The 57671-nt window shown below is 64.5% G+C and carries 42 protein-coding genes (1 of these 42 cut by a window edge); 16 read left to right on the top strand and 26 right to left on the bottom strand.

Going from position 1 to position 57671, the window contains the following annotated elements; translation table 11 throughout:
* Positions 1-37 precede the first annotated feature (37 nt).
* The 4 genes from murJ to ACVIW0_RS12365 all read right to left on the bottom strand — a co-directional run bounded on the left by murJ (position 38) and on the right by ACVIW0_RS12365 (position 5552).
* Positions 38-1567 (bottom strand): murein biosynthesis integral membrane protein MurJ, encoded by a 1530-nt coding sequence (murJ, locus tag ACVIW0_RS12380; RefSeq protein ID WP_461352590.1) that lies wholly within the window; start codon positions 1565-1567, stop codon positions 38-40.
* A gap of 102 nt (positions 1568-1669) precedes the next feature.
* Positions 1670-2821 carry a DegT/DnrJ/EryC1/StrS family aminotransferase gene (locus ACVIW0_RS12375; RefSeq protein WP_461352589.1) on the bottom strand — a complete coding sequence of 384 codons (1152 nt, stop codon included), beginning with the start codon at positions 2819-2821 and terminating at the stop codon, positions 1670-1672.
* Between the two features lie 51 nt (positions 2822-2872).
* Positions 2873-3889: a Gfo/Idh/MocA family oxidoreductase gene (locus ACVIW0_RS12370; protein WP_461352588.1), complete on the bottom strand. Its 1017-nt coding sequence runs from the start codon at positions 3887-3889 to the stop codon at positions 2873-2875.
* A 250-nt stretch (positions 3890-4139) separates the two neighbouring features.
* Complete coding sequence (locus ACVIW0_RS12365; protein WP_461352587.1) at positions 4140-5552, bottom strand: mannose-1-phosphate guanylyltransferase/mannose-6-phosphate isomerase; 1413 nt, start codon at positions 5550-5552, stop codon at positions 4140-4142.
* Positions 5553-5898: 346 nt separating this feature from the next.
* Between ACVIW0_RS12365 and ACVIW0_RS12360 the strand changes: the two genes are divergently transcribed.
* Both ACVIW0_RS12360 and ACVIW0_RS12355 read left to right on the top strand, forming a co-directional pair.
* Positions 5899-6864: a lysylphosphatidylglycerol synthase transmembrane domain-containing protein gene (locus ACVIW0_RS12360; RefSeq protein WP_461352586.1), complete on the top strand. Its 966-nt coding sequence runs from the start codon at positions 5899-5901 to the stop codon at positions 6862-6864.
* Between the two features lie 10 nt (positions 6865-6874).
* Positions 6875-7885 carry an MraY family glycosyltransferase gene (locus ACVIW0_RS12355; RefSeq protein ID WP_461352585.1) on the top strand — a complete coding sequence of 337 codons (1011 nt, stop codon included), beginning with the start codon at positions 6875-6877 and terminating at the stop codon, positions 7883-7885.
* Here the strand turns inward: ACVIW0_RS12355 and ACVIW0_RS12350 are convergent, their stop codons facing one another.
* The 6 genes from ACVIW0_RS12350 to rfaD all read right to left on the bottom strand — a co-directional run bounded on the left by ACVIW0_RS12350 (position 7886) and on the right by rfaD (position 15845).
* Positions 7886-8833, bottom strand: a complete 948-nt coding sequence (locus ACVIW0_RS12350; protein WP_461352584.1) for an NAD-dependent epimerase/dehydratase family protein — start codon at positions 8831-8833, stop codon at positions 7886-7888.
* Positions 8830-10044 (bottom strand): glycosyltransferase family 4 protein, encoded by a 1215-nt coding sequence (locus tag ACVIW0_RS12345; RefSeq protein WP_461352583.1) that lies wholly within the window; start codon positions 10042-10044, stop codon positions 8830-8832. Before ACVIW0_RS12345 ends, ACVIW0_RS12350 begins: the two co-directional genes overlap by 4 nt.
* Before the next feature lie 48 nt (positions 10045-10092).
* Positions 10093-12006, bottom strand: a complete 1914-nt coding sequence (locus ACVIW0_RS12340; RefSeq protein WP_461352582.1) for an SDR family NAD(P)-dependent oxidoreductase — start codon at positions 12004-12006, stop codon at positions 10093-10095.
* A gap of 84 nt (positions 12007-12090) precedes the next feature.
* Positions 12091-13371 carry an O-antigen ligase family protein gene (locus ACVIW0_RS12335; protein ID WP_461352581.1) on the bottom strand — a complete coding sequence of 427 codons (1281 nt, stop codon included), beginning with the start codon at positions 13369-13371 and terminating at the stop codon, positions 12091-12093.
* An 8-nt stretch (positions 13372-13379) separates the two neighbouring features.
* Positions 13380-14852, bottom strand: a complete 1473-nt coding sequence (rfaE1, locus tag ACVIW0_RS12330; protein WP_461352580.1) for a D-glycero-beta-D-manno-heptose-7-phosphate kinase — start codon at positions 14850-14852, stop codon at positions 13380-13382.
* A gap of 12 nt (positions 14853-14864) precedes the next feature.
* Positions 14865-15845, bottom strand: coding sequence for an ADP-glyceromanno-heptose 6-epimerase (gene rfaD, locus ACVIW0_RS12325; protein WP_461352579.1), 981 nt, complete (start codon positions 15843-15845; stop codon positions 14865-14867).
* A 137-nt stretch (positions 15846-15982) separates the two neighbouring features.
* Here rfaD and waaF point away from each other — a divergent pair, with 137 nt between their 5' ends.
* Positions 15983-17047 carry a lipopolysaccharide heptosyltransferase II gene (waaF, locus tag ACVIW0_RS12320; protein ID WP_461352578.1) on the top strand — a complete coding sequence of 355 codons (1065 nt, stop codon included), beginning with the start codon at positions 15983-15985 and terminating at the stop codon, positions 17045-17047.
* Here waaF and ACVIW0_RS12315 read toward each other — a convergent pair.
* Positions 17029-18075: a glycosyltransferase family 4 protein gene (locus tag ACVIW0_RS12315; RefSeq protein ID WP_461352577.1), complete on the bottom strand. Its 1047-nt coding sequence runs from the start codon at positions 18073-18075 to the stop codon at positions 17029-17031. The genes waaF and ACVIW0_RS12315 overlap by 19 nt on opposite strands.
* Positions 18076-18206: 131 nt before the next feature.
* On the opposite strand from ACVIW0_RS12315, the gene galE reads away from it, so the two are divergent.
* From galE to ACVIW0_RS12300, 3 genes are all read left to right on the top strand, one after another.
* A complete protein-coding gene (galE, locus tag ACVIW0_RS12310; protein WP_461352576.1) occupies positions 18207-19220 on the top strand; it encodes a UDP-glucose 4-epimerase GalE in 1014 nt (337 codons plus the stop codon).
* 107 nt (positions 19221-19327) lie between these two features.
* The gene (locus ACVIW0_RS12305; RefSeq protein WP_461352575.1) at positions 19328-21139 is read left to right on the top strand and encodes an ABC transporter ATP-binding protein; all 1812 of its coding nucleotides are present in this window, start codon (positions 19328-19330) and stop codon (positions 21137-21139) included.
* Positions 21140-21177: 38 nt separating this feature from the next.
* Positions 21178-21879 (top strand): fumarylacetoacetate hydrolase family protein, encoded by a 702-nt coding sequence (locus ACVIW0_RS12300; protein WP_456753756.1) that lies wholly within the window; start codon positions 21178-21180, stop codon positions 21877-21879.
* A 62-nt stretch (positions 21880-21941) separates the two neighbouring features.
* Here the strand turns inward: ACVIW0_RS12300 and ACVIW0_RS12295 are convergent, their stop codons facing one another.
* The gene (locus ACVIW0_RS12295; RefSeq protein WP_461352574.1) at positions 21942-22208 is read right to left on the bottom strand and encodes a hypothetical protein; all 267 of its coding nucleotides are present in this window, start codon (positions 22206-22208) and stop codon (positions 21942-21944) included.
* 171 nt (positions 22209-22379) lie between these two features.
* The gene (locus ACVIW0_RS12290) at positions 22380-22604 is read right to left on the bottom strand and encodes a hypothetical protein (RefSeq protein WP_461352573.1); all 225 of its coding nucleotides are present in this window, start codon (positions 22602-22604) and stop codon (positions 22380-22382) included.
* 142 nt (positions 22605-22746) lie between these two features.
* On the opposite strand from ACVIW0_RS12290, the gene ACVIW0_RS12285 reads away from it, so the two are divergent.
* Entirely contained in the window at positions 22747-23082 is a 336-nt protein-coding gene (locus ACVIW0_RS12285; protein WP_461352572.1) for a hypothetical protein, read from the top strand.
* 91 nt (positions 23083-23173) lie between these two features.
* Here the strand turns inward: ACVIW0_RS12285 and ACVIW0_RS12280 are convergent, their stop codons facing one another.
* Positions 23174-24538, bottom strand: a complete 1365-nt coding sequence (locus ACVIW0_RS12280; protein ID WP_461352571.1) for an MFS transporter — start codon at positions 24536-24538, stop codon at positions 23174-23176.
* Between the two features lie 207 nt (positions 24539-24745).
* Complete coding sequence (locus ACVIW0_RS12275; RefSeq protein ID WP_461352570.1) at positions 24746-26443, bottom strand: NAD-dependent malic enzyme; 1698 nt, start codon at positions 26441-26443, stop codon at positions 24746-24748.
* A gap of 382 nt (positions 26444-26825) precedes the next feature.
* Between ACVIW0_RS12275 and ACVIW0_RS12270 the strand changes: the two genes are divergently transcribed.
* Together ACVIW0_RS12270 and ACVIW0_RS12265 are read left to right on the top strand one after the other, a co-directional pair.
* The gene (locus tag ACVIW0_RS12270; RefSeq protein WP_461352569.1) at positions 26826-28163 is read left to right on the top strand and encodes an MFS transporter; all 1338 of its coding nucleotides are present in this window, start codon (positions 26826-26828) and stop codon (positions 28161-28163) included.
* Between the two features lie 406 nt (positions 28164-28569).
* A complete protein-coding gene (locus tag ACVIW0_RS12265; protein WP_167350189.1) occupies positions 28570-28725 on the top strand; it encodes a hypothetical protein in 156 nt (51 codons plus the stop codon).
* A gap of 149 nt (positions 28726-28874) precedes the next feature.
* On the opposite strand, the gene ACVIW0_RS12260 is transcribed toward ACVIW0_RS12265, so the two are convergent.
* The gene (locus ACVIW0_RS12260) at positions 28875-29804 is read right to left on the bottom strand and encodes an aspartyl/asparaginyl beta-hydroxylase domain-containing protein (RefSeq protein ID WP_461352568.1); all 930 of its coding nucleotides are present in this window, start codon (positions 29802-29804) and stop codon (positions 28875-28877) included.
* A 353-nt stretch (positions 29805-30157) separates the two neighbouring features.
* Here ACVIW0_RS12260 and ACVIW0_RS12255 point away from each other — a divergent pair, with 353 nt between their 5' ends.
* The 3 genes from ACVIW0_RS12255 (at position 30158) to ACVIW0_RS12245 (ending at position 34110) form a co-directional block, all read left to right on the top strand.
* Positions 30158-31357 carry an ABC transporter substrate-binding protein gene (locus ACVIW0_RS12255; RefSeq protein WP_461352567.1) on the top strand — a complete coding sequence of 400 codons (1200 nt, stop codon included), beginning with the start codon at positions 30158-30160 and terminating at the stop codon, positions 31355-31357.
* Between the two features lie 10 nt (positions 31358-31367).
* Complete coding sequence (locus ACVIW0_RS12250; protein ID WP_461352566.1) at positions 31368-33101, top strand: FAD-dependent oxidoreductase; 1734 nt, start codon at positions 31368-31370, stop codon at positions 33099-33101.
* A 214-nt stretch (positions 33102-33315) separates the two neighbouring features.
* Complete coding sequence (locus tag ACVIW0_RS12245; RefSeq protein ID WP_461352565.1) at positions 33316-34110, top strand: IclR family transcriptional regulator; 795 nt, start codon at positions 33316-33318, stop codon at positions 34108-34110.
* Positions 34111-34174: 64 nt separating this feature from the next.
* On the opposite strand, the gene ACVIW0_RS12240 is transcribed toward ACVIW0_RS12245, so the two are convergent.
* From ACVIW0_RS12240 to ACVIW0_RS12220, 5 genes are all read right to left on the bottom strand, one after another.
* Positions 34175-35644, bottom strand: a complete 1470-nt coding sequence (locus ACVIW0_RS12240) for an HlyD family type I secretion periplasmic adaptor subunit (protein WP_461352564.1) — start codon at positions 35642-35644, stop codon at positions 34175-34177.
* Positions 35644-37818, bottom strand: a complete 2175-nt coding sequence (locus tag ACVIW0_RS12235; RefSeq protein WP_461352563.1) for a type I secretion system permease/ATPase — start codon at positions 37816-37818, stop codon at positions 35644-35646. The genes ACVIW0_RS12240 and ACVIW0_RS12235 overlap by 1 nt, the downstream gene beginning before the upstream one ends.
* The gene (locus ACVIW0_RS12230) at positions 37790-39121 is read right to left on the bottom strand and encodes a glycosyltransferase (protein ID WP_461352562.1); all 1332 of its coding nucleotides are present in this window, start codon (positions 39119-39121) and stop codon (positions 37790-37792) included. Before ACVIW0_RS12230 ends, ACVIW0_RS12235 begins: the two co-directional genes overlap by 29 nt.
* 35 nt (positions 39122-39156) lie before the next feature.
* On the bottom strand, positions 39157-39918 hold the full coding sequence (locus ACVIW0_RS12225; RefSeq protein WP_461352561.1) for a hypothetical protein: 762 nt from the start codon (positions 39916-39918) through the stop codon (positions 39157-39159).
* A 223-nt stretch (positions 39919-40141) separates the two neighbouring features.
* A complete protein-coding gene (locus tag ACVIW0_RS12220; RefSeq protein WP_461352560.1) occupies positions 40142-41266 on the bottom strand; it encodes a calcium-binding protein in 1125 nt (374 codons plus the stop codon).
* A 640-nt stretch (positions 41267-41906) separates the two neighbouring features.
* On the opposite strand from ACVIW0_RS12220, the gene ACVIW0_RS12215 reads away from it, so the two are divergent.
* Positions 41907-43592, top strand: a complete 1686-nt coding sequence (locus ACVIW0_RS12215; RefSeq protein WP_461352559.1) for a glycosyltransferase family 4 protein — start codon at positions 41907-41909, stop codon at positions 43590-43592.
* Between the two features lie 147 nt (positions 43593-43739).
* Here ACVIW0_RS12215 and ACVIW0_RS12210 read toward each other — a convergent pair whose 3' ends face one another.
* Positions 43740-46646, bottom strand: a complete 2907-nt coding sequence (locus tag ACVIW0_RS12210; protein WP_461352558.1) for a beta strand repeat-containing protein — start codon at positions 46644-46646, stop codon at positions 43740-43742.
* 514 nt (positions 46647-47160) lie between these two features.
* Between ACVIW0_RS12210 and ACVIW0_RS12205 the strand changes: the two genes are divergently transcribed.
* Complete coding sequence (locus ACVIW0_RS12205; RefSeq protein ID WP_461352557.1) at positions 47161-49296, top strand: calcium-binding protein; 2136 nt, start codon at positions 47161-47163, stop codon at positions 49294-49296.
* A 278-nt stretch (positions 49297-49574) separates the two neighbouring features.
* Positions 49575-51209, top strand: a complete 1635-nt coding sequence (locus ACVIW0_RS12200) for a calcium-binding protein (RefSeq protein WP_461352556.1) — start codon at positions 49575-49577, stop codon at positions 51207-51209.
* A gap of 98 nt (positions 51210-51307) precedes the next feature.
* On the opposite strand, the gene ahcY is transcribed toward ACVIW0_RS12200, so the two are convergent.
* The 3 genes from ahcY to ACVIW0_RS12185 form a co-directional block, all read right to left on the bottom strand.
* The gene (gene ahcY / locus ACVIW0_RS12195; protein WP_461352555.1) at positions 51308-52735 is read right to left on the bottom strand and encodes an adenosylhomocysteinase; all 1428 of its coding nucleotides are present in this window, start codon (positions 52733-52735) and stop codon (positions 51308-51310) included.
* Between the two features lie 201 nt (positions 52736-52936).
* Complete coding sequence (gene metK / locus ACVIW0_RS12190) at positions 52937-54133, bottom strand: methionine adenosyltransferase (RefSeq protein WP_461352554.1); 1197 nt, start codon at positions 54131-54133, stop codon at positions 52937-52939.
* 60 nt (positions 54134-54193) lie between these two features.
* Positions 54194-55549, bottom strand: coding sequence for a hypothetical protein (locus ACVIW0_RS12185; RefSeq protein ID WP_461352553.1), 1356 nt, complete (start codon positions 55547-55549; stop codon positions 54194-54196).
* A gap of 173 nt (positions 55550-55722) precedes the next feature.
* On the opposite strand from ACVIW0_RS12185, the gene ACVIW0_RS12180 reads away from it, so the two are divergent.
* Positions 55723-57450 (top strand): caspase family protein, encoded by a 1728-nt coding sequence (locus ACVIW0_RS12180; protein WP_461352552.1) that lies wholly within the window; start codon positions 55723-55725, stop codon positions 57448-57450.
* A gap of 103 nt (positions 57451-57553) precedes the next feature.
* Here the strand turns inward: ACVIW0_RS12180 and ACVIW0_RS12175 are convergent, their stop codons facing one another.
* Positions 57554-57671, bottom strand: partial view of a cobalamin-independent methionine synthase II family protein gene (locus ACVIW0_RS12175; protein ID WP_461352551.1) — the end only. It continues 1001 nt past the right edge of the window; 118 of the gene's 1119 nt are visible here — the last part of the coding sequence; its start codon lies off the right edge, out of view; the stop codon is at positions 57554-57556.

The raw sequence follows: 57671 nt of genomic DNA, 5'->3' as shown, positions 1-57671 counted from the left end.
ACGGCCGGCTCCTATGCATTTGATTTGACAGGTAAAACTATACGCGCCGCAGAGCGAACAGCCAGCCGCGGCCGAACAGCGTGAGGATCAGGAAGGCGTAGACGAAGATGCCGACCACGATCAGCAGCAGCAGGATCATCTCGTCGCGGAAGAACCGCATCGGGGCGAACCATACGACCGCGAAATGCGAGGTCAGCCACAGTGCGAGCGCGAGCAGCACGCCGCACAGTGCGAAGGTGCCGAACGAGCGGATCAGCGCGCGATCGAGCGCGAGATAGCCGCGGCGGACGGCAAACATCAGCACCAGCAAGAGATTGACCCACGCGCCGACCGCGGTCGCGAGCGCCAGCCCGACCTGCGCCAGGGTGCCGACCAGCGCGATCTTCAGCGCGACATTGACCGCAACCCCGGTCAGCGCCGCCTTCACCGGCGTCGCGGTGTCCTTGCGGGCATAGAAGGCCGCAACCGCGCTGCGGATCATCACGAAGGGAATGAGCCCGACCGCATAGGCCGCGAGCGTGGCGCCGGCGCTGGCGGCATCGGCCTTCGAGAACGCGCCGCGGGCGAACATCGCGCGCATGATCGGATCGGAAACCGTCAGGAACGCCGCCACGAACGGCACCGAGAACAGCAGCGTGAAATCGAAGGCGCGGCGCTGCGCAGCCATCGCGCCGGTATTGTCGTCGGCGGTCAGGCGCCGCGACATCTCCGGCAGCAGCACGGTGCCGATCGCGATCCCGATCACGCCGATCGGCAATTGATTGAGGCGGTCCGCATAATACAGCGCCGACAGCGCACCTGCGGGGAGGAAGGTCGCGATGATGGTATCGGCGAACAGCGCGACCTGGGTACCCATCGAGCCGAGCGTCGCCGGCCCCAGCGCGCGGAAAAAGGCGCGGACGTCCTCGTCGAGCTTGAGCGGCGCGAATCGCGGCAGGCCGCCATGGCGCGCGAGGTCGCCGGCGAGCAGGGCAAATTGCAGGACACCCGAGATCAGCACGCCCCAGGCCGCGGCGTGGCCGGCGCTGGGGAAGAATGCCGCCAGCGCCAGCGTCATCATCATGGCAAGGTTGAGGAAGATCGGCGCGGCGGCCGCGCTGGCGAAGCGATGCATCACGTTGAGCATGCCGCCATACAGCGTCACCAGCGTGATCAGCAGCAGATAGGGAAAGGTGATCCGCGTCAGCTCGATGGCGAGCTTGCGCTGCTCGGCGTCCTCGGTGAAGCCCGGCGCGAGTATGCTCATTGCCTGCGGCATGAATGCCATCGCCACCACCAGCAGGACCACCTGCGAGGCGAACAGCAGCGTGAAGATGCGGTCTGCAAACAGCCGCGCCGACGCCTCGCCGCGCTCGCCATGGACATGGGCATAGGCCGGCACGAAGGCGGCATTGAAGGCGCCTTCGGCAAAGATCGCACGGAAATGGTTGGGCAGCCGCAGGGCTACGAAGAAGGCGTCGGCGACCGGCCCGGCACCGAGGATCGCCGCGAGCATGATGTCGCGGGCAAACCCGGTGACCCGCGATAGCAGGGTATAGCCGCCGACGGTGAAGATGCGCCCAAGCATGGCTGCTTCTAGCGCATCATCACCCTACGTCAAAATGACCTATTCAGGACGTTAACGATCCAGGCATGATCCGGCCCGAAAACCGGAAACCACGTTTCGGGATCATGCCTGTAGCGCGCTGCGCACAGCCGCGATGACGCGGTCCTGTGCCGCCTCGTCGAGATAGGGGTGCATCGGCAGGGCGATGACATCCTTCGACAGCCGCTCGCTGACCGGCAGGCCGCCGTCGGCAACCGGATAGTGGCTGTAGGCCGTCTGCTGGTGCACCGACTTCGGATAGTAGATCATGGTCGGGATGCCCTGCGCCTTCAACGCGGCCGCGAATGCATCACGATCGATGCCCTCGGACAGGCGGATGGTGTACTGCGCCCACACCGAGGTGCAGCCCGGGGCAACGCGCGGCACCGCGACGAGGTTGCCGAGCGCGCGCGAATAGCGCTCCGCGACCTTGTTGCGTGCGGCGATCTCGTCGTCGAAGATCTTCAGCTTCTCGAGCAGGATTGCCGCCTGCATGGTGTCGAGCCGCGCGGTGAGGCCAAGCCGCACATTGTCGTATTTGTCCGAGCCCTGGCCGTGGACGCGGATGCTGCGCAGCGTGCGCGCGAGTTCCTCGTCGTCGGTGAAGATCGCGCCGCCGTCGCCGAAACAGCCGAGCGGCTTGGCCGGGAAGAAGCTGGTTCCGGTCGCGAGCCCGAAGGTGCCGAGCCTGCGGCTCTTGTAGGTGGCGCCAAAGCCCTGCGCGGCATCGTCAAGTACGAAAAGCCCCTCGGCCTCGGCGACCGCAGCGATCGCATCGTGGTCGGCGCTCTGCCCGAACAGATCGACCGGGATCACAGCCACCGGCTTCAGCCCGCGCGTGCGCGCCGTCGCGATGCCGCGTTTCAGCGAAGCGACGTCGATGTTGAAGGTCTCTTCGTCGACATCGACGAACACCGGCGTCGCGCCGGTCAGCGTCACCACCTCGCCGGTCGCACAGAAGGTGAAGGTCGGGCACAGCACCGCATCGCCCGGCCCGACATTCTTCGCCATCAACACCATCAGCAGCGCGTCGGTGCCGCTGGCGCAGCTCACCACATGCTTGGCGCCGGTGTAATCGGCCAGCGCATTCTCCAGGGCGGTGACTTCCGGACCGTTGATGAACTGGCAATGATCGAGCACGCGCGCAACCGCGTCATCGATCGACTTGCCGAGCCGCCGGCGCTGCGCGGAGATATCGATGAAGGGAATGGGCTCAAGCTGCATATGCTGGTTCATGGAAACTCTTTGCACGTGTTGAGTGAATGACAGTCAGCCGGTGAATGACAATCAGCCGGCGATGCGGCGCGGTCCCTTGCGGATCGTCGAGGCGGCAGGCCGGGCCGGCGATTCCAGGCAGCGGATCGCGATCTCGAGGCTGGCGACGCCCTCCTCGCCGGACACCGCCGGCAACTTGCCGCTGCGCACGGCATCGAGGAAGGCGATCAGCTCGGCGCGCAGCGGCTCGTCGTGACCGACCGGCAGATGACGCATCGAATAGCTGCCGTCCGGCTTGAAGCCGAAGCATTCGGTGACCTGGCGGGTGAGCAGGTCGCCCATCACGTATTTGCCGCGGGTCGCGACCGTGACGTTGCGCGCCTTGAACGGTGTCAGCCAGTTGGTGTTGATGTGGGCGAGCACCCCGGAGGCGGTGCGGAATTGCAGCAGCGCGATGTCCTCGCGCTCGGCGACCGCGCTGGAAAGCTGCGGCTGCACCTCGACGATGTCGGACTCGGTGAACCAGCGAATCAGGTCGATGTCGTGCACGGCAAGGTCGATCACGACGCCGACGTTGGACATCCGCGGCGGGAACGGGCCGACCCGGGTGATGCCGATCGACAGGATGTCCTCGCCCGAGATCGCCTGCTTGATCGCGGCAACCGCCGGATTGAAACGCTCGACATGGCCGACCATCAGCGTAACGCCAGCGCGCTCGGCGGCCGCGACGATCTCGCGGCCCTCCTCGACGGTGGATGCGACCGGCTTCTCGACCAGGATATGGATGTTGCGCGCGATGCAGGCGAGCGCGATCTCGTGATGCAGATGGGTTGGAGCCGCGATCGTCACCGCATCGGCGCCCTCGGCGAACAGCTGATCGAGGGTTTCAAAGGCGCGGCAGCCGACCAGGTCGATAGCGCGGGTACGGTGCTCTGGAAGCGGATCGACGATGCCGGTCAGCAGGACGCCGGGCAGTCCGGCCAGCACGCGGGCATGGTTGCTGCCCATCACGCCTGCGCCGATCACGCCGACGCGCAGGGCGCGGCCGATATCGGCCTTCGCGCCGGCTGCGGACACTTTTGCATTCATATCGTAGACCCCAAGTAACGTTCTGGCGGTTGTCCCGGCTCATCGGGGAGCCACACCGGCTCCGCGGGAATCAGCACCTAGGCCCCTCTTCCCGATCTGCGCCTTGGGCGCAAATCACCCGCTTCGTTGGTAGCCGCTATAGCACGGCGTCACAAATGTGGCGAATGCCAACAACGAAATCCGGACACGTTTTGATTCAAAGAGTTACATCGCCCGCGGCTCACGTCCGAGCGCGGGGACCAGGTCGACCTCAGGTGCGCTGATAGTCGTCCTCGATGCGGATGATGTCGTCCTCGCCGAAATAGCTGCCGGTCTGCACCTCGATCAGCTCGAGCTGAATCTTGCCGGGATTCTCCAGCCGGTGCACCGCGCCGATCGGAATGTAGATCGACTCGTTCTCGTGCACCGTCTTGATCAGCTCATTGACCGTGACCTGCGCGGTGCCACGCACCACGATCCAGTGCTCGGAGCGGTGATGGTGTTTCTGCAAGGAGAGCCGCCCGCCCGGCTTGACGATGATGCGCTTGACCTGGTGGCGGTCGCCATTGTCAACCGACTGATAGGAGCCCCAGGGCCGATGCACCTTGATGTGGTTCTCGGTCACCTCGGGCGCCGCCACCTTCAATTTCGCGACCAGCCGCTTCAGCCCGTTGGCATCGTTCTGGCGCGACACCAGCACGGCATCCTGGGTTGCGACCACGACGAGGTCGTCGACGCCTTCGAGCGCGACCAGCGCACGATCGGTCGAGACGTTGCAATTGCGGGAGTCCTCGAACACCGCCGCGCCGCGCGCCGCATTGCCCTGGCCGTCCTTCTCGGAGAGCTCCCAGACCTGGCGCCACGAACCGATGTCGGACCAGCCGCACGCCACCGGCTCCACCGCGGCGCGGGCTGTCTTCTCCATGACGGCATAGTCGATCGAGATCGCCTTCGCCGCGCCGAAGGCCGCGGCGTCGAGCTTGTAGAACCCGAGGTCGCGCGTCGCGGACGCAACCGACTGCTCTACTGCGGCAACGCTGTCCGCATCGACATTGCGATACTCGTCGAGCAGCACGCCGGCGCGGAACATGAAGTTGCCGCTGTTCCAGAGATAACCCGCATCGATATAGCCGGCCGCGGTTGCGCCATCCGGCTTCTCGACGAATTTCGCGACCGCGCGCACTTCGCCCGCGACCACCTCGCCCGGATTGATGTAGCCGTATTCGGTGGCGGGCCGTTCCGGCTTGACGCCGAAGGTCACGATGCGGCCGGCTTCCGCGGCCACCAGGCCGCCGCGGCACGCCGCGACGAAGGCCGGCGTGTCCCGTACGAGATGGTCGGCGGCGAGGGCCAGCACGATGGCCTCGCTGTCGCGGCTCTGCGCGAACGCCGCCCCTGCCGCGATCGCCGGCCCCGAGTCGCGGCGCATCGGCTCCAGCAACACATCGGCTTCGCGGCCGATCTCGGCCAGCTGCTCCCGCACCATGAAGCGATAGGCCTCGTTGGTGATCACGATGGGCCGCTCGAACAGGCCGGCATCGGAGACCCGCAGCAGCGTATCCTGGAAGGTCGAGCGCGCCCCGAACAGCGACAGGAACTGCTTGGGATGCACCTCGCGTGACGCCGGCCACAGCCGGGTGCCTGCACCGCCACACATGATCAGGGGAATAATTCGTCGATCCATCGGTGCCTCAAGTCCTGTCGTGCAAGGCCTGTGGTGTCGATCCGCGGACGGACACCAAATTGGCCCGGCCGCCGTGGCCGGCGACCCTGTTACCTGGGAAGCATGATCGGGCAGTCACGCGCCCCACGCGTCTGGTCGGATTTTACCGGTCTTGTAACCTCCCGGTGAGCGGCTGGCCGCCCTCCGTTCCGACCTGTTTAGCCATCCCTTCGCGCCTGCCGCAATAGGGACCAGTACGGGTATTGCCAGATCGCTGCGGAAACCATACCAAGGCGGCGAATTTTGGCGCGCGAAAGCGGTTTGCGCTGTTTTTGACACATCCTGAAACCTGGCAGCGCGAACGGAAATGCGCCGAATCCTGCTTTCGACCGTCAAGATCCTGATCTCGGCTGCGCTGCTGTATGTCTCGCTGCGCAAGGTCAATTTGCATGACCTCGCCTCCCGGATCCAGGTGGAGAGCCTGGGCTGGCTCGGCCTCGCGATTGCGGTCACATTCCTGCAGATCTTCCTCGGGGTGCTGCGCTGGCGCGAGATCAGCGTGGAGTGCGGCGCGCCGCTGGAGACCGGGCAGGCGATGCGTTACAACGTGATCGGTACCTTCTTCAACCAGACCCTGCCGTCCTCGATCGGCGGCGATGCCGTGCGGCTGTGGCTGGTCGCGCGTGCCGGTGCGGGCTGGCGCGCAGCCACCTATTCAATCTTCGTCGACCGCGCGATCGGACTGATCGCGCTCGCCGTCGTGATCGCCGCCGCCCTGCCCTGGAGCTATCGGCTGATTTCCGACTTCCACGGCTGGACCGCCTTGCTGCTGCTCGACCTCGCCGCGCTCGGGGCCGGATTTGGTTTCCTGCTGATCGGCGTGTTGCCGTGGCCCTGGCTCAGGCGGTGGTGGGCGACCCATCACATCCATGCCTGCGCGGTCATCGCCCACCGGGTGCTGTTCAGCCGCGCCCATGGACTGCGAGTCACCACCCTCTCGATCGCCATTCACGTCGTGACCGTCGTGATCGGCTGGTGCGTGGTGAAGTCGATCGCGGCCCCGGTCACCTTCGGCGAGATCTTCCAGCTGCTGCCGCCGGTGATGCTGATCACCATGATGCCGATCTCGATCGCGGGCTGGGGCGTGCGCGAGGCCACCATGGCGCTGGCCTTCGGCTATGCCGGATTGATCGCCAATGAGGGCGTCAACATCTCGCTGCTGTTCGGCGCGGTCTCGTTCGTGGTCGGCGTGTTTGGCGGCCTGGTGTGGATCGCAAGCCCGGAAAAGGCCGCCAAGGGCGCCGCGCCGATTGAAGTCCCGGGATCCCAGTGATCAGACCACGATGAGCAGTTTCGAGATCCTCCTGTCGCTGGTCGCAGCGGTTCTGGCCGCGTCGATCTCAGCCGTCCTGATCCGGGCGACACGGCCGCTGCTGCTGCGTGTCGCACTGGCGAAACCGAATGCGCGCTCGTCGCACCGCATTCCAACGCCGCAGGGCGCCGGCATCGCGGTCACGGTTGCCACGCTGCTGGCGGGCGGGATCGTCATCGCGCTCGCCGGATCGCCGGACCTGACGATCCCGTTCATGGTGTTCGCAGCCTGCCTGTTCATCGCCGTGGTGGGTTTTGCCGACGACATCCGCTCGCTGCCGGTCGTGCCGCGGCTCTTGCTGCAGGCCGCCGCCGTCGCGGCCGTGGTGTTGTCGGCACCTGGCGACCTCAGGCTGGTTCCGGCAGTCCCGCTCTGGCTCGAACGCGGCCTGCTGCTGATCGCCGGCCTCTGGTTCGTGAACCTCGTCAACTTCATGGACGGGCTCGATTTGATGACGGCAGCCGAGGCCGTACCGATCACGGTCGCGGTCGCCCTGCTCGGCTGCTTCGGCCACGTCCCGGCTGCGGCCGCGCTGGTCGCGGCGGCGCTGTGCGGGGCGCTGGTCGGTTTCGCGCCGTTCAACCGGCCGGTCGCAAAGATATTCCTCGGCGATGTCGGCAGTCTGCCGATCGGCCTGCTGCTCGGCTGGTGCCTGCTCCAGCTCGCTTTGCATCAGCAGTTCGCCGCCGCGCTGCTGCTGCCGCTGTATTATTTGACGGATGCGACGGTCACGCTGTTTCGCCGCATGGCGCGGCGCGAGCCGTTCTGGGCGGCGCATCGCTCGCACTTCTATCAGCGGGCGACCGACAACGGCTTCACGGTATGGCGCGTCGTCGGCGAGGTCTTCGCGCTCAACCTGGTGCTGGCGCTGCTCGCATTCGTTTCGGTCGCGCTCAATTCCCTCGCCGCTGATATCGCGCTGCTGCTGGCCGGCGCACTCGCCGTCAGTTGGCAGCTGCGGCGATTCTCGCGGCCGCTCTGATCAGGTCAGAGTTCCATTTTTGCGCAGCGCGCGCTTCAGTCCCTCGTCGAGGCTGAGCGGCTGCTGCCAGCCGGTGCCCGCGATCTTGGAGAGATCAAGTTCAAGCGAGGCGTACAGGCTGTCATAGGCCTCCTTGCGCCCGCTCATCGTGAGCGACACCTTCAACAGCGGCGGCGGCAGCCAGAACAGGCGCGGCGAGGTTTCTGCCGCGCGGGCAAGGCGCTCGACGAACTCCCGCGTCGAGACCTGCTCACGATCGGCCACCAGAAACACGTCGTAGTCGTTCCCCGGATGCGACAACCGGTGCAGGATGAACGACGCCAGGTTCTCCGCCGACACGAACGCGCGACGATTCTTGACGTAGGCGAGCGGAAGCGGCAAGCGATTGATCACCGCACGCTTGAGCAAGGCGAAATTCCCCTTGGCACCGGCCCCGTAGATCAACGGCGGCCGGATCACGGTCACCCTCATGCCGCTGCCAGGCGCAATTTCCTTCAAGCCGACTTCGGCAGCGGCCTTCGAGTTCCCATAGAGGCCGCGGGGCGTCAGGACATCGTCCTCGCGAAATGGCGGGCGCCCGTAATTGCTGCGTCCGTGCACCAGGATCGTGCTGACGAAAATGAAATCCCGGACTCCCGCCGCGGCCGCGGCACGCGCCAGGTGCAGCGTGCCTTCGATATTGACATTGCGGTAGAGCTCGATCGCCTGCTCGTCGGACTGCTGGTGAACGCGGGCCGCAAGATGAACAACGACGTCGACGCCGTCGAGCGCGGCGCGCCAATCGGTGGCAGGACTGAGCGAGCCGATCGCCACATCGTTGGCGTCTTGCGGCGTGGTTCTCACCGCGCGGCGCACCATCCAGCCGTTGCGCGTCAGCGCGGGCACCACATGGCGACCCACAAAGCCGCTGGCACCCGTTACCAGTACCGTCCGCCGACCATCGCTCATGCCGTGCGCTCCACTTCGCGATTGGATAGCAGCTCCGCAACCAGCGCGGCGTAGCTCGCCAGCGCCCGCTCCGGACTGAAGGTCCGCGCGGCCGCGACGGCGCGCTCGGCCATCGCAGCGTCCTGCGATCGCGACGCCAGGCGGATGGCGTCGGCGAGTTGATCCGGCCTGCCCGGCGTGACCACCCAGCCCAGCCGGTTTTCGCTAACGGTCAGCGCCGCCTCGGCCTCGGGCTCGGAGACCAGAATGACGGGCCGGCCGGCCGCAAGCAGGTTGTAGAACCGGCTCGGCACCGACACGCCGGCGACATCCTTGCGATAGGGAATGAGCCAGACGTCCGCGCTGGACAGCAGCGCATCCAGTTCGCCGTCGGCGACGCGCTCGACCAGCGTCACGTTGGCAAGCTGCGCCGCGGCCTGCATCTCCTTCAATCGCGCAAAGCCCATGCCCCACCCCGAGAGCAGGAAATGGATGTCGCTCTCGGTGCGCAACAGCTGCGCGGCGTTGAAGACGATGTCCGGGTCGTGGGTGAAGCCCAGATTGCCGGACAGGCCGACGACGAAACGGGCGCCGATCGCCTTGCGAAACGGATTGTCGGGGCTGACGGGACGGTTGCCCGGGGCGAGCGTAGCCCAGTTCGGGATGAACCTGATCTTGTCCTGCGTCATACCGCCATAGCGCAGCAGCAACTTCTCGGCGTCGCGGCCGATCACGATGACGATGTTCAGGGCACGGAACATCAGCGCGTTGATCGCGCGCATCGCCCGCGCCACCAGCGAGGCCGGCCGCAGCAGCCCGGCCATCACGAGCACGTCGGGAAACAGGTCGTGCAGGATCAACGCCGACTTCGCGCCCTTCAACCGTGCCGCGGCGGCGACCGCGTAGGGCAGCGCAAACGGGGCGGTCACCGTCAGCGCGACATCGCCGCGCTTGAGCCGCGACAACAGCGCGAAAAAGATTCTGCCGGTGAACAGCGCCTCGGCCAGGGCGCGCTTGACCAGCGCCGCCTTGCCCGGCAGCCAGTTCCTGATCTCGACGACGACGGGTCGTCCGGCCTCGGGAGCCCGCGCCGAGCCCGGCATCCCGGAGACCACCATCACGTCCGCCTCCTGCGCGATCCGTTCGGCGATCGCGGCCATGATCGCGGCGGTCGTGCTGTGATCCGGCGGATAATGCTGGCTGACGACCAAGACTTTTCCAGAATAAGGCATCAATGGCTTTCGAAATGGTCCTGCCCCATCGTCCGCAGGACGGCGCGATCAGGCGGCATTCGATCCGAACTCGGGCACGGCATCCTGCAGCACGGCGCGGATGGTCACGCGGTCGTCTCGCTCGATCGCATCCTCCAGCGCCGCGAGCCACTTGCGCAGGGTCGACATCGGCGGCTGGTTCGGCTTGGCCGCCATCACGCCGGCGACGCCGATCTCGAGCGTCGGCTCCTGGCTCGCGAACAGGATCTCGTTGAGCCGCTCGCCGGGCCGGATGCCGCTGAACACGATCTCGACGTCGACGCCGGGCTGCAGGCCCGACAGACGGATCATCCGCTCGGCGAGATCGACGATCTTCACCGGTTGGCCCATGTTCAGCACATAGACCGAGACGTCGGGCCGCGCCGGCGTCATGGCGTGCGTCGCGGCGGTGATCACGAGATCGCAGGCTTCGCGGATCGTCATGAAGTAACGAACCATGTCCGGATGGGTCACCGTGATCGGGCCGCCGGCCTCGATCTGCGCCTTGAACTTCGGCACCACCGATCCGTTGGACGCCAGCACGTTGCCGAACCGCACCGAGATCAACCGCATATGCGGCTTGCCCTCGGCCTCGGTCATCAGGTCATGATCCAGCGCTTGGCAGTACATCTCGGCGAAACGCTTGGTCAGGCCGAGCATCGACACCGGCTCGATCGCCTTGTCGGTCGAGATCATCACCATCGCGCTCGCGCCCGCGGCACGCGCGGCGTCGGCCACGTTCACCGACCCGAAGATGTTGGTCTTGACCCCCTCGCTCCAGTCACGCTCCAGGATCGGCACATGCTTGAGCGCCGCGGCATGGAACACGATGTCGGGCTTGAACTCGCTCATCAGACGCGTGATGCGCTCGCGATCCCGGATATCGGCGATCCGCCCTTCGATCTCGGGGCCGGTGTCGCGCGCAGCCAGCGCCTCGGTCACCGCATAGAGCGCCGGCTCCGAGTTCTCGATGACCAGGAGGCGCGCCGCGCCGAAGGTCGCGACCCGCTCGCAGATTTCCGCGCCGATCGAGCCGCCGCCGCCGGTCACGATGACGGACTTGCCTTTGACCAGCATCTCGAGCCGCGCGTAGTCGATCTTCTGGCTCGGCCGGAGCAGCAGATCTTCGACCGCGACATTGGTGAGCCGCGGCGCGTCGCCGCCCTCCAGCGACGGCAGCCGGCTGACCATCAGGCCGAGCCGCCTGGCGCGCATCAGCACGCTTTCCGGATGCGCGTCCGGCTCGAAGGCCGAGGGTGTCATGACCACGCGCTTGATCGGCCTCTGGCGGCTCTCGAAATCCCGAATCACGGCCTCGATGTCGTCGACGCCTCCGAGCACGGGAATGTTGCGGATCATCTGGCCGCGGTCCGCGACCGACGGCGACAGCACGCCGACCGGCCAGAGCCGCTTGATGGCGCCGTTCTCGATGCCGCGCAGCACGACTTCCGCATCGGCGGTGCGTCCGACCAGCAGCGCCGGCGCTGCGTTGTCGGAGCGGGCGTGCAGCCGCGTGCGCGAATAACGGAAATAGCGGTAACCGAGCCGCAGCGCACTCAGCGCGAACACCTCGAGGAAGAAGAACAGGACGATCGTGATCCGGCCGAGGAACACCGGACTGTGCGAGTTCGCTCCCTTGAAGAAGTAAACGTAGTCCAGCACGACCAGCGCCAGCGTCAGCACCGCGGCGACCCGCAGGATATTCACCGCGTCCGGCAGCGAGGTGAAGCGCCATTTCGCCGTGGTCAAATTGGAGAAATAGCTGACGACAATGCTGAACAGCACGAACCAGGGCAGAATGCGCAGCAAATGAGGCAGTCGATCGGCAAGCAGGCTGCCTTCGAAACGCAGATAGAAGCTCGCCAGCAACGCAAACGTCGTCGCCAGAGCGTCATGGGCCAGGATCAGGAAGTTGCGCAGGGTAAATTGTGAAAGACGCGTCATCTATTGGACGGGTTGCCGGCAACTGGGAATTCGTGATGGGACATTGGCAGGCTGATAGCGTATCTGCAGGGCCCTTGCCAGCGATCACGGACGGATCGGAGGCTCGGGTTCCATATCGGCCCCCGATCGCCGCTTCAACGCCATGCCGCCGGCAACTCCGACGCCCAGCACATACATCCAGCCTTCGTGAAAGTCGAAGATGTGTGAATTAAACAACGAACTTGAAATATTCTGCACCACGACGAGAAGTCCGATCCAATTGACGAGACCGTCGCCGCGGAGCAGCAACAGGTGCAGTAGCCACATCGCGTACAGGATCGCTACACCCACAATGCCCCACTGCACGGCGACGTTCAACGTCTGATTGTGCGGGTTTCCGATCACCTCGCTGGAGGCCTCCTTCACGCCGCCGGTCGCGACGCGCTCGAACAGTCCCCGCGTCGCTCCGGTGCCGTGGCCGATGAGCGGAGCCTCGGCGAAGAATCCGAGCGACTTTCGCCAGAATTCGAGCCGCAAACCGAGCGAGGTCGGCTCGTTGCGCTCCATGTAGAGCTTGTAGTCGCGCTGGAACGACTCGGCCGTCCAACGCAATTGCGGCGATGCGTACCACGCCACCACGGACGCCGCGGCGGCCGTGCAAAGGATCAGGACGATGCTGCGCCACCGCAGATGGAGTAGCGCGAACAGCGCGAACATAATCGGAACGGTCACGAGTGCAGTCCGCGACACCACCACCAGCGCCATGTTGGCGAACAGGCTGAGCGCGACCACGATCGACAACACGGCCGGCAGGATGCGCTTGGCCCGCAGCAGCATCACGATCGGATAGGCCAGCCCGACCGCGCACAGGGTGAATTCCTGGCTCTGGTCGATGTAGTTCTTGACGAAGACGCCCTGCTCGCCCGGAGCCGGCGCCCTCAGCGCGAGATGCGGATAGGCGAGCACCAGCCAGGACATCAGCATCAACAGCGTGCAGGACACGACGAAGGCCACGAACACCCAGGTGCCGCGGGTCGAGCGCTGGAAATGATAGAGCAGGACCGGAAGCACCAGGAGCTTCGCGGTCGGCCCGACCGCATACAATCGCGCGCCCCAGGCGGCGTCGGACCACAGCGTGCCTGTTAGCGCGAGGCAGAACAGCGCGATCGGCGCCACGCAGATCGGCCGTTGCAGCAGTGCCCAGAACGCCTTCAGATCGACCGTCGGCGCGATCGCGATCAAGAGCACGACGCCGAAGATGCCGACCAGCGAGGTCGACCACGGCAGCGATAGCGCAATCAGCACCGCGACCACGTCGGTCGTGGCCTGCCAGCGCGCCGGATCGCGCCAGGCCGGGCACGCCGCGGCGCCTGCCGGGGATGCCACGCTCGCGCTCACGCCTTGCCCTCGCGGGCACGGGCCACCAGCGAGGTCGTGCTGTGGCCGGGCAGGATCTCGACCAGCACCACCGCGCCGCCGGCGGCCTCGACGATCTCGTGGCCGACCACCTGCTCGCGGGTATAGTCACCGCCCTTGACCAGCACGCTCGGCCGCACCTTTGTGATCAGGTTAATCGGCGTGTCCTCCTCGAAGATGGCGACGAGATCGACGGCCTCCAGCGCCGCCAGCACCTCGGCGCGGGCGCGCTCGTTCTGCACCGGACGCCCCTCGCCCTTCAGCCGCTTCACCGAGGCGTCGCTGTTCAGCCCGACGATCAGGCGATCGCAGGCGCCGCGCGCGGCGGTCAGCACCTTGACGTGGCCGGGATGCAGGATGTCGAAGCAGCCATTGGTGAAGCCGATGCGCAGATCCTGCCTCCGCCATTCCGCAAGATGCGCATCGATATCGCCGCCGGCCGGAACGATTTTCTCCTCGGCGACCAGCGAGGCGTGCGGCAGGATCCGGCGCCGCAGCTCATCGGACTTGACGATCGCGGTGCCGGTCTTGCCGACCGCGACCGCGGCTGCGGCGCTCGCGATCCGCAGCGCACTCTCCCAATCGGCACCGCCGGCCAGCGCCAACGCCAGCGCCGCAGCGACGGTATCCCCGGCCCCGGAGACGTCGCGCACCTTGACCGGCAACGCCGGCACATGGATCGAGCTGCCGTCCCTCGTCACCAGCGTCATGCCGCGCTCGCCCTGCGTCACCAGCATCGCCTCGCAATCGGCGAGGACCATCGCGTCGGGCGCGGCCTGCGCGATGCTGTCCTGGCTGTCGGCGCGGCTGCGGGTCGCCTCGGCAAATTCCTTGCGGTTCGGCGTCAGCACGGTCGCGCCGCGATAGATCGCCAGATTGGCGCTTTTCGGATCGACGATCACGCGCTTGCCCGCCTGGCGCGCGGCATCGATCACGTTGCGGATCACCCGCGCGGTGAGCACGCCCTTGGCGTAGTCGGACAGCAGCACGATATCGGCACGCGCGAGACGCGGCAGGATCGCATCGATCAGTTGCTGCTCGATCGCGGATGCAGCCGGCACGGCGAGTTCCCAGTCGGAGCGCAGCATGTGGGTCGAGAACTGTTCGGAGACGAAGCGCACCTTGCGCGTGGTCGGACGCGCAGTGTCACGCACCAGCACGGTCTCGATCCCGGCCTCCTTCGCCAGCGCCTCTGACAGCATCGTGCCGGCGGCATCCTCGCCGATCAGGCCGACGAAGATGCAACGGCCGCCGAGCGAAGCGATATTGCGCGCGACGTTGCCGGCGCCGCCGATATTGGTCTCGCTGCGCCGGACCGCGATCACCGGCGCCGGCGCCTCCGGCGAGATCCGCGACACGTCACCATAGACGAACTCGTCGAGCATGAGATCGCCGACGCAGAGCACGGACTGGCCCGACATGGCGCGCGAGATCGTTTCAAAATCGAACATCAGTCATCCGCTCTAGCGATAGCGATCGGGGCGATCGAGGAAGCCTTTCACATAGGCCCCGACCGCGTCCTCCAACCGTGTGAAGCCGCCATTGTATCCGGCGCGCGCGAGGCGATCGACAACGCTCTCGGTGAAGTACTGGTAGCTGCCGCGAATCTGCCCGGGCATGTCGACATACTGGATATTCGGCGAAAGCCCGAGCGCGCCATAGGCCGAGACGATCAGGTCCTTGAAGCTGCGCGCCTTGCCGGTGCCGACATTGTACAGGCCGCTGACGGAAGGCGTCGCGATCAGCCACATCATCACCCGCACGACGTCGTCGATATAGATGAAGTCGCGGCGCTGGTCGCCGTCGGCGACGCCCTCGCGATGCGACTTGAACAGCTGCACGACGCGGCCCGCTCTGATGTCGTCGAAGCGGCGCGCCAGCACGCTCATCATCGGCCCCTTGTGATACTCATTGGGGCCGAACACGTTGAAGAATTTCAGCCCCGCCCATTGCGGCGGTAGCGGCGCGCCTTTCGCCACCCGCTCGGCGACGGCAAGATCGAACAGGTTCTTGCTCCAGCCGTACAGGTTCATCGGCCGCAGCCGCTTGAGCGCCTCGACCGATCCATCGTCGTCGAAGCCCTGGTCGCCGTCGCCATAGGTCGCGGCCGAGGAGGCATAGATGAACGGCGTGGCATTCGCCGTGCACCAGTCGAGTAGCCGCATCGACAGACGGAAATTGGTCTGCATCACCAGGTCACCGTCGGTCGCGGTGGTCTCGGAAATGGCGCCGAGATGGACGACGGCGGTCAGCCGCCGCCCCTTCAGCCAGTCGCCGAGCTCGGCTGGAGGAACCCAATCGGCAAGCTGGCGCTTGGCCAGGTTCCGCCATTTGCCGTCCTGACCAAGGTGATCACAGACCACAACATCGCTGCGCCCGGCCTCATTCAACGCGGCCACGACGTTCGACCCGATAAAACCGGCGCCCCCGGTTACCAGAAACATGATGAAATCCCGCCAGATTCCTTTGCCAGCCGCCAGCTTTGCCCCACTCCCGCGCCACAGGCAACGACGGCTTTACCTCTCATCGCGAACCGGTTACCGACTTGGCCGCGCCCGGTCCGGCTTTGGCCAGTTTAGAAATGAATATTGATTCAATACCTGATATCGAAACACAGGACAGTGAGGATACCAGACCCATCCTCGTTGTGCCCTATGTTTGGATCGGCGATTTCGTGCGCGGCCACACCGTGATCAGGGTGCTGCGCAAGCGCTGGCCGAACCGGCCGGTCGACCTGCTGACTACCCGCCAATGCGCCCCGCTGGTGGACTACATGCCCGGGGTCCGGGCCGGGATCGTATCCGACCTGCCGCGCAGCCGGCTGGCCCTTGGCCGACAGCGCGCGCTCGCCGCCGAACTGCGCAAGCGGAACTATGCCACCGCTCTGGTGCTGCCGCGCACCTGGAAGGCGGCGATCGCGCCGGCGTTGGCGGGAATCCCTGAGCGGATCGGCTTCTTCGGCGAGGCCCGGTTCGGCCTGATCAACGCGATGCGCTGGGGCGAAAAGCAGCAGCCGCGCTTCATCGACAAGAACGCCATCCTGGCGCTGCCTGAGGGCGCCGCCCGTCCGCCGGAATGGCCGGTGCCGCAGCTTCGGATTCCCACAGATGAGATCGGGCGTTGGCGGCAGGCCAACGGCCTCGGCAGCGGTCCGGCCATCGCGCTCGGCCCTGGCTCGGTCGGCGTTTCCAAGCGCTGGACCTATTATCCCGAAGCCGCGCGGCTGTTCGCCGAACGCGTTTTCGACGTCTGGGTGGTCGGCGGCCCCGGCGAGAAGGCGATGGCGCAGGAGATCACGGCAGCCGGCGGCCCGCGGGTCCGCGACCTCACCGGCACCGATCTGCGCAACGGCGCGCTGGCGATGGCCGCGGCCAGCGTCGCCATCACCAACGACTCCGGACTGATGCACATCGCGGCAGCGATCGGCACCCCAACCATGGGCATCTTCGGCCCAACCGATCCCGATCTCTGGGCTCCCCTCAACGGCCTCGCCGCGACGGTGCAGCAGACCAAGAGCAAGCTGCCGTGCCAGCCGTGCCAGCGCACGGTCTGCACCATGAACGACCATCGCTGCATGCGCGACATCGCGCCCGAACAGGTCGTCGAGATCGCGCAGCGCGTGCTGGCTCAGATCAGTGTGCGATAGACCGCAGCGATCGCGTTCGCCTCGGCATCGAGGCTGAACTTATCCACAACTCGTTGCCGCGCGCGCGCTCCCATGGCGACGGCCGATGCCGGATCGCGCATCAACGGCTCGAGCGCCGCCGCCAGCGCGTCGACGTCGCCGGGCGGAATCAGCACGCCGGTCGAGCCATCCTCGACGACGAACTCGGCGGCGCCGGCGCGCGCCGCCACCAGCGCCGCGCCCGCCGACATCGCCTCGATCAGGGTCAGGCCAAAACCTTCGTTGCGCGAGGTGAAGGCATAGATCGTCAGCCGCTGATACCAGCGCACGACCTCCTCGATTGGCAATTCACCGGTGATGATGACGCGCGATTGCAGCCCGGCGGCCTCGACCTTCCGCTTCAGCTCGTTGGCAAAGGCGAGTTGCTCCGGCACGACGGCGCCAACAATGACCGCGGTGAAATCGGGATAGCGCGGCAAGAGCCGGCACATCGCTTCGACAAAGACATCGCTGCCCTTCTGCGCGCGCACCCGCCCGAAGCAGCCGATCGCATAGCGCCCGGGCAATCCGCTCTCGGCAAAGGCCGCGGCGCGATCGGCCGGCGGCACATAACGATCGGTGTCGACGCCGTGCATCACGACCGTCGCCTCACGCTTCAGATACGAGGCCGACAGCGGGCTGGTGGCGATGATCGCATCCATGTTGCGGATCAGCCAGCGCGTCAGCCAGGTGTGGTGACGTTGCGCCGCCGACGTAAACAGCAGCTTCAGCGGCCAGCCGAGCGCGCGTAGCAACAGGCCTGCAATCATCTCGTCATTGCGCCGCGCGTGCCAGATCACCGGACGCGCGCGCCGCCACAGCCGCATCAGATCGGCAAATCCCATCGCGTCGATGCCGTCAGGCCGATGCGAGCCGAGCCAGCCTGCGCGAAACATCCTGGCAAGCTTCGGGGCGACCATGCGGTTGGTCGCGGTGACACCCGAATAGCGTCGATGCAGATTGGGCACGATGAGCTCGAGCTCGCCGGCTTCTGTGTTCTCGATCGGCACGCAAGTCTCCGTTTCGCGCCAGTTCCTATACGCAACATTAAGCATAGTGGCCAGTTCGGTCGCGGCGAAACTCCCTCTTCACCGCACTCCCGCTAGCATCGCCGGTTAAAGATATCGGGAGAGCTCTCACCATGACCGTGCTCGTGACCGGCGGTGCCGGCTATATCGGAAGTCACATGGTCCACGCGCTGGTCGATGCCGGCGAGAGCGTCGTCGTGATCGACAATCTCTCCACCGGCTTCTCCGCGTTCCTGCCCGAGGCTGTTCCGCTGTTCATCGGCGATGCCGGCGACGAGAACCTGGTCGAGGGCGTGATCGCCCAGCATGGCATCGACAGCATCATCCATTTCGCCGGCTCCGTCGTGGTGCCGGACTCGATGCGCGATCCGCTCGGCTATTACCGCAACAACACCGTGACGACGCGCAGCCTGCTCAATGCTGCGGTGAAGGGCGGCGTCAGCCGCTTCATCTTCTCCTCGACTGCCGCGGTCTACGGCAATCCGGACCAGGTGCCGGTGCCCGAGATCGCGCCGACGCGGCCGCTGTCGCCCTACGGCTCGTCGAAGCTGATGACCGAGATCATGCTGCACGACGTCGCCTCCGCCCATGGCATGAGCTACGTCGTGCTGCGCTATTTCAACGTCGCCGGCGCCGACCCGAAGGGCCGCGTCGGCCTTGCCACCATCGGCGCCACCCATCTGCTCAAGATCGCGGTCGAGGCCGCGACCGGCCAGCGCGCCAAGATCGACGTGTTCGGCACCGACTATCCGACCCAGGACGGCAGCTGCGTGCGAGACTTCATCCATGTCAGCGACCTGGTCGAGGCGCACCACTCGGCGCTGTCCTATCTGCGCGGCGGCGGGCAATCGGTGACGATGAATTGCGGCTATGGCCGCGGCTATTCCGTGCTCGAGACCATCGAGGCGGTACGCCGGGTCTCGATGCGCAATTTCGCGGTCGCCTACGCCGGACGGCGGCCCGGCGACATCATGACCATGGTGGCCGACACCACGCGGCTCCGCTCGGTTCTCGACTGGACCCCGCGGTATGATGATCTCGAGACCATCGCGAGCCACGCGCTGGCTTGGGAGGAGAAGCTGTTCCGGGAGCGCGGCGGCGCCGCGCGACAGGCAGAATCGGCCTAAAAATCAAGCCGTTATCAAGCCGTTATTGGGCTTGAAAAAGCCCCGCCAAGCGGGCAAGGAGAACCGCAACCTGACGGTCGGCGCTGCCCGCCGTCAATGGAACGCGGATGGCTCAGTTTCCAAAGAAAATTACCGACGATCCCTATGGCGCGGCGATCCTGATTCGCCGCCTGGTCACCGAACAGGGGATCGCCTATTGGCGGCGCTATCTGACGGCGTTCGCCCTGATGGCTGTTGCGGCCGGCGCGACGGCGGCTGCCACCTACGTGCTCGGCCAGGTCATCAATCAGGCCTATGTCGACAAGAACATCCCGGGCATCGCGATGTTCGCGGGGATCACGGTGATCCTGCTCTTCATCAAGGGCGTGGCGACCTACGGCCACATGGTGATCCTGTCCAAGATCAGCAACGCCATCCTGGCGCGGAACCAGCGGCAATTGTTCGCCAAGCTGATGAGCGAGAGCATCGGCTTCTTCTCGGAGCGGCACTCGTCGGAGTTCCTCGCGCGCCTCACCGCCGGCGCGAAGTCGATCACCGACGTGCTCAACATGCTGGTCAATGCGATCGGCCGCGACTTCCTGATGCTGATCAGCATGCTGGCCGTGATGGTCTGGCAGGATCCGCTGATGTCGTTCATCGGGCTCGTCGCGGTACCGCCGGCGATGCTGGTGCTGCGCAAGCTGGTGAAGCGGATCAAGGGCCTTGCCTTTAACCAGTTCACCGGCACCGCCGACATCATGGAGACGATGCAGGAATCGCTGCAGGGCATCCGCACCGTGAAGGCGTTCACGCTGGAAGACACCATGCAGCAGCGGATCGACGAGAACATCGCGATCGTCGAGAGCAACGCCAACAAGATGGCGCGGGTCGCCAACCGTTCCAATCCGCTGATGGAGATGCTCGGCGGCTTCGCGGTCGCCGGCTGCCTGCTCTATGGCGGCTACAGCGTGGTGGCGCTCGGCTCGACGCCCGGCCAGTTCTTCACCTTCCTGACCGCCTTCCTGATGGCGACCGAGCCGGCCAAGCGGCTGGCGCGGCTCAATATCGACCTCAACAGCCAGCTGGTCGGCGCGCGCATGCTGCTCGAGGTGGTCGACAGCCCGGCAAGCGAGCAGGCCGACGACGACAAGCGGGCGCTGAAACTCTCCGACGCGCGGATCGAGCTGCGCGATGTCAGCTTCGCCTATCGGCCCGGCGAACCGGTGCTGAACCGCATGAGCTTCACAGCCGAGCCTGGCAAGGTCACGGCGCTGGTCGGCCCTTCCGGCGGCGGCAAGTCGACCGTGTTGGCGCTGCTGCTGCGCTTCTACGAAACTCAACAAGGCGAGATCCTGATCGACGGCCAATCGATCCTGTCGGTCTCGCGCAAGTCGCTGCGCCAGCAGACCGCCTATGTCGGCCAGGACGTCTATCTGTTCCGCGACACCATCCGCGCCAACATCGCCTTCGGCAAGCAGGGCGCCACCGAGGCCGAGATCATCGACGCCGCCAAGGCGGCCTGCGCGCACGATTTCATCATGAGCTTCCCGCTTGGCTACGACACGCCGGTCGGCGAGCACGGCACGCAGCTGTCCGGCGGGCAGCGTCAGCGCATCGCGGTCGCCCGCGCGCTGATCAAGAACGCGCCGATCATCCTGCTCGACGAAGCTACCGCAGCCCTCGACTCGGAGTCCGAGAAGCAGGTGCAGGAGGCGATCGAGCATCTCTGCCAGGGCCGCACCACGATCGTGATCGCGCACCGCCTGCACACCATTATGCATGCCGATGCGATCCTCGTGGTCGAGGGCGGCGCGATCGTCGAGCGCGGGCGTCATGAGGAGCTGCTGCGCCGCGGCGGCCGCTACGCCTCGTTCTTCCGACTGCAGCACCATCACGACCCGTCACCACTGGCGCTGGCGCCGATCAGCGCCACCGGCTAGACCACTACGCGAATTCACCTCAAGAGCAGCGAGCCCCCATGAACGCCGCCTCCACCGTCATTCCGCTTCCCCCACAGCCCTCACTCCCCGTCGTCGGCGAATCCGGCACCTATCCAGTCCGCCGCATCTGGTGCGTCGGCCGCAACTATCTCGAGCATATCAGGGAGATGGGCAACGACGAGCGCGCGCCGCCGTTCTTCTTCGGCAAGCATGCCGACATGCTGGTGCCGGACGGTGCGACGATCCCCTATCCGCCGCTGACCAAGGACCTGCATCACGAGGTCGAGCTTGTGGTGGCGATGAAGAGCGGCGGGCTGAACATTCCTGCCGACAAGGCGCTCGAGCATGTCTACGGCTATGCAGTCGGCATCGACCTGACCCGCCGCGACCTGCAGATCGCCTCGCGCAAGAAGGAGCGGCCCTGGGAGGTCGGCAAGTCGTTCGACTATTCGGCGCCCTGCTCCGCGATCCAGCCGGCTTCCAAGATCGGACATCCGACCGCAGGCAAGATCTGGCTCACCGTCAACGGCAAGGAAGCCCAGAAGGGCGACCTCACCGAATTGATCTGGAACGTGCCCGAGATCATCTGGCAGCTGTCGCAGCAGGTGAAGCTCGCCGCCGGCGACCTCATCATGACCGGCACGCCCGCGGGCGTCTCGCAGCTGCAGGTCGGCGACAAGCTCGAATGCGGCGTCGACGGCGTCGGCAAGCTCACGGTGACGATCGGCAAACCGGAATAGACGCCGGATTCGCGCGACCATCAGACTGCGGCCCCGAACCAGGTTCGGGGCCGTTTGCGCTTTCAGAATTGCTCATGGCCGGGATGATTGGGATCGCCAAGATATCCGCCACCTCCGCTACCACCCGCACTGTCGCCGCTGTAACCACTTCCGAGGCCGGGCGACGGATCGACCGGCTGGCGATGCGGGCCACCTGAGCCGCCCGGGGGCAGTTTCGCGCCCACATTCTGCGGCGGCATCATGGGAAGTCTGCCCGCCTGCGCGGAGCCCAGCGCGGTCACGCCGAACGCGACAACGGCAGCGAAAGCAACAAGCGAATTGCGTGTCATGCGTCGTCTCCTTGGATCTCGGGGCGGGGCACCATGCGCCAGCTCCGACGCCGCGGTCTTCGCACGATCGCATCAGTCGTGCCTGTGACGTGGGTCACGCTCAATCTTCCTGGCGACATCGCGTGGCCCGGAAAGTCCCGGACCAGAGGTCCGGGACTTTTCGCAACCCGGTCAGCGCATCGTGCCGGGCATGCAGGGCGGCTCGGTGAAGGGCGCGGTCGCGAACGATCCGACGTTCGGCGCGCGCACGCAATCGGCGGTCTTGTTGCTGACCGGTGTCGTCGTCGCCTGAGCATGGGCGCGCCGCGCCGCAGCATTGCTGCCGGCGGCGGACGCCTGAGCCGAATACGCAGCTGCCGCAACCAGAGCAACCGTCACGAAGGTCAATTTGGTCATAGGATTTCTCCGCATGATGGATGAAGCCGACCAAGCTCGGCTCCTGTGACCAGGGAGCGTCATCGCCCTATCATTATTTCATCACGCGCGATCACCGAACCGCGAGCGTCTCATCACATCAGGCGGATCGGGGAATACCGGAATGATCGCGGCACTCCATTTCATTGAGGCCGCGCGCAAACGCGGCGACGACGGCATGGAGAGTCTCATGAGCTATTATCGGCGACTTGGCAAACAGGTTGGTCTGGCTGCAATCCTGTCTGCGACGATGGCGACCGCTTGCTTCGCACAGGCGTCGGTGCGGGAGCCTAACGCCTACGCAGCAAACGAAACTGCGACGCGGCCATGGCTGGCGCCGGTCGGTCATCGCCAGCCGCGCGTCGCCGACATCCCCGCGGCCGCGGCGGCACAGCAGATCATCGATCAGGAAGACGCGATCGTCGATCGCAAGATCAGGGGCATTTGCCGCGGCTGCTAAAGCATGATCCGGAAAAGTGCGAAGCGGTTTTCCCTCGCGACAAACGCGGAACGCGTTTGCCGCGGGGGGTCATGCGACGACCGAAATGCTCTCAAGCCCGCTGCTGATGCGCCTCGGGCGCATTGATGTCCTTGCCGGTGTAGTCGGTCATCAGCGCGGTCGCGACCAGTGTGATGATGGCGCAGGCCGCGATATAGACCGCGATCGCGGTCGCCGAGTGAAACGTGCCGAACAGCCAGGTCGCGATCAGCGGTGCAGGACCGCCGGCGATCACGGACGCGAGCTGATAGCCGAGCGAGGCGCCGCTATAGCGCAGGCGGCCGGTAAAGCTCTCGGCGATCAGGGCCGCCTGCGGGCCGTACTGCATGTCGTGCGGGATCAGCGACAGGAAGATCGCGAGGAAGATGATCGTTGCGGATCCGGTGTTGAGCATCGCGAAATAGATGAAGCCAAACACGCCGGTCACGGCAGCGCCGATCATGTACATGTTCTTGCGGCCGATCTGATCGGAGATATGCCCGCACAGCGGGATCGAGACGAACGACAGCACCGAGGCCGCGAGCACCGCGGTCAGCAGGAAATCGCGCGACACGTGCAGCGTGCCGGTGCCGTAGGAGAACACGAAGGCGGTGAAGATGTAGAACGGCGCCTGCTCGGACATGCGCGCGAAGGCGGACAGCAGGATCTCCTTCGGATGGTCGCGGATCACCGTCAGCATCGGCGTGCGGTCGAGCTGACGTTCGGCCAGCAGCTTGCTGAACACAGGCGTTTCCAGAATGCCGAGCCGGATGTAGAGGCCGACGCCGACCAGCACGATGCTGAGCGCGAATGGAATGCGCCAGCCCCAGGCCAGGAACTGGTCGCCCGACATCTGGCTGAAGGCCAGCACGGCAAGGTTGGCAAGGAACAGGCCGCAGGGCACGCCGAATTGCGGCCATGACGCGATCAGGCCGCGCGAGCGATCGTTGCGCGCCCATTCCATCGACATCAGCACCGAGCCGCCCCATTCGCCGCCGACGCCGACGCCCTGGATGAAGCGCAGCACGGTCAGGATCACCGCGCCCCAGATGCCGATGCTGGAATAGGTCGGCACCAACGCCACCGCCGCAGTCGCAAGGCCCATCAGGAGCAGCGTCGCGATCAGCGTCGACTTGCGGCCGATGCGGTCGCCATAATGGCCGAAGATCGCAGCGCCGATCGGCCGCGCGACGAAGCCGACCGCGTAGATCGCGAACGCCTCCAGCGTACCGACCCAGGGGTCGGAATGCGGGAAGAACAGTTTTGCGAACACCAGGCCGGTGACGGTGCTGTAGAGGAAGAAGTCATACCACTCGATCGCGGTGCCGACCGTGGAGGCGATCACAGCGCGGCGGAGCTGGAGCTGATGCTCGGCGGGTGTGAGTTGCGTGGCGTCGAGACCAGGGGCTGAACCAAGTGTTAGGCCAAATATTGCCATGGGGGCGTCTCCCTCGGACAAGCCCCCGGATGGATTTTGACTGTTTGGGTCGTTTGAGCACAAACGACGTGGCGCCCCGAAAGGTTCCACCGGAATGGAACATGGTAGCTAGAACTTTAGTCGGCCCGTGGCGACGGTTGAGGCCATCGGTGGCCATCGCCAGCCCGCACGCGGCGCTAAAGGCGCCACGCGCCACGCCTCGCGGTTCTAGGGCCGATCGCTGCGCCGATACGGCACGTAGCGCGGGGTCCAGACCTTGGCATGGATGCGCCCCTCAACCTGGTCGATCGGGACATCCTTGGCGAGCCCTTCCTTGTGCGCCTGCAGCGCCACCGCGAGCGCGACGGTCTGCGAGACCTCACGCAGCGCGCTGACCGGCGGCAGCAGGTTGTGCTTCGGGTTATCGCGCGCCGGCGAGACGCTGGCCAGCGCCTTGGCCGCCGCCATGAACATCCCGTCGCTGACCCGGCTGGCGCCGACCGCGAGCGCGCCGACGCCGACGCCCGGGAAGATGTAGGAGTTGTTGGTCTGGTCGACCTTGAAGCGCGCGCCGTCGCGCATGATCGGCGGGAACGGGCTGCCGACGCCGATCAGCGCCCGTCCCTCGGTCCAGGCCTCGATGTCGGAAGGCGTCGCCTCCTCGCGCGAGGTCGGATTCGACAGCGGGAAGATCACCGGCCGCGCGTTGTACTCGGCCATCGCGCGGACGATCGGCTCGGAGAACGCGCCCGCCTGGCCGGAGACGCCGATCAGGACCGTCGGCTTCGCGTTACGCACGACGTCGAGCAGCGCGATCTTGTCGGGATGGCTGAGCTGCCAGCCCGCGATCGCCGGTCTGGCCTGCACGAACGGAAGCTGGAACGGGGCGAGCCCGCTCATGCCTTCGAGCAGCAGCCCGTCGCGGTCGACCATGAAGAAGCGTTTTGCAGCTTCGCTCTCCGACAGGCCGGCATCGACCATCGCGGCGCGGATCAGGCTCGCGATGCCGCAGCCGGCCGAGCCGGCGCCGAGCACGGCGACGCGCTGCTCGGTCAGCGGCACGCCGGTGACGTTGATCGCCGAGAGCAAGGCGCCGGTCGCCACCGCGGCGGTGCCCTGGATGTCGTCGTTGAAGGTCAGCAGCCGGTCGCGGTAGCGCTCCAGCATCCGGGTCGCGTTGTTCTTGGCGAAATCCTCCCACTGTAGCAGCACGCGCGGCCAGCGCTTGATCACCGCCGAGACGAACGCCTCGATGAAGTCGTCATATTGCTGGCCGCGCACGCGCTCGTTGCGCCAGCCGATATAGAGCGGATCGGCGAGGCAGTCCGGATTGTCGGTGCCGACATCGAGCATGATCGGCAGCGTCGTCGCCGGATGCAGGCCGCCGCAGCCGGTATAGAGCGCGAGCTTGCCGATCGGGATGCCCATGCCGCCGGCACCCTGGTCGCCGAGACCCAGGATGCGTTCGCCGTCGGTGACGACGATCGCCTCGACGTGATCGAAGCGCGGATGGGCTAAAATTCGGTCGATCCGGTGCTGGTGCGGAATGCTGAGAAACAGCCCGCGCGGCTTGCGGAACAGCCGGCTGAATTTTTGGCAGCCCTCGCCGACGGTCGGCGTGTAGACGATCGGCAGCAGCTCTTCCAGATTGCTGACCAGGAGCGCGTAGAACAGCGTCTCGTTGGTATCCTGCAATTCGCGCAGAAAGGCATAGCGCTCGATGTCGGTCTCGTAGCCGCGCAACGCCTCGAGGCGGCGCGAGACCTGCTCGTCCAGCGTCAGGATGTTGGGCGGCAGCAGGCCATGCAGGTCGAACGCCTCGCGCTCGGCCTCGGAGAACGCCGTACCCTTGTTCAACTGCGGATCGGCGAGCAGCTCGTAGCCGCTCAGCGCGGTGGTGGCGAAATCTGCAGTGGACTCGGACATGAGAAGGCCTTTCGATACGGAATCCCGGTCGGCGGCACTGTAGCACTCCGACGCCAGCGACCGGAACCAGAACCGCAGGCCGTGAGGCCGCGCCGGTTGCCTCGCAGCCATTGATGACAGTGCGATGAAGCCGGCGCCGATGCCCGGATTGCGTGTATCGGCTGCGCTGCGCCTTTGGATCGTCGCCCAGTAACCGATCACATCATCGCGAGCGCATGATCCATCGCCGTGGCGGAGAGGCGATCAGGGACGGCTGGCAACATTTGGTCGATGTCGATCGTCCATGTCGAAATCGCAACGCAGGCTTGGCAACTTCCGTTCTGGTTCGACGCCACCTGCGCCGATACTGTCCGGCAAAACAACAGGTGAGGAAACACGAATCATGTCGGGAATGCAGTTTGCGACGCCACGTCTGAAATCGATTCAGCGCGTCGCGCTGGTTCTGCTGGTCGTTGCCGGGGTCGTCAACTACATCGATCGCGCGACGCTTGCGGTGGCCAATCCGTTGATCCGCGAGGAACTCGGATTGTCCATTGCGGACATGGGTTATCTGCTCTCCGCGTTCCTGTGGGCCTACGCCTTCTCGCAGCTGCCCACCGGGGCGATGGTCGACCGGCTCGGCCCGCGCCTGCTGCTCACCATGGGCCTCAGCCTGTGGTCGCTGGCGCAGCTCGCCGGCGGCCTGGTGCAGAACTTCGGCCAGTTCTTCGGCGCTCGCGTCCTGCTCGGAATCGGCGAAGCCCCGCAATTTCCGACCGGCGCGCGCGTGGTCCGCGACTGGTTCAACCAGCGCGACCGCGGGCTTGCCACCGGCATTTTCAATTGCGCGTCATCGCTCGGCACCGCGATCGCCGTGCCGCTGCTGACCTACCTGATGCTGAGCTTCGGCTGGCGCGCGATGTTCGTGATCATGGGCGTCGCCGGCCTTGTCGTCGCCGCCTGCTGGTACCTGCTCTATCGCAACCCCGAGCAGGTTGCGCTCACGGCGCAGGAGAATGCGTACCGGACGCAGGGCGATCCGCCCGGCCGGCGCACCAAGGTCACGTTCCGCGACTGGTCGCTTCTGTTCCGCTTCCGCACCACCTGGGGCATGATCTTCGGCTATTTCGGCTGCATCTACCTGACCTGGATCTACACCGCCTGGCTGCCGGGTTATCTTGAGATCGAACGCCATATGAGCGTGAAATACACCGGCTGGGCCGCCGCAGTGCCGTTCGCCTGCGGCGTGGTCGGCGGCGTCATCGGCGGATACATCGCCGATTTCCTGGTGCGGCGCGGCGTCGAGCCGCTGCGGAGCCGGCGCTATCCGGCTGCGATCGCCCTGCTCGGCACCGCCGCCTGCACGGTGGCCGCGGCCTATGTCGAGAGCAACGCGCTGGCGATCGCCTTCATCTCGATCTCGCTGTTCCTGGTCTATGTGACCAGCACCTGCGCCTGGGCCTTGAGCTCGGTCGCGGTCCCGACCAATTGCACCGCTTCGATCGGCTCGGTGCAGAATTTCGGGGGCTATCTGGGCGGCGCGCTGGCGCCGACCGTGACCGGCCTGATCGTGCAGAAGACGGGTTCGTTCGTGCCGGCGCTGGTCGTCGGCGCCTTAATCGGCGTCGTCTCGGCCGGATGCTATCTGTTCATCGTCGACCAGCCGATCACGGCGGCCGACATGGATGCCGCGTCCGACGCGATCGGCTCACTCGGTGTCGGGGCCAATCGGGAGCCGTAATTCCGAGCGCGAGGCAGCGGAGCAATCGTAGGGCGGATGAGCCGACCACGTCCGCCGTAGCTCAACGAGCGAAGGCGGAAAGTGTAATCCGCCATCTCATCCGCAGCACGACGGCGGATTACGCTTCGCTAATCCGCCCTACCATTCACGACAGCGTGGCTTCGACATCACCGCGGCGTGAGGATCGGCGCGTCCACAACATACCTTGGTATGTTGTCGTCATTCCTTGTGATGCTCTGTGCCGACGCGCGTACAGTTGAGCGACAGCTAGCGATTCTTAAACTCGCGACTACTCCGACGGATGCACATGAGTTCCGTGATCGGGATCACTGCTCCGAAGTGCTAATCGCGAGACGATCGCGGATGCAATGCCAACTGGAACGCGGATTCTGCAAGGAATACTCGGATGATCGTCAACATTCAGAAGCTTGACGGCCTGTGGCACCTCATCGTCGGCTCCTGCAAGATCCGAACCCCGTTCCTGGAGACCCAAGACCGCGAGTGGGTGGTCGCGTACGCCCGGCGGGTCTACCCCGGCGCCAAGGTGTTCGAGCGCGACTGACGCTGCTACGTCGGGGGTCTCGGAGCATGCTCCGGGGCTTTTGCTTTTCCAGGAATCGTAGATTCGTAGGGCGGATTAGCGAAGCGTAATCCGCCATCTCGTCCGCAGCGCGACGGCGGATTACGCTACCGCTAATCCGCCCTACCGTTTCAGCGCAGCGCCGACATCACGATCAGGCCGAGGATCAGCGCGGTCGCGGAATATTTCAGCGTGTAATACACGTTCCGGTTCCACTCCTTGACCTTGCGGCTGGCGAGATGGATCTCGTAGAGCTTGCCGAACACCTTGTTCAGCGCGCCGACATGCTCGCCGTCGACATTCTGGGTCGCCGACGCCTTGACGATGTTGTGGCTGACCCAGCGGTTGATCCGGGTCATGAAGCCGTACTTCATCGGACGCTCGACATCGCAGAACAGGATGATGCGGTTGACGTCGGTCTTGTTCTCGGCGCTGTGGATGAAGGTCTCGTCGAACATGAAGGCCTCGCCGTCGCGCCAGACGCATTCGACGCCGTCGACGAGAATGCGGCACTCATTCGAGTTCGGCGTGACGAGGCCGAGGTGATAGCGCAGCGAGCCGGCAAAGGGATCGCGATGCGCCCCGAGCTTGCCGCCGGGCGGCAGCATCGCGAACATCGCGCCGTGCACGTTCGGGATCGAATTCAAGAGCGCCACCGTCTGCGGGCACAGCGTGCGCGCCGACGGCAGAAAATCGTCGTACCATTTCAGGTAGAAGCGCTTCCAGCCGCTCTTGAAGAACGAATAGAAGCCCCAGTCGTTGTTCTTGGCGGCGGCGCGGATGAAGCCCTCGTCGAACAGCCGCGTGGCCTCGTCGCGGATCGTCTGCCAATTGTCGGAGAGCTTCTTGAGCTCGGGAAACTGCTCGACCGGGATCACCGGCGTGTTGGGCACCGCGGAGCCCGCATACATCAGCACATTGTAGGGCGCGAGATAGGTCGAGTGATCGCCGAGCTGGCGGGCGAAGCGGAGCCGCTGCTTGCCGCGGAAGTGGACGTAGAGCGTGGAGGCCACCAGCATGTAAAGAATGACGAGCTGCGGCGCGAAGAGCTGTCTCAACATGATCCGTCTATGATCGCAGCCCGCAGACACCCTTGATGCACCGCCCCGCCGCAGCCTGCCCCGGGTGACGGGTGGCTCAGCCCGGGCGGCAAAGCGCGCCGCCGTCCTGCGAAAATCCCCTTGTTTCGTAGCTACTTGGTACTGCCGCAAGCTCTGCGCGAGCCGAAGCCTGCTGCCGGGCCATCCCGGATAAACCATGTAAGCGTCTGCTCACCAAATGTGAAGCATCGCCTCATTCAACGAAGTGCCGGTGTGGCAACATTTCCACAGGACAATTCGCCATTGACAAACCAATTATATAATAACTAATTCTGCGCTGCCCGCCGAAGATGCGGACATCCACGGGAGGATTGATGAGACATTTGTTGGCGGCCGCCATTCTGGCGGCAATGACGACGACCGCGCACGCCCAGATTTCCGATAACGTCGTGCGCATCGGCGTGCTGACCGATCTGTCGAGCTGGGGCCGCGACAATTCCGGCCCGGGCTCGGTCGAGGCGGCCAAGATGGCGGTGGAGGAATTCGGCCCGACCGTGCTGGGCAAGCCGATCGAGATCATCTCCGCCGACCACCAGATGAAGACCGATGTCGGCGTCCAGATTGTGCGCGGCTGGTTCGACAACAACCAGGTCGACGCCGTCGTCGACATTCCCAACTCCGGCATCGCAATCGCCGTGCACAACATGGTGCGCGAGCGCAACAAGATCGCGCTGTTGTCCGGTCCCGGCGCGAGCTCGCTGACCGACGAGCTGTGCAGCCCGAACACCGTGCACTTCACCTACGACACCTACGCGCTGTCCAAGGTGACGGCGTCGGCGGTGATCGCGGAGGGCGGCAAGTCCTGGTACTTCATCACCGCGGACTATGCCTTCGGCCAGCAGCTCGAGAAAGATGCGACGCGCTTCATCAACGCGATGGACGGCAAGGTGCTCGGCGGCGTCAAGCATCCGAGCAACACCGCCGACTTCTCCTCCTTTGCGTTGCAGGCGCAGAGCTCGAAGGCCGACGTGGTGGCATTCGCCAATGCCGGCCAGGACACCGACAATTCGATCAAGCAGTCCGGCGAGTTCGGCCTCGTGCAGGGCGGCCAGAAGCTGGTCGGCCTCCTGATGTTCGACACCGACGTGCATGCGATCGGCCTCAACGCCGCGCAGGGCACCTACATGACGACGGCCTCGTACTGGAACATGGACGACAAGACGCGCGCCTGGTCGAAGAAATTCTTCGCCCGCACCAACGTGATGCCGACCATGATCCAGACCGGCGTCTACGGCTCGGTGCTGCATTATCTGAAAGCGATCCAGGCCGCCGGCACCGACGATCCGAAGGCGGTGATGGCCAAGATGCGCGAGCTGCCGATCGAGGATACCTTCGTGCATGGCGGCAGGCTGCGCGAGGACGGCCGCGTGATCCGCGACATGTATCTGGCCAAGGTGAAGAAGCCCTCGGAATCCAAGGAGCCGTGGGACTATCTCGACATCATCAAGACGGTGAAGGGCGAGGACGCCTTCCGCCCGGTCTCCGAGTCGAAGTGCCCGCTGCTCAAGAAATAGGATCGATCGCGTGGCCAACGAAGAAACTTATGAATGCGACGCGCTGGTCGTCGGCTCCGGCTGCGCCGGGCTGTCGGCGGCGGTCACCGCCGGTCATCATGGCCTGAAGGTCCTCGTCGTCGAGAAGGAGCCGCGCTTCGGCGGCACCACCGCGCGTTCCGGCGGCTGGCTGTGGATTCCCGGCACCTCGCTGGCCAAGGCCTGGGGCATCGAGGAGAGCCCCGACCAGGCCAGAACCTATCTGCGCCACGAGGCCGGCAACCGCTTCGACGCCGCGCGCGTCGATGCGTTCCTGACCGAAGGGCCGAAGGCGGTCGACTTCTTCACCACCAAGACCGCGGTGCGCTTCGACATGCCGCTGACCTTTCCGGACTATCACGCCGAAGCGCCCGGCGGCGCGCAGGGCGGCCGCTCGATGGTGACGCGGCCGTTCGACGCCCACGAGCTTGGGCCGGCCCTCAAGGATCTCGGCAGCCCCCTGCCCGAGCTCACCGTGTTCGGCATGATGCTCGGCTCCGGCAAGGAGATCGTGCATTTCATGCGCGCGACGCGGTCGCTGACCTCGGCCGCCTATGTCGCCAAGCGGCTGTCGAAGCACGCCATCGACGTGATGCGCAACGGCCGCGGCATGACCTTGACCAACGGCAATGCGCTGGCCGGACGGCTGGCGAAATCCGCCTTCGACCTCAAAATTCCGCTCTGGCTCAATTCGCCGGTGCGCGAATTGATCGTCGAGAACGGCGTGGTGCGCGGCGCGGTGGTCGTGCGCGAAGGCCGCGCCATCCGCGTCAATGCGAAGCGCGGGGTCGTGCTCGCCTGCGGCGGCTTTCCGCACGACGTGGCGCGGCGGCAGAAGATGTTTCCGCATGCGCCCACGGGAAAAGAACACTATTCGCCGGGTCCGACCGGCAACACCGGGGACGGCCTGCGGCTCGCGGAATCCGCCGGCGGCCGCATCGACGACTCGCTGCCGAATGCCGCGGCCTGGGTGCCGGTCTCGGTCACCACGCGCAAGGATGGCTCGAAGGGCGTGATGCCGCATTTCATCGATCGCGCCAAGCCGGGCGTGATCGCCGTCATGGCCGACGGCAGGCGCTTTGCCAATGAAGGCAATTCCTACCACGACTTCGTGCAGGCGATGATCAAGGCGGCGAAGCCCGGCGAGGAGGTCGCGGCGTACCTCGTGTGCGATCATGCGACGCTGCGCAAATACGGCCTCGGCTGCGTGCCGCCGCGCCCGATGCCACTCGGCTATCATCTCAAGACCGGCTACCTGAAACGGGGCGCGACCCTGGCAGAGCTTGCCGCGCAAGCCGGCATCGATGCGAAAGCCCTCGAGGCAACCGTCGCCGAGTTCAACACGACCGCGGCAGAGGGACGCGATCCTGCTTTCGGCAAGGGCTCGCGCGCCTATAACCGCTATCAGGGCGACGCGCTGCAGGGGCCCAATCCCTGCATCGCGCCGATCCAGCACGGGCCGTTCTACGCCATCAAGATGGTGATCGGCGATCTCGGCACCTATGCCGGAATTCGGACCGACGCCAATGCCCGCGCGCTCGACGCCGACGGCCAGCCGATCGAAGGCCTCTATGCCGTCGGCAACGACATGGCGAGCATCATGGGCGGCAACTATCCCGGCGCCGGCATCACGCTCGGCCCGGCTCTGACCTTCGGCTATATCGCGGGCAAGCATATTGCGGGTGCCGCGGCAGAAAGAAGCGCGGCACGAGTCCCGTCATCCTGAGGTGCGAGCCTTGCGGCGCACTTGCGCCGCTGGGCGAGCCTCGAAGGATGAATCGGCCACCAGCCGGGCCGTGCATCCTTCGAGACGCCCGCTTCGCGGGCTCCTCAGGATGACGGGTGGAGACGTGTCGCTCGCAACGACGTCCCGCGCCTGACGTCTCGCAGATGGCATGGTTTCCTGCTAAGTGCGAGCGCACGAACGCGAACAGGGGCACATGACCAGAGAAAGCCGCGGCATACAGTCGATCGAGGTCGGCGGAGAATTGCTTCGCGCGCTCGCCCGCAGCGGTGAGCCGATGATGCTGCGCGATCTCGCGCGCGAGGCCGGCATGCCGCCGGCCAAGGCGCATCCTTATCTCGTCAGCTTCTCCCGGATCGGCCTGATCGAGCAGGACGAGACCACCGGCCGTTACGAGATCGGCGCGTTGGCGCTCGAACTTGGGCTGATCAGCCTGCGCCGTCAGTCCGCCGTGCGCATCGCGACGCCCAGGATCGCCGCGCTCGCCGACAGCATCAATCACGCGGTGTCGCTGTCGGTGTGGGGCACCCACGGTGCGACCGTGGTACGGCTCGAGGAGCCGAGCCATCCCGTGCATATCGCGATGCGCGTCGGCTCGGTGGTGGCGCTATTGGAGACCGCGACCGGCCGAGCCTTCGCCGCCTTCATGCCGCCGAACGCGATCAGGACGGCGCTCGACAGCGGCCTCGATCGCCTCGGCGTTGGCTACAATCCAAAACGCGAGTCGGTCAGCGCAAAGGCAACGGAGATCCTTGCCGAAGTCCGCAGCCGCGGGCTCGCGCGGGCGATCGGCGATCCCTTGCCCGGCGTCAACGCCTTCGCCGCGCCGGTGTTTGATCACGCCGGCCACGTCGCGCTGGTCATCACCGCGATGGGGCCGGAAGGCACCTTCGATGCCGGCTGGGACAGCGCGATCGCGAGTGCGCTACGCAACTGTGCCGGCGATATCTCGCGCCAGTTGGGACATGGCATGTCGCAGGCATCAAGTTGATGAAGGCTGTCCCCTCCGGTCGGGAGAAAGCCTGCTCGTTCCTATGCCGCAGGCGAGTATTGGCTCAACGCTCCCTGAAGGCCTCGGACGTGACCTTGGTGAGCGGCGAGAGCAGATAGCTGATGACGCGGCGGTTGTCGGTCTTGACTTCCGCGGTCAGGGTCATGCCCGGCGTGAGCGGGATGATGGCATCATCGATCTTCATCGCCGTCTCCTCCAGCGCCACCGTGACGAGGAAGACGAAATTCTGCGGCTGCCCGGGCGCGCCCGGTTGGTTTGCCATCGCATTCACGGTGCTGGTCGGATTTGCCTGCTGGCGTCGAGCCGTCTGTTCATCGATCGCATCATTGGCCACGTTGATGACCTTGCCGTGCAGCGAACCGAAGCGGGTGAACGGGAAGGTATCGACCTTGACCACGACGTCCTGGCCGACCTTGACGAACCCGATATCGGTGTTCGAGACGTAGACCTCGGCCTGCAGTTTCCCGCCGTCCGGGACGATGCTGAGGAGCTGCTGGCCGGTGGTGACGACCTGGCCGAGCGTGGTGACGGCAAGCCCCTGTACGGTACCGGAGGTCGGGGCAAGCAGTTTGGTGCGGGCCAGCTTGGTATTGGCCTTGGCATGTTGCTGCACGGCGTCGTCGAGCTTCTTCTCGGCGTCGGCAAGCTTCGTGCTGTTGTCAGCGATGAATGTCGCGAGATCCTTGTCCTTCTCGGCGCCCAGTTCGGCGATCGCGGCCTCGGTCTCGAGCAGCTGGCCCTTGTCGCTGGCAAGCGACGATCGTGACTTGTCCAGCGACTCCAGCGCATCGAACAGGTTGATCTTGGTGCCGACCTCGAGCTTGAGTGATGCCTCGCGCACCGCCACGCGGTCCTGCAGCGTTTTGATCAGCTCGGTCTGATAGGCGATGCTCATGTTCAGACGTTCGCGGGTCGCGTGCTTCTGCGCGATCTGCTTCTCCAGCGTCCCGAGGGTCTCGGCGAGCTGGGACACGTCCGCCGCCAGGACACGCGTCTCACGGCCGCGGAAACCGGGCGGTACATCGTCCTGCCATTCGATCTCGGCAACCGGGAGCAGCGGCTTGAGCGGCCAGGCCTTGGCCTGATCGATCGCCACTTTCCGCCGCGCGACCTCCGCGCGAAGCGCGCTCGCCGCCTCGCTTTGCCGCCTGGCCTCGGCCTCCGCCTCGGCGGCATCAAATGTCATCAACTCCTGTCCGGCCTCGACATGCATTCCGTTGCTCACCGACAGCGAGACCACGGTTCCCGGGTCGAAAGGCTGGATGAACTTGGTTTGGCCGGACGGAACGATCTTGCCGAGCGCCACGGCATGCACGTCCAGCTTGCCGAACACCGACCAGGCAAGCGCCGCTGCCACGAACGCGCAGATCGTGAGCATCAGCGCCACCTTGACCGGCGACGCAGGAGTTTCCAGGATTTCGAGCGCGGACGGCAGGAACTCGCGGTCGGGACCGCGAACGTCCGACTTGAACGGAAAGAGAGCCTGGCGAACCGGCGTGACGTCCTTGCCCATCACTTTGTCCAATCATTCTGCAGCGACCACAGACGCGCGTAGAGGCTGCCGCTGTTTGCAATCAGCTGGTCGTGATTTCCCTGCTCGACGATCTTCCCGTCGGACATGCCGATGATCCGGTTGCATGGCCGTACCGCGGCGAGCCGGTGCGCGATGATGATGACGGTGCGGCCCTTGGTGATGGCGCGCATGTTGTTCTGGATGATGCGTTCGCTCTCGTAATCGAGCGCGCTGGTCGCTTCGTCGAGGATCAGGATCCGCGGGTTGGTCGCAAGCGCGCGGGCGATGGCGATGCGTTGACGCTGCCCGCCCGAAAGGTTGCTGCCGCGCTCCTCGATCATCGTGTCATAGCCCTGCGGTAGCGCCCCGATGAACTCGTCCGCACCGCCCAGACGCGCGACGTGCATCACCTGCGCACGCGTCATGGCGGGGTTGGCCAGCGCGATGTTCTCGTGAATCGTCCGGTTGAACAGCAGGTTTTCCTGGAGCACGACTCCGATCTGCCGGCGCAGCCAGCTCGGGTCGAGTTGCGCCACGTCCACGCCGTCGAGCAGAACCTGCCCACGCTCCGGCAGATAGAGCCGCTGAATCAACTTGGTCAAGGTCGACTTGCCCGAGCCCGATGGCCCGACGATCCCGATCACTTCGCCGGCCTTCAACCGCAACGAGACGTTGCGCAGAACCTCGGGGCGGCCAGGCTGATAGCGGAACGAGACCTCGCGCAACTCGATATCGCCTTTCGGTGGCGGCAAGGTCGGCAGGCTCGCCGGGATCGGCTCGACTGGCGTGTTGAGAATGTCGCCCAGCCGCTCGACCGACACCTGAACCTGCTGCAGATCCTGCCACAGTTGCGACAGACGCAAGATCGGCTGCAGGACCTGGCTCGAGATCATGTTGAAGGCGATCAATTCGCCGACCGTCATCGACCCCGAGATCACCGCCTGCGCGCCGAATAGCAGGATCATCGCCGTGGTGAGCCTGCCGACATACTGGATCAGGTTCTGCCCGACGGAGCCCAGCATCGACGCTTCGAAGGACGTGCGGACATAGGCGGCCAGCCGGTCCTCCCACTCCGCCTGCATGATCGGCTCGACACTGGCCGCCTTGAGCGTCAGTGCGCCGACGATCGACTCGACCAGGAATTGCTGGCTGCGCGCGCCGCGATTGAATTTCTCCCGGATCTTCTCGCGCAGGAACGGGCGGATCAGGCCCGCGATGATGATGTAGAGCGGCAGCGTCGCCAGCACGACGAGCGTCAAGGGCACGGAATAGAGGAACAGGACGCCGACGAAGACAAAGGTGAAGAACAGGTCGAGAAGCGACGTCAGTCCCTGGCCGGTGAGGAAGTTCCTGATGGTCTCGAGCTCGCGCACGCGCGCTATCGTCTGGCCCGTTGCACGGGTCTCGAAATAGGCGATCGGAAGCCGGAACAGATGATGAAACAGCCGCCGCCCGAGCTCGACATCGATGCGGTTGGTGGTATGGCTCAGGGCATAGGTCCGCAGATATTGCAGCGTCGCCTCGAACAGGCCGAGCGACACCATGCCGACGACCAGCACGATCAGCGTCGACATCGCCTTGTGAACGAGCACCTTGTCGACCACGAGCTGGAAGAACAGCGGCGTGATCAGGCCAAATATCTGCACGAAGAACGACGCCAGCAAGACGTGCGAGAGCACGCGCCGGTAACGCCAGATCGACGGCAGGAACCAGCTGAATCCGAACGTCTTCGGATCGACGCCGGCGCCGCCGGCCCGCCGCGTGACCAGCACGATCTCGCCGTTCCATTGCTGGGACAATTGCTCGAGATCGACTTCGGCGGTGGCGCGGCGCACAGGGTCGGCCAGACGGAACTGGCCGGTCTTGGCGCCGGGCGCGAGCACCAGGAAGCCGCCTTCCTTGAGCCCGATAATGGCCGGCAACGGACACCTTGTCAGGCGCTTCGCGGTGGCGTTGGTGATCCAGCGCGCCTTCAACTCCAAACGTTTTGCGGCCGCAACGAGGTCCGCGGATTCGGCCATGCGTCCGGCCAGCCCCAGTTCGTGGCCGAGCTGCCGGGGATCGGCGGCGATGCGGAAATAGCCCGCCACCAGCGCCACGGAATACAGGCCCGTGTCGACCTTTTCGACCGACGCCGGAGCGTCGTCATCGCGGATTGCTGATTGCAACGTCATGACTATCCCTTGCTACAACCGCAATACCGCTTTCAACACCAAGGACCCGTTCGACGCTTGCTCTTGCCGGTTTGCCAATCCTGGCCGGATCGAACTGTCGAACAAATTCCAACCATTCCGGCAGGCAGCGCCGCTTCAGATCGTACCGATCGACGATGGTGCGGCGCCCGGCTTTCCGCAGGCCCTGAAACTGCGACGGCGCTGCCAGCGCCTCGATCGTGAGCTCGGCGAGCCGTTCCGCGTCGAAGAAATTGACCAGCAGTCCGTTCTCGCCGTCGACGATCACCTCCTCCACCGGCGCCGTCTTCGAGGCGATCACCAGCGCGCCGGCGCTCATCGCCTCCAGCATCGACCAGGACAGCACGAACGGATAGGTCAGATAGAGATGCGCGCTCGATATCTGCATCAGCGCGACGAATCTGTCGTACGGGATCGATCCGACGAAATGCACGCGATCGAGCGGCAGCGAATCCCGCACCTCTTCCAGGAAGATGTTCTTCCAGCTGCGGCCGTCCCTCGGCTTCGGTCCATAGGACGCGCCATCGCCTCCCACGATCACCACCTGGGCGTTCTTTCGCTCTGCGAGGATCGCCGGCAGCGATCGCATGAAAATATGATAACCCCGGTAGGGTTCGAGATTGCGATTGACGAAGGTAATGACTTCATCCTTGGCGCCGAGCGTCCGGCCGTTCGGCAGGACGAAGGTCGCCGCCGGATCGGGTGCCACCACGTCGGTGTCGATGCCCTCGTGCAGCACCTGGATCTTGGATTGCAGATGCGAGGGGTATCGCGCCTTTTGCCACTGCGTCGGAGCGACCGCAGCGTCGGCGTCGGTCATCGCGAGCAGGATCGGTGCGTTGTTGAGGCGCGCGGCATAGCGTTCATTGAACGTCAACGTCGCGCGGAACTCGGGATCGAAACCGATATTGGCACCGTCGGCCGAATAGTAGAACTCGGCGTGGACCGCGAGCTTTGCCGACGGCCAGACGTCGCGCACCGCGAGCGCTTCGCCCCACCCGACATGGCCGAAGACGAGATCGGGAACGTACCCCTGATCCCTCAACTTCAGCATTTCGTCGGCGGCATGCCGTCCACGCACCACGTGTTGCGAGAAGGAAGCCGCCAGCGGAGAGGGCTTGCCGATATTTTCTTCATTGAAGCGATAGCGCCGGACCGGCACGATTTCCGGCCTGGTGTTACGGCTATCGCAGAGCGCCAGGACCTCGTCGCCGGACTTTTTCAAGAGCTGCGCGATGTGTCTGAATTGCGCCGGAAAGTTCTGGTGTATGAAAAGAACGCGCATGGCATTTATGTTTATGTTCGGTTTGAAATGACTTCCTAGCGCTGCTTCTCAATAAGCAACGTCCTCGGCCGCCGCGATTTGGCGGTCTCGAACAATGAATAGGTTCGGCTGACATAGTTGGTAACGGACGATACACCCTGCATGTACTCGCGCAGCTGCGGCGTCATGTCCGCCTCGACCAGGCGGACCGGCCGGGTCGGATCCTGGAATTCGAAGCGAACGTAGAACCACGGGTCGCCGCGCTTCAGCACCAGCTCTTTGCTGATATCGTGCCATTCGAACGCCCACATCATCGGACGCGGCCAGATATGAATCGGCAGCCGGCCGCCGATCATCACGCCCGGCAACGGCGTCGAATAGTAGTGATTGAAGGCAGGCAACTGCATCATGTAGGCGAGTTCATCGGCCAGGAAGATGTAGGGGCTCGCAATTTGCAGGATCGGCCGCTTCGGATGCCGCCATTCCTTTGGAGAATTGAGCCGGACAAGTTCCGCGAGCGCCTTCGGCCGGATAGTGGCCATGTCGCCTGCCGTGCTGCGCAGCTTTGGCTCGTTGGTCTTCGGATCAATGTCGATACGGATCTGAATGTCGACCGGGCAATTGACCTGGAATAGCCGTGAGTCGTGATCGATCACGGCGGGGCAGAACGACACGCTCTTGGCGTGCGAGGTGCGCTTCTCTTCCCGGGTGAGCCGGCTCGGCGCCTCCCAGATGAAGGTGGCCTTGGTGGTATCAAGCGTCCAGCCGACCTCGACGGCCCGGCTGAGCGATACCTTCTTCTTCAAAAAATCAAACATCCCCTGAACCTCTGCTGGCCATCATAGATTGCCTGGCCCGGCTTCTGCAATTGACACCCCCACCGCAGCGACCTCCGCAAAAACACGGTGAGAAACACTCCGCGCCCGGCCGCTACGAGAGCGGACGGGCGCTTTCGATCTGAAAACCGGGGGTCTGGGACCATCCAGTTCCGATTGGCGGCCGCGAAAGGGGCCCGGGAGAGAACTCCCGGGCCCCTTCGCGTTAACTGCCAATCGAGAAATTGGCCGCTGTGAGCGTGGCTGCAGTCTGGCCGTTCAGCCACACCGCAGTGTCGCTGTCGACCTGGACGACAAAGTAGGCACCGTTCTGGTAGGAGTGCGACAGCACATCGGCGAACGAACTGAAGCCCGTGCCATTCAGCGCCACGATGTCCGTGGCGGCGTTGAAGTCCTGAACCACCTCGACGCCCGGCACATCGTTGGAGACGAAAATGTTGTTGCCGCCGCCGCCGAAATAGTAGTTCACGCCGGTGCCGCCATCGAAATAGTCGTTGCCGGCGCCGCCGAGCAGAACGTCGACGCCGTCACCGCCAAACATGGTGTCGTCGCCATTGCCGCCGTAGAAATAGTCGTTGCTCTTCGAGCCGTACATGACGTCGTTGCCGTCGTCGCCGTTCTCGACCACCGAGCCCTGGGTGGCGATCAGGACGTCGTTGCCCGTTCCGCCGTAGGCGTTGCTGAGGTCGCCGGCGCTCAGGTAGATCCAGTCGTTGCCGGCATCGCCTTCGAGCAGATCGGTGCCATCATTTCCGACCAGCGTATCGCTGCCGTTCCCGCCATACGCCGTATCGTTGCCGGTGCCGCCATACGCCAAATCGTTGCCGTCGCCGCCGAACAGCAGGTCATCGCCGCCGCCACCGGCAAGGACGTCGTTGCCGACGCCGCCGTAGAGGCCCGGCGCCACGGGGAAGCCGGCGGCCACGATATTGGCGCCGCTGTCATTGCCGTCGCCGCCGTAGATCGTGTCGTTGCCGTTCGAACCATACATTGCGTCACGGCCAGCGCCGCCATCGAGGACGTGGGCCTGCGTGGTCAGACCGCCGCTGTCTTCCTGGATATAGTCGTCGCCGCTGCCGCCATACTCGTATTGCAAAGCGGCGCTATTGCCACCCTGGATGAAATCGTTGCCGTCACCACCGTAGAAATTGCCGTAGGCCGTGCTGGTCCACAGCGCATACAGGTAGTCGTTGCCCTGGCCGCCCTCCCAGTAGTCGAAACCAACGATGCTGCTTCCCAGCGTGTCGTTGCCCTGACCACCGTAGAGTGAATCATAACCTGCGGAATCGCTGACGCTGTTGTCGGTGCTATCGCCGTAAAACACGGGCATAGAATATTCTCCATCAATATGGGCTCTTGGTCGAGCCAGCCAAAAAACCTGAAGGCAGCAGCAGAATCAAATTGGGAGCTGCCCTGACGAACCGACCTCAAGAGGCCGGCTTAAAAACAAGCCGTTAACCTAGCATCCAACTGTTTTGGTATCGGCGCTGGGTACGAGGTTCAATGGAAACGAAAAAACACCTTCCTTAACTTTCAAAGCCGGGTGGAATTGGACGACCGGCATTGGCACCAAGTGCCGAAGTCGCGAACACGTGGGCTCCGGCTAGCCGCAGCCCAGAACGAGTCTTGCCCGCTAACAATAGAGGAAGTCGCCGCCGGTTAATGTGGTCGCGCTCACACTCGGCTCGCCCCACCAGAACGCCATGTCGCTACGCACCATGGAACAACTCCGTCAATATCCGGCTCTTGGTCGAGCCGGCTAAAATGTTCGGCGACGCAGCATCGACGTCGCCCATCAAAATGGCCGCGGAGGCCGGACTTGCAATAGACCGCTACGCTAACACGGTCTCGGCCAAAGACGCTATCGCTCGCAGGTTGCAGGTTCAAGGACATTGCAAAAAGAAACCGGGTTCCAATATCTTGCCCTCTCCTGATATCAGTCTCCGGTTTAATTGATTTTGGATAATCAGATGTCGTTTCCGACTGCCGCGATCTCTTACCTTCCCGAAGCCTACTCGCTTGGCGACAAGCGCATCATGGGACGCCAGGCCGCTGGCGCCGGATTTCTCAGGGCGCTCGCGCGCGAGAAACCGGAACGGCTGTTCTGCTACACGCCAAAGCGGGAATTTGTTGATCAATTCGCGACCGACATCCGGCGTTCCGGATCGGATACCACCACCATCGAATGGCTGCCGCCGCCGGCGCACCGTCGGCTTGGCGAACCGGGGTTGCTGTATCTGCCCGATCCCGGCCTCAGCCAGTATGCCTGGCGACGGGCACGGCATTCGCCCCGCGCCTACAGCCTGTGCGGCATCACGCACACGACGATGACGCATGTCGCGATGGGCATGCTGTCGTCGATGCCCCTCAGTCCGCTCGAGCATTGGGATGCCGTGATCTGCACCTCGCTCGCAGTGCACAAAAGCATCGACCAGTTGCTTTCGGCACAGGCCGCGTTCCTGAAGGCGAGGCTGGGCGCGCGCCGCATGCCGATCCCGCAGCTTCCGGTCATACCGCTCGGAGTGAACTGCGCCGACTTCACGTTTCGCGAAGGCGAAAGGCAGCGCGCCAGGCAGATGCTGGGCATCGACGAGGATGAGATCGTCCTGCTCTACGTCGGACGGTTGTCTTTCCACGCCAAGGCCCACCATGTTCCGATGCTGCTGGCTGCGGAACAGGCAAGCAAGGGACATAAGGTCGTGCTGGTGCTGGCGGGTTGGTTCGGCAAGGACGCTACCGAGCAGCTCTTTGTCCGCGAGTGCTCGGAATTCGGCCCGTCACTGCGACGAATCTTTGTCGACGGACGCAAGCCAAAGGAGCTCAAGGCCGCATGGGCGGCAGGCGATATTTTCACCTCGCTTGCCGACAATTTTCAGGAAACATTCGGGCTTACACCGGTCGAGGCAATGGCCGCGGGGCTGCCGGTCGTGGTGTCGGACTGGAATGGCTACAAGGAGACCATTCGTCACGGCACCGATGGCTTCCGGGTACCGACCTTCACCCTGCCACCCGGTTCGGCCGAATTCCTGGTCGAGAGGGCAGACTTCGGCTTCGACAACTACGATACCTACACCGCACTGACGAGCGCAATGATCGCCGTCGACATCCCTGCCGCCGCAGCCGCCTATGCCGCGCTCTTTGCCAATCCCGATCTGCGGCGACAGATGGGCGCAGCGGGACAGAAGCGCGCACGCGATCATTATGACTGGTCGCAAATCATGAAGCTGTATCGCCAGCTGTGGACCGAACTCGCCGATCGCAGGCGAAGCAAAGTCGAAGGCACGGTCCCAGCCGGAACGGTTCGTCCGGACCGGCTCAATCCGTACACCATGTTCAACGGCTATCCGACGCGAACGCTCGAGGGCGCATGTGTGTTCGCGCTCGGCGATGGCGTGGACCCCAAGGAAGTGCAACGCAGGCTGTCAGCCGAAAGTATCGGTCGTGCCGCACAGACGCTGACCAGGCCGCAGGCCGTGGACGGCATCGTCAACGCATTTGAAGAGCATGGTCCGTCGTTGTCGATGTCGGAGCTGGTTAAACACACACCCGACATACCCCGCGATGTCGTGGACAGAACCGTGATGATTCTCGCCAAGTGTGGCGTTCTCAGGCTCTTGCCCAAACCGCACGCGACGCCTTCCGCGAGCAAACTGTAATCCGGCAACGGGCTGCGGCTGCCCGCTCGCGGCTTCACCGCACCGGCCCGCGGGAACGGGATCAAAAATGAGAAGGCCGCCTCAACCGGCGGCCTTCTTTGGTGCGTATTGCAGTCAATACCGGAGATCAGGGCCCGGTCTCAATTCTCAACTGAACTTGAACATGCTCGCATCGAGCTGTGCCGGCGCGACGCCGATCAACCAGACCGCACTGCCGGCGGCGTCGGTGATGATCGTGGTGTTGATCCCGGCGTTGTAGAACTCGGCAGCCTGAACATCAGCAAACGAATGCAGCGATGTCCCTGCAAAGTTCACGAAGTCATTCACGCCGCCCGTATTGAAGTCCTGGACGACCATGACCTCTTGGCTGGTGTCGTTGATGTTGAACGTATCAGCGCCGCCACCACCCCAGGCATAGTCAACGCCGCCGCCGCCGGTGATCTGGTCGGCCCCGGTGCCCATCAGGAACACGTCGACGCCGCTGCCGCCGGTCACCGTATCGCCGCCGTTCGAGCCATAGACGTAGTTCTGGCCCGAACCGCCGTAGATGACGTTGCCGTCGGTCTCGCCCGACGAGATGAAGATGTTCAGGCCCGAGCCGCCATACATGGTGTCGACGCCGGCGCCGCCGTAGAAGTAGTTGGTGCCTTGCCCGCCATAGAGATAGTCGGTACCGGCTTCGCCGTACATCACGTTGACGTCGCTACCGGACGTGCCTCCCGAACCGATCAGGGTGTCAGTGCCGTTTCCGCCAAACAGATAGTTGAAACCGGATCCGCCATATTCCACATCGTTGCCGTCCTCTCCCAGCAGCACGTCGAGACCGGTGCCGCCGATCAGGACGTCGTTGCCGGCCCCGGCATAGATGTAGTCGTTGCCGTCGCCGGCATCGCCATAGTCGTCGCCGTTGCCGAGCACGAGAACGTCCGCTCCGGCGCCACCGGTCGCGGTATCATTGCCGTCACCGCCGTAAAGGGAGTTGTTGCCGGCATTGCCCGTCAGGACGTTGTTCAGGGCGTTGCCGGTGCCGAAGAGATTGCCCGAACCGTCCAGAATCAGATTCTCGACGTTGGGGGTCAGGCTGTAGTTGATGGTGGTGTGGACAGTGTCGGTGCCTTCACCGGTGTTTTCGACCACGATGTCGCCGGGATTGTCGACGTAGAAGGTGTCATTGCCGAGCCCGCCGACCATCGTGTCGGCGCCAGCCCCGCCGTCCAGCGTGTTGTTGCCCGAGCCGCCATACAGGGCGTTTGCCAATGCATTGCCGGTGCCCGAAACATTGGCGGTCGTCGCGATCGCGAGGTTTTCGACGTTGGCAGCGAGCGTGTAGTTGAAGTTACCGATAATCACCGCCGTGTCGGTACCCTCGCCGACATTCTCGGTGATCGTGTCGCCCGCATTGTCGAGAATGTAGGTATCATTCCCGGTACCGCCGACGAGCGAATCTGCACCGCCGAAACCGTCGAGCAGATTGTCGCCGCCGTCACCGATCAAGGTATCGTTGAAACTCGACCCTCTCAGTCCTTCGATCGAGGTGTAGGTGTCCCCAGCAGCCTCGCCCGTGTTCGAGGCGGGGGTCGCGAGGCTGACGAGCAAGCCGGCGGTGGCGTTGACGTATTCCGCAACGTCGTTGCCGGCTCCGCCGTCGAGCGCGTCGGCACCGGCGCCACCGCGCAGGGTGTTATCGCCGCCGTCTCCGGTCAGCGTGTCGTTGAAGGCTGAGCCGATGATGCCTTCGATCGAGGTATAGCTATCACCCGCGGCGTCGCCGGTGTTGACGCCCGGAGTTGCGAGGCTTGCGACCACTGCCGTCGCAGCGTTGCCGTAGTCTGCAAAGTCAAAGCCCGCGCCGCCGTCGAGCGAATCTGCGCCGGCTTGGCCGCGCAGGTTATTGTTCCCTCCATCGCCGATAAGGGTATCGTTGAAGGCACCTCCCTGGATGCCTTCAATTGAGGTGAGCGTGTCGCCGAGAGCTTCGCCGGTGTTCAGCGCGTTGTTTGCGAGATCGACGAGCACGCCGGTGGTCGCGTTGCCGTAGTCGGCATAGTCGTAGCCCGCTCCGCCGTCGAGGGAGTCCGCGCCAAGGCCGCCGCGCAGGAAATTGGTGTTGGCATCGCCGATCAGCGTATCGTTGAATGCGCTGCCTCTGATTGCTTCGATCGAGATGTAGACGTCCCCGGCGGCTTCTCCGGTATTTTGCGACGAGTCTGCCAGATCGGCTTTGACCCCGGTCGCGGCGTTGATGTAATCGGCGTAGTCAAAGCCGGCCCCGCCGTCCAGCGTGTCGCCGCCAGGGCCACCTTGCAGGAGGTTGATTCCGGAATCACCGATCAGATGGTCGGCGAAGTCGCTGCCGCGCAATCCTTCGATCGAGATATAGGTGTCGCCGGCAGCTTCGCCCGTATTCTGGGTCGGGTCCGCCAGGTCTGCCGTGATGCCGCTTGTCGCATCGGAATAGGACGCAAAGTCGAAACCGCCGCCGCCGTTGAGCACGTCAGCGCCCAGGCCACCACGCAACGTATTGCTGTTGGCGTCGCCGATCAGGGTATCGTTGAAGGCCGAGCCTCTGATCTTGGAGATGTTGGAGTAAGTATCGCCGGCTGCTTCGCCGGTGTTCTGGGTGGGATCGGCGAGATCGACGACAATTCCGGTGCTACCGCCGGTACTGGCTGCGTTGACGTAGTCGGCGTAGTCGTTGGCCGAGCCGCCGACAATCGAGTCGGCTCCCAATCCGCCCTGCAGGAAAACGCCGTTGCCATTGCCGATCAAGGTGTCGTTGAAGTTGCTGCCGATCAGGCCTTCGATCGAGGTGTAGGTGTCGCCGGTCGCAATGCCCGTGTTGACACTCGGATCTGCCAAGCTTGCCTTAAGACCCGAGGTCGCGTCGATGTAGGATGCAAAGTCTTGCCCGGTGCCGCCATCCAGGGAGTCGGCGCCATCGCCACCGATCAGCGTGTCATTACCGGCAAGTCCCTGCAGCGTGTCATTCGTGTTCGAGCCGTTGGGTGTTCCGGTTACGGTGTCGTTGCCTGGCGTGCCTGTAAATGTGGCCATTATAATCCCCTTGCGTGGTCAAAAAGTTGTTGTGCAATGCGAGTAGTCAGCGGAATACGGATGTCGGCAGGAGAAGACCGGCGCGAATCGCCGATCGGCTAAACAGAGCCGTGAGAGCAAAAAAAGACGGTCGCGCAGCAGCAAAAAGCTGCTGGCTCAGTTAGTGCGTTGAGTTGATCAGGTGACGAAAATCCAATCGGGGCTCGTTCAGCCGGCTCGAATCGGCAATGAGATCCCCCTCCCCTTTCCAATAATTAGCAAAATAATAAATATGGAAACAATTTAAGCGAGAGGATTTACGGGAGTCAACGGTCGTCTGCACGACGATTGTGCAGACGCTGCGGCGCACTCGCAACCGCAACATGCTTCCAGGGCCTGGCACGACAACAGTATTGCGTTCGGCTTGACGACGATAGGTCGCAGACGCCTTGGCGGGGATCTCAGGCGTCGGCGCTTGCCGGAACCGAAAATCACTGGAAACTGCGCGTTCGATTGCAAGGTGGAGGATCAAGCGATGGGAAGCGTATGGCGAAACCCCGTACTGATCGCGAGCGTGCAGCCCAATCCTCCTGTCAACGGTACCGATAACGGGTCCAATAATCTCGATACACCCGTGCTGGCCGCCATCGGCAACGACCAGATGGCGATGGTTTACATGCAAGGTGGCTATGCCAACTTCCCTGACCTCAGCTACCGATCCATCGTTCTGCAACGGGTCGACCCGCTCGGCAATACGTTTGGGGCCCCGATCACGATCGCCAGCAGTTCTTACAGTCCGACCTTGATCGGCTCGGTCGTTTCGTCGCCCGGCGTGACCGCGCTCTCCAATGGATCGGTCGCCGTTTCCTACACTTACGGATCCTACAACACGGGCACACTGCGGACCGACGTGTTCGCGAAGATTGTCGCGCCAGACGGCACCGTCGGGGCGGAAATCAAGCTCAACACCACCGCGGGCAACGAAACCAACGCAACGATCGCGCCGGTGGCCGGCGGCGGATTTCTCGCCGCATGGCAGGACAATATTTTCTCCGGATTCGGCACTGTCGGCGGCGACGGCTCCGGCTCGGGCATCAGCGCACAGTTGTTTGATGCCGCCGGCAATAAGGTCGGCAGCCAGTTCACCGTCAACACGACGACCGCCGGAAGTCAGACCAACCCTTCGGCGACGACGCTCAGCAATGGCAACATCCTGGTCAGCTGGATCAGCGGCGCCAATGTCGAAGCGCAGATCTACACCTCGGCCGGCGTCGCGGTTGGATCGGAGAAGACCTTGTCGACCGCGCCCGGGCCCAGCGCCTCGGTTGGCTACGACAAGGTGGTCGCGCTGTCCGGCGGCGGCTTCGCGCTGGTGCGGGACTACACGAACTCGATCATCGCCGCCCTCAACCCCGTGATCGACGTGCAGATATTTGACGCGACGGGAACGGCGGTCGCGCCGGCCCTGCAGATCGACGGTGTCGGCACCGGCTATTTCATCAATTCGATTGACGCAGCCGCAGCGAGCGATGGCGGCGTGACGGTGACCTACAGCGCCACCGATGCGATCGTCGGCGTCACTGCGGTCAGCCGCTACCACATCGCAGGCAACGGATCGCTTGGTGACGCCAGCACCGTGACGACCGCCTCGAACAGCACGTCCGCAATCGGCGCGGCCGCGATCGCCATGTATGGCGACGGACGCGAGCAGATAGTCTGGGAGCAGCACCAGCCCGGCTTTGCCGACACCTTGCAGGAATCGATCTACGACGACCGCAACACCACGACGTTCTACGCCAGCGCCGCGCAGCCGACCGTGGTCGGCGGCATCTCGAACGACCTGATCTACGGCCACGCCGGCGCGGACACGCTGTATGGCTACAGCGGCAACGATATCCTTGTCGGCCAGAGTGGTGACGACATCGGCTATGGCGGCGACGGCAATGATTATTTCTATGCCGGCGCCGGAAACGACACGCTGTTCGGCGACGCCGGGCTCGACGTGCTGCTTGGCGAGGACGGCAACGACGTGCTCTACGGCGGCACCGGCTTCAACTATCTCTATGGCGGCAACGGCAACGATATTCTGAACGGCTCGGGCGGCGCGGCTCCCAGCGACGTCAACGTGATGTACGGCGACGCTGGTGCCGATCTGATGTATGGCGGCACCGGCACCAACTATTTCTACGGCGGCGTCGGCGTCGACACCATGGTCGGCGGATCCGGTCTCAACATCTTCATCTCATCGGGCGAGAGCGACGGCAATCTCATCTATGGCGGCTCCGGCCAGAACTATGTCTATGGCTCGAACGGCGGCGACACCGTCACCGGCGGCACCGGCGTCGATGTCTTCCTGATGGGCTCGGGCAACGACAGTATCACGGGCGGCGGCGGCGTTGATTACGCCTGGGGCGGCGGCGGCAGCGACACCTTCACCCTCAACGACACCACATCCGAGGTGATGGTGATCCAGGACTTCAATGCCGGCGGCGTCAACGACTTCGTCAGTTTCGCCGGGACGTCGCTGCATTCCTTCGCCGACGTCCAGGCGGCGTCGTTCTACGTGGCCGGCACCAACACGACCATCATCACCGACGCCGCGGGCAATGCGGTCTGGCTGACCGGCGTCGCACCGGGACAACTGGATGCCAGCATGTTCAAGTTCAGCTGAACGCGGGGCCAGACCGGGCATCTGCAGCAGCCTGGCCTGTTCCGCGCGGGAACCGCGAGCAAATGTTGCTGCTCGTTGCTGCGCCTTGTGGATACCCTCGCACGACGTCGGCACCGACGGTGTTAACGCGGCCTCGAATCCCTCGACCGTGAGCTAAAGAGACAATCTTTTTGCCTCTGATCAACTAAAAGGGTACCAAGCGCCAATAAGGCGAAATTATTCAAATGCCTCTCGCAACGCGGTTGGATCAGGCGGACGATTGGACTACGGGGTAGGAAATGGCTTGGACTTATACTGTTCAGCTCAGCGGTAGCGCTGGCGCGGCAACGGATTCGGCCCTGGTTTACGACCTGGATCAGGCGCTGAACGTCTGGCAGGACTATGTCGAGGGCATCGGCAATCTTGTTGTCGCTCTCAATATCACGACCACCGCCGTGGGGCGGGCAGATGGCGGGCCGACCTCGTCCTATTATGTCGGAACCAACGGCAGCTTCGACGTCTATGAGCCTTCGAGCCAGTACGAACTGACGACGGCACAACACATCAGCGGCACGACGAGCGACATCACCATCGATGTTGACACCTCCTATCTGCAATATCTTGATCTGGACTACGGTCTGAGTCCGAGCAGTCAGGTCCCGGACAACAAGCTCAACCCGATCGACGTGTTCCTGCACGAGATCATGCACGGACTCGGAATGACGGGCTGGTACAGCCAGAGTGGCCAGCTCCCCGGCAACTATGAATCGACCTTCGACACTTTTATTCAGAAGTCCGGATCGCTGGCCTATTTTACCGGTGCGCATGCGGAGGCCGCATATGGCGGCCCGGTACCGCTGACGACGAACAGCAATGACGGGGAAAACTACTATCACTTCGGCAATCAGCAATCCGACTTCTACGCCTCGCCATCGACAGTCACGGACCCGCTCACGCTGGATCTGATGAATGGCATCGTGTTCTTCGACGACTACCAATACGTCGTTTCACCGCTCGATCTCGCAGTGCTGAAGGACCTCGGATACAGCGTCCGCGGCTACGCCGACGACACCATGTACGGCACGGCCGGCGCGGATTCGCTGTATGGGACGACGTTGAATGACCTGATCTCGAGCGGCACCGGCAATGACATTGTCGTTGCGGGCGCCGGCTTCGATACCATCGATGGCGGCGACGGCAACGACTACATCTACGCCGGCGCCGACGCCGACGTCTTGAGCGGCGGCAACGGCAACGACGTATTGCTCGGCGAAGCCGGCGATGACGTGATCTACGGCGGCACCGGCTTCAACTATCTGTTCGGCGGCAGCGGCAATGACACGCTGGTTGGCGCGGGCGGCACGTCGGCCAGCGACGTCAATGTGATGTATGGCGGCGACGGTGCCGATTATCTGTTCGGCGGCGCCGGCACCAACTACTTCTATGGCGGCGCCGGCATCGACACGATGTATGGCGGCTCGGGTCTGAACATCTTCATCTCGTCGGGCGAAACCGACGGCAATCTGATCTACGGCGGCTCCGGCCAGAACTACGTCTACGGCTCGAACGGCGGGGACACCGTTACCGGCGGCACCGGCGTCGACGTCTTCCTGATGGGCTCGGGCGCGGACGACATCACCGGCGGCGGCGGCGTCGACTACGCCTGGGGCGGCGGCGGCAGTGATACCTTCAACCTCAACGACAAGGCGTCCGATACCGAAGTGATGGTGGTCGAGGACTTCAATGCCGGCGGCGTCAACGACTTCGTCGATTTCGCCGGCACCTCACTGCATTCGTTCGCGGACGTCCAGGCTGCCGAATTCTACGCGGCAGGCATCAACACCACCATCATCACCGACGCCGCAGGCAACGCGGTGTGGCTGATCGGCGAGGCACCCGCACAGCTGAGCGCGGGCATGTTCAAGTTCAGCTGACGGTGTTGGCTTCACGGCGTGGGCGATAGACGCGCCCTCAGCAAAAAGCCCCGGCCGACGCCGGGGCTTCTCACGTGATCGACCGCAATGACCGCGGATCAGTAGCGGTAGTGATCCGACTTGTACGGACCTTCCTGCTTGACGCCGATATAGTCAGCCTGGTCCTTGCGCAGCTCGGTCAGCTTGACGCCGATCTTGGCGAGGTGCAGGCGGGCGACCTTCTCGTCGAGCGTCTTCGGCAGCACGTAGACCTTCTTGGCATACTTGCCGTCCTCGTTGTTGGCGAACAGCTCGATCTGCGCCAGCGTCTGGTTGGTGAACGAGGCCGACATCACGAAGGACGGATGGCCCATCGCATTGCCGAGGTTCACCAGGCGTCCCTCCGACAAGAGGATGATGCGGTGCTTGTCGGGGAATTCGATCTCGTCGACCTGCGGCTTGATGTTGGTCCACTTCAGATTCTTCAGGGTCGCAACCTGAATCTCGTTGTCGAAGTGGCCGATGTTGCAGACGATGGCGCGATCCTTCATCGCGCGCATGTGCTCGATGGTGATGATGTCCTTGTTGCCGGTGGCGGTGACGAAGATGTCGGCGCGAGGAGCTGCGTCTTCCATCGTCACGACCTCATAGCCCTCCATCGCCGCCTGCAGCGCGCAGATCGGATCGACCTCGGAGACCATGACGCGGCAGCCGGCCTGGCGCAGCGAGGCCGCCGAGCCCTTGCCGACGTCGCCGAAGCCCGCGACCATCGCGACCTTGCCCGACAGCATCACGTCGGTGCCGCGGCGGATGCCGTCGACCAGCGATTCGCGGCAGCCATAGAGGTTGTCGAACTTCGACTTGGTGACGCTGTCGTTGACGTTGATCGCCGGGAACAGCAGCGTGCCCTTGTTGGCCATCTCGTACAGGCGATGCACGCCCGTGGTGGTCTCTTCCGACACGCCCTTGATGTTCCTGGCGATCTCGGCGAAGTAGCCCTTCGGCTTCTCCTTCAAGAGGCGCTTCACCAGCGCATAGAAGATCTCCTCTTCTTCCGAGCCCGGCTTGTCGAGGAAAGCGGTATCGCCCTGCTCGGCGCGCACGCCGGCATGCACCAGCATGGTGGCGTCGCCGCCGTCATCGAGGATCATGTTCGGCGTGCCGCCGCCGTGCCAGTCGAACAGCTTGGCGGTGTAGTCCCAGTACTCGGTCAGGGTCTCGCCCTTGATCGCGAACACCGGGATGCCGGCCGCGGCGATTGCAGCCGCAGCGTGATCCTGGGTCGAATAGATGTTGCAGGAGACCCAGCGGATGTCGGCGCCGAGCGCGGCCAGCGTCTCGATCAGCACGGCGGTCTGGATCGTCATGTGCAGCGAGCCCGCGATGCGCGCGCCCTTCAGCGGCTGCTTGGGGCCGAACTCCTCGCGGGTGGCCATCAGGCCGGGCATTTCGGTCTCGGCCAGCGAGATTTCCTTCCGGCCGAAATCGGCGAGCGCAATGTCCTTGACGATGTAGTCGGTGAAGCCGGGCTTCGTGGGAGCGTTCATGTTGGTTTCCTAATCGATGAATCCAGCGTGTCAGTAAGGAAGCGAGCCGAACGCCCTGCGGCGCGGCCTTCCCCCTCTCCCCGTTCTTACGGGGAGAGGGTCGGGGTGAGGGGCTCCATCCGCGCACTGAACTCGCGGAGAGTCCCCCTCACCCGCCGCTTCGCGACGACCTCTCCCCGCGAGCGGGGCGAGGTAAGAGCGTCAGAGCGCGCGCTTCAGCGGCTCGACGAGATCGGTCTTCTCCCAGGAGAAGCCGCCCTCATTATCCGGCGTGCGGCCGAAATGACCGTAGGCCGAGGTGCGCGCGTAGATCGGGCGGTTGAGGTCGAGATGGGTGCGGATGCCGCGCGGCGTCAGATCCATCGCCTTCGCCGCCGCCTTCTCGAGCTGATCTTCCGACACCTTACCGGTGCCGTGGGTGTCGATGTAGATCGACAGCGGACGCGCCACACCGATCGCGTAAGCGAGCTGCAGCGTGCAGCGGTCGGCGAGACCGGCCGCGACGATGTTCTTGGCGACATAGCGCGCGGCATAGGCCGCCGAGCGGTCGACCTTGGTCGGATCCTTGCCGGAGAACGCGCCGCCGCCATGCGGAGCCGCACCGCCATAGGTGTCGACGATGATCTTGCGGCCGGTCAGGCCGGAGTCGCCGTCGGGACCGCCGATGAAGAACTTGCCGGTCGGGTTGATGTGCCAGATCGTCTTGCCGTTGATCCATTCCTTCGGCAGCGCCTCGCGGACATAGGGCTCGACGATGTCGCGGATCTGGCTCGAGGTGAGGTCCTCGACCAGATGCTGGTGCGAGACCACGATCTCGCGGACGCCGACCGGCTTGCCGTTCTCGTACTGCACGGTGACCTGGCTCTTGGAGTCCGGACCCAGCACCTTCTCCTTGCCGGAGTGGCGCGCTTCGGAGATCAGCCGCAGGATCTTGTGGGCGTAGAAGATCGGCGCCGGCATCAGGTCCGGCGTCTCGTTTGTGGCGTAACCGAACATGATGCCCTGGTCGCCGGCACCCTCTTCCTTGACCTCGCCCGGCTGCAGCGCGTCGACGCCCTGCGCGATGTCGGCCGACTGCGGATGCAGCAGGATCTCGATGTCGCAGGTGTTCCAGTGGAAGCCGTCCTGCTCGTAGCCGATGTCCTTGATCGCACCGCGAACGACGCTCTCGATCTGCTCGTTGGTGACCGAGGCCGGCCCGCGCGTTTCGCCGGCGATCACCACCTTGTTGGTGGTCGCGAGCGTTTCGCACGCCGCACGGATCTGCCACGGGTCGATGCCCGCTTTCGGTCCCTCGCGGTAGAACAGATCGACGATCTCATCGGAGATACGATCGCAGACCTTGTCCGGATGGCCTTCGGAGACCGACTCGCTGGTGAAGAGATAAGACGCGCGCATCAACTAAACCCCTTGTTTCGTCGAAGTCCGACGTTGGTTGGTGAATATGTCCCCGGAATGTCAGTCTCGTCGCCGTGAGATGACGTAGGATTCGTCGTAGAACCACAGCCCGTTGTGTTTGCGGAGAACTTCGCGTGTGGCCTCGAGAGCTCGTCCGTCTTCGGTCGTTTCGGTCAACCGCTCGTCTTCGATCTGCGCGACATACACCGCCGCATTCCACGCTGCAAAGGCCGTCGAGGTCCCGATCGAGCCGGTCACCTCATTGGGCAGCGCTTCCATATCATATCGAAAGATCGAACGGTTATCGGCGTAGGCGTTGAAGTTCAGCTCGCGCCCGGCGGAGCCCAACTCGTACTTCACTGCGCGCAGTATCTCATGGCGGCTGACCGCGAAAGGATTTTCTCCAGGCCACACGGCTTGAATTATTTCAAGCCCGGGATCGCCGCCGTGGGAGTGGATTCCTATCAACCGTCCGCCGCCGCGCAGCGCGCGGGCGAGCGGCGCGATGATCCGCTTGGCGCGGAAGTTCACCGATGATTTGGCGCGATAGGGCTGCGAGGCGATCACGAGATCGAAATTGGCCTCGGTGCGGCCGGCCCGCGGAATGATGGAATCGAGCAGGAAGCGGTGATCGTCGCGGTACAGCACCAGCGCAACCGGCCGCTCATAGATCGGCATCGCAGTGCCCGGGCTGAGGTTGGCCCGCCAGTTCTGCTCAAGGAATGGGCCGAGTTCGGCGATCTGGGCCTCGAAATCACCGGAGGAGGCACCCCGCAGCGCCACCTCATGCCAGATCATGCTGGCGGCAGCGGCGGAGTTCTTCGGCGTCAGCCAAGGCGCCTCGGCGTAATACATGTTGGTGAAGACGAAGACGCTGGCCGGATGCTCAAACAGGCGGTCGGGGACCTTGTCGAGGGTGAGGCGGACGTCCTCGAGGCTCAGCTCCTTGCCGGCGACATAGAACGGCATATGTGGGAAGCGGCCATGCATGGCACGCAGGACCCGGGCCAGCACGGTGCCGTCGCCCATCCCGGCATCGAACACCCGCAGCGCCGGCGGCCGCGGGTGGATCGCGGCCAGTTCCAGCGCCACCCGGTCGGCAATCACCCGCTTCTCGCTGCAGGTGTGCACGAACAGCAGATAGCGCTGGCGGTTCTCGAAAAACCGGAAATTGCCCCGCGGATCGCGCTTTTCCGGCGGCACCACGAGGCCGCGCGGCGGCGCCACACCGCCCGGCGTGGAGGTCGCGATGAAGCCGTTGATACGGTCGAGAGTATCGATGGTGATGCGCTTGCCCTCGCGCAGCCGGTGCACCAGCTTGCCGTCGTTGACGGCACGGCGGCCGAACGTCGTCTCCGCCATGTCGGAACGGCGGCAGAAATCCGTGATCTGGCTGAGGATTTCGTCGTTCTTCATGGCGCCTGAAGTGGGCAGCGGCGAGTGGGACAAGAGTGGGCAGAGATCGTGTGTGGGGGCGTCTTACCATCATTTTCCCACCAGTTGAACCCCCCTTTACGGTCCGATCACCAAACAGGCATGGATCACCTCGCCGTCGCCGATCACCATGACGGCCTACCCCGGAATGACCGATGCGCCGCCTGCTCCTGATCCCCTGCCTGCTTGCCGCCCTGCTGTGGGCAGCGCCGGGTTTCGCCCAGACGCGCGCCCAGCTCGGCCCGCTCTGCACGACCGACACCACGCCCGCCGAGCAGATGATCGATGCCTGCACCAAGATCATCGCGCTGAAGGTGTTTTCAGGCGAGAAGCTCGCGACCATCCATTTCTGGCGCGCGGTCGGCTGGAACAAGAAGGGCAACTATGGGCAGGTGATCGCCGACGCCACCGAGGCACTGCGCCTGAAGCCAAGCACCGCCGTCTACAATTTGCGCGGCTCGGCCTATTACGACAAGGGCGAGTACGACATCGCGATCGCCGACTTCAACGACGCGCTGCGCATCGGGCCGCCGAGCGGCATCATCTTTCACAACCGCGGCAACGCCTATCGCGGCAAGGGCGACTACGCCAAGGCGATCGCCGACTACGACGCCGCGATCAAGGCCGGCCCGAAATCGGCCTTTTCCTACCAGAACCGCGGCTCATCGAAGCAGGCGCTCGGCGATCTCGACGGCGCGCTTGCCGACATCAACGAGGCTGTGCGGATCGACCCGTCGCTGCCGCAACCCCTCATCAGCCGCGCCGTGATCTGGCGTGCCAAGGGCGACATCGCACGTGCGATTGCGGACACCACGGAAGCGATCCGGCTCGCGAAGGCGAAGGCGCCCGTCAACATCATGACGCCGCCGGGCAGCGTGCTGATCTCGGCCTATACCCAGCGCGGCCTCGCCTATGAGGCCCAGGGCGATGCGGCGCATGCCAAGGAAGATTACGCCGCGGTGCTCGAGGGCGCGGCCTCCGATGCCGGCAGCAAGGCCAACCAGGCTACCGCCAAGGTGCGGCTCGCGCTGCTCAAGGAGGCCGACGCGGCGCCGCGCAAGACCGCGGCGGCACCTGCCGCCGAGAGCAGCCCAGCTCCCGCACGGCCGGCGCCCACCGCTGCACCGGCCGCCCCCGCAGCACGCGTGCAGGCCGCCACAACCGGCCGGCGCGTCGCGCTGGTGATCGGCAACGGAGGCTATGCGCATGTGAAGGCGCTGCCCAATCCGCCGAACGACGCGCGCGCCATCGCCAGGAGCCTGCAGGAGATTGGCTTCACCGTCACCGAAGGGCTCGACCTCGATCGCAACGCGATGCAGGCGACGATCCACGATTTCCTGCGCGAGGCGGCGCGGGCGCAGATCGCGGTGGTCTACTACGCAGGTCACGGCGTGCAGGTCGACGGCCGCAACTACCTCGTGCCTGTCGATATCGAGTTCAAGGCAGGAAGCCGCATGACGGACGCGATGGTCGATATGGACACCATCATGGCCGGCCTCGACGATCAGATCCGTACCAACATCCTGATCCTCGATGCCTGCCGCAACAATCCGATGGCGCCGCAGGTGGCCTCCGCCGGCCCGAGCCGCGGCATCGAGGCCGGCTCCGGCCTTGCCGCGCCAACCTCGCTCGGATCCGGCTCGACGCTCGGCGCCGGCACGCTGATCGCGTTCGCGACTGCGCCGGGCCAGGTCGCGCTCGACGGCGAAGGCGCCAACAGCCCGTTCTCGGCGGCGCTGTCGCGCCATGTCGGCACGCCCAGCCTCGAAGTGCAGCAGATGCTGACGCGGGTCCGCGCCGAAGTCGTCGCCGCGACCAAGGGCAAGCAGGTGCCGTGGTCGAACTCCTCGCTGCTCGGCGAGGTCTATCTCGCGGAGCAATGACGGTACAAGAGACAGTGTCATTCCGGGGCGATGCGAAGCATCGAACCCGGAATCTCGAGATCCCGGGTTCGCGCTTTGCGCGCCCCGGGATGACGCTAGAACGTCACTTCCCCCACACCTCGTTCGCGACCTCGACCGCGAGCCGCAGCTTGGCCCACTGCTCTTCTTCGGAGAGGATGTTGCCCTCCTCGGTCGAGGCGAAGCCGCATTGCGGTGACACC

The sequence above is a fragment of the Bradyrhizobium sp. USDA 4454 genome, from assembly GCF_054822705.1.
This window is presented reverse-complemented; position numbering and strand designations above follow the sequence as displayed.

Excerpts from the sequence above, each read along its gene's own strand:
- murJ (WP_461352590.1), bottom strand. The coding sequence starts at position 1,567 with ATGCTTGGGCGCATCTTCACCGTCGGCGGCTATACCCTGCTATCGCGG.
- ACVIW0_RS12375 (WP_461352589.1), bottom strand. The coding sequence starts at position 2,821 with ATGAACCAGCATATGCAGCTTGAGCCCATTCCCTTCATCGATATCTCC.
- ACVIW0_RS12370 (WP_461352588.1), bottom strand. The coding sequence starts at position 3,889 with ATGAATGCAAAAGTGTCCGCAGCCGGCGCGAAGGCCGATATCGGCCGC.
- ACVIW0_RS12365 (WP_461352587.1), bottom strand. The coding sequence starts at position 5,552 with ATGGATCGACGAATTATTCCCCTGATCATGTGTGGCGGTGCAGGCACC.
- ACVIW0_RS12360 (WP_461352586.1), top strand. The coding sequence starts at position 5,899 with ATGCGCCGAATCCTGCTTTCGACCGTCAAGATCCTGATCTCGGCTGCG.
- ACVIW0_RS12355 (WP_461352585.1), top strand. The coding sequence starts at position 6,875 with ATGAGCAGTTTCGAGATCCTCCTGTCGCTGGTCGCAGCGGTTCTGGCC.
- ACVIW0_RS12350 (WP_461352584.1), bottom strand. The coding sequence starts at position 8,833 with ATGAGCGATGGTCGGCGGACGGTACTGGTAACGGGTGCCAGCGGCTTT.
- ACVIW0_RS12345 (WP_461352583.1), bottom strand. The coding sequence starts at position 10,044 with ATGCCTTATTCTGGAAAAGTCTTGGTCGTCAGCCAGCATTATCCGCCG.
- ACVIW0_RS12340 (WP_461352582.1), bottom strand. The coding sequence starts at position 12,006 with ATGACGCGTCTTTCACAATTTACCCTGCGCAACTTCCTGATCCTGGCC.
- rfaE1 (WP_461352580.1), bottom strand. The coding sequence starts at position 14,852 with ATGTTCGATTTTGAAACGATCTCGCGCGCCATGTCGGGCCAGTCCGTG.
- rfaD (WP_461352579.1), bottom strand. The coding sequence starts at position 15,845 with ATGTTTCTGGTAACCGGGGGCGCCGGTTTTATCGGGTCGAACGTCGTG.
- waaF (WP_461352578.1), top strand. The coding sequence starts at position 15,983 with ATGAATATTGATTCAATACCTGATATCGAAACACAGGACAGTGAGGAT.
- galE (WP_461352576.1), top strand. The coding sequence starts at position 18,207 with ATGACCGTGCTCGTGACCGGCGGTGCCGGCTATATCGGAAGTCACATG.
- ACVIW0_RS12305 (WP_461352575.1), top strand. The coding sequence starts at position 19,328 with ATGGCTCAGTTTCCAAAGAAAATTACCGACGATCCCTATGGCGCGGCG.
- ACVIW0_RS12300 (WP_456753756.1), top strand. The coding sequence starts at position 21,178 with ATGAACGCCGCCTCCACCGTCATTCCGCTTCCCCCACAGCCCTCACTC.
- ACVIW0_RS12295 (WP_461352574.1), bottom strand. The coding sequence starts at position 22,208 with ATGACACGCAATTCGCTTGTTGCTTTCGCTGCCGTTGTCGCGTTCGGC.
- ACVIW0_RS12290 (WP_461352573.1), bottom strand. The coding sequence starts at position 22,604 with ATGACCAAATTGACCTTCGTGACGGTTGCTCTGGTTGCGGCAGCTGCG.
- ACVIW0_RS12285 (WP_461352572.1), top strand. The coding sequence starts at position 22,747 with ATGATCGCGGCACTCCATTTCATTGAGGCCGCGCGCAAACGCGGCGAC.
- ACVIW0_RS12280 (WP_461352571.1), bottom strand. The coding sequence starts at position 24,538 with ATGGCAATATTTGGCCTAACACTTGGTTCAGCCCCTGGTCTCGACGCC.
- ACVIW0_RS12275 (WP_461352570.1), bottom strand. The coding sequence starts at position 26,443 with ATGTCCGAGTCCACTGCAGATTTCGCCACCACCGCGCTGAGCGGCTAC.
- ACVIW0_RS12270 (WP_461352569.1), top strand. The coding sequence starts at position 26,826 with ATGTCGGGAATGCAGTTTGCGACGCCACGTCTGAAATCGATTCAGCGC.
- ACVIW0_RS12265 (WP_167350189.1), top strand. The coding sequence starts at position 28,570 with ATGATCGTCAACATTCAGAAGCTTGACGGCCTGTGGCACCTCATCGTC.
- ACVIW0_RS12260 (WP_461352568.1), bottom strand. The coding sequence starts at position 29,804 with ATGTTGAGACAGCTCTTCGCGCCGCAGCTCGTCATTCTTTACATGCTG.
- ACVIW0_RS12255 (WP_461352567.1), top strand. The coding sequence starts at position 30,158 with ATGAGACATTTGTTGGCGGCCGCCATTCTGGCGGCAATGACGACGACC.
- ACVIW0_RS12245 (WP_461352565.1), top strand. The coding sequence starts at position 33,316 with ATGACCAGAGAAAGCCGCGGCATACAGTCGATCGAGGTCGGCGGAGAA.
- ACVIW0_RS12240 (WP_461352564.1), bottom strand. The coding sequence starts at position 35,644 with ATGGGCAAGGACGTCACGCCGGTTCGCCAGGCTCTCTTTCCGTTCAAG.
- ACVIW0_RS12235 (WP_461352563.1), bottom strand. The coding sequence starts at position 37,818 with ATGACGTTGCAATCAGCAATCCGCGATGACGACGCTCCGGCGTCGGTC.
- ACVIW0_RS12230 (WP_461352562.1), bottom strand. The coding sequence starts at position 39,121 with ATGCGCGTTCTTTTCATACACCAGAACTTTCCGGCGCAATTCAGACAC.
- ACVIW0_RS12225 (WP_461352561.1), bottom strand. The coding sequence starts at position 39,918 with ATGTTTGATTTTTTGAAGAAGAAGGTATCGCTCAGCCGGGCCGTCGAG.
- ACVIW0_RS12220 (WP_461352560.1), bottom strand. The coding sequence starts at position 41,266 with ATGCCCGTGTTTTACGGCGATAGCACCGACAACAGCGTCAGCGATTCC.
- ACVIW0_RS12215 (WP_461352559.1), top strand. The coding sequence starts at position 41,907 with ATGTCGTTTCCGACTGCCGCGATCTCTTACCTTCCCGAAGCCTACTCG.
- ACVIW0_RS12210 (WP_461352558.1), bottom strand. The coding sequence starts at position 46,646 with ATGGCCACATTTACAGGCACGCCAGGCAACGACACCGTAACCGGAACA.
- ACVIW0_RS12205 (WP_461352557.1), top strand. The coding sequence starts at position 47,161 with ATGGGAAGCGTATGGCGAAACCCCGTACTGATCGCGAGCGTGCAGCCC.
- ACVIW0_RS12200 (WP_461352556.1), top strand. The coding sequence starts at position 49,575 with ATGGCTTGGACTTATACTGTTCAGCTCAGCGGTAGCGCTGGCGCGGCA.
- ahcY (WP_461352555.1), bottom strand. The coding sequence starts at position 52,735 with ATGAACGCTCCCACGAAGCCCGGCTTCACCGACTACATCGTCAAGGAC.
- metK (WP_461352554.1), bottom strand. The coding sequence starts at position 54,133 with ATGCGCGCGTCTTATCTCTTCACCAGCGAGTCGGTCTCCGAAGGCCAT.
- ACVIW0_RS12185 (WP_461352553.1), bottom strand. The coding sequence starts at position 55,549 with ATGAAGAACGACGAAATCCTCAGCCAGATCACGGATTTCTGCCGCCGT.
- ACVIW0_RS12180 (WP_461352552.1), top strand. The coding sequence starts at position 55,723 with ATGCGCCGCCTGCTCCTGATCCCCTGCCTGCTTGCCGCCCTGCTGTGG.